The organism is Cellulomonas uda (genome assembly GCF_006538705.1).
GTDB classification, from domain to species: Bacteria; Actinomycetota; Actinomycetes; order Actinomycetales; family Cellulomonadaceae; genus Cellulomonas; species Cellulomonas uda.
Genome location: NZ_BJLP01000030.1, coordinates 1 through 50,618 on the forward strand (window position 1 = coordinate 1; position 50,618 = coordinate 50,618).

General features: G+C 75.2%; 49 protein-coding genes and 1 riboswitch. Of the genes, 29 read left to right on the forward strand and 20 right to left on the reverse strand.

The genetic code is table 11. The features are described from left to right. From CUD01_RS09725 to CUD01_RS09765, 9 genes are all read left to right on the forward strand, one after another. The coding region (locus tag CUD01_RS09725) for a heme-binding beta-barrel domain-containing protein (RefSeq protein ID WP_141320658.1) at nucleotides 1-311 on the forward strand (311 nt) is incomplete at its 5' end. A gap of 19 nt (nucleotides 312-330) precedes the next feature. Continuing rightward, entirely contained in the window at nucleotides 331-1,509 is a 1,179-nt protein-coding gene (ygfZ, locus tag CUD01_RS09730) for a CAF17-like 4Fe-4S cluster assembly/insertion protein YgfZ (protein WP_141320660.1), read from the forward strand. 2 nt (nucleotides 1,510-1,511) lie between these two features. Continuing rightward, nucleotides 1,512-2,651, forward strand: a complete 1,140-nt coding sequence (locus CUD01_RS09735; protein WP_141320662.1) for an FUSC family protein — start codon at nucleotides 1,512-1,514, stop codon at nucleotides 2,649-2,651. A gap of 281 nt (nucleotides 2,652-2,932) precedes the next feature. After that, nucleotides 2,933-3,256: a type II toxin-antitoxin system Phd/YefM family antitoxin gene (locus CUD01_RS09740; RefSeq protein ID WP_141320664.1), complete on the forward strand. Its 324-nt coding sequence runs from the start codon at nucleotides 2,933-2,935 to the stop codon at nucleotides 3,254-3,256. Continuing rightward, nucleotides 3,256-3,675, forward strand: a complete 420-nt coding sequence (locus CUD01_RS09745) for a type II toxin-antitoxin system VapC family toxin (protein WP_094181046.1) — start codon at nucleotides 3,256-3,258, stop codon at nucleotides 3,673-3,675. Before CUD01_RS09740 ends, CUD01_RS09745 begins: the two co-directional genes overlap by 1 nt. A gap of 142 nt (nucleotides 3,676-3,817) precedes the next feature. Then, entirely contained in the window at nucleotides 3,818-4,150 is a 333-nt protein-coding gene (locus tag CUD01_RS09750) for a DUF2516 family protein (RefSeq protein WP_232514459.1), read from the forward strand. Continuing rightward, the gene (locus tag CUD01_RS09755) at nucleotides 4,150-5,121 is read left to right on the forward strand and encodes an asparaginase (protein WP_141320666.1); all 972 of its coding nucleotides are present in this window, start codon (nucleotides 4,150-4,152) and stop codon (nucleotides 5,119-5,121) included. Before CUD01_RS09750 ends, CUD01_RS09755 begins: the two co-directional genes overlap by 1 nt. A 58-nt stretch (nucleotides 5,122-5,179) precedes the next feature. After that, entirely contained in the window at nucleotides 5,180-5,617 is a 438-nt protein-coding gene (dtd, locus tag CUD01_RS09760; protein ID WP_141320668.1) for a D-aminoacyl-tRNA deacylase, read from the forward strand. 702 nt (nucleotides 5,618-6,319) lie between these two features. Further along, the gene (locus CUD01_RS09765; RefSeq protein ID WP_141320670.1) at nucleotides 6,320-6,868 is read left to right on the forward strand and encodes an O-acetyl-ADP-ribose deacetylase; all 549 of its coding nucleotides are present in this window, start codon (nucleotides 6,320-6,322) and stop codon (nucleotides 6,866-6,868) included. Nucleotides 6,869-6,878: 10 nt separating this feature from the next. Here CUD01_RS09765 and CUD01_RS09770 read toward each other — a convergent pair whose 3' ends face one another. The 4 genes from CUD01_RS09770 to CUD01_RS09785 form a co-directional block, all read right to left on the reverse strand. Beyond that, complete coding sequence (locus CUD01_RS09770) at nucleotides 6,879-7,463, reverse strand: alpha/beta hydrolase family protein (RefSeq protein WP_141320672.1); 585 nt, start codon at nucleotides 7,461-7,463, stop codon at nucleotides 6,879-6,881. A 5-nt stretch (nucleotides 7,464-7,468) separates the two neighbouring features. Then, on the reverse strand, nucleotides 7,469-8,368 hold the full coding sequence (locus tag CUD01_RS09775; RefSeq protein ID WP_307722675.1) for a Cof-type HAD-IIB family hydrolase: 900 nt from the start codon (nucleotides 8,366-8,368) through the stop codon (nucleotides 7,469-7,471). An 11-nt stretch (nucleotides 8,369-8,379) separates the two neighbouring features. Beyond that, the gene (locus CUD01_RS09780) at nucleotides 8,380-9,099 is read right to left on the reverse strand and encodes a SanA/YdcF family protein (RefSeq protein ID WP_244937736.1); all 720 of its coding nucleotides are present in this window, start codon (nucleotides 9,097-9,099) and stop codon (nucleotides 8,380-8,382) included. A 173-nt stretch (nucleotides 9,100-9,272) separates the two neighbouring features. Then, the gene (locus CUD01_RS09785; protein ID WP_141320674.1) at nucleotides 9,273-9,839 is read right to left on the reverse strand and encodes a hypothetical protein; all 567 of its coding nucleotides are present in this window, start codon (nucleotides 9,837-9,839) and stop codon (nucleotides 9,273-9,275) included. Between the two features lie 38 nt (nucleotides 9,840-9,877). Between CUD01_RS09785 and CUD01_RS09790 the strand changes: the two genes are divergently transcribed. Then, nucleotides 9,878-11,131 carry a phosphotransferase family protein gene (locus tag CUD01_RS09790; protein WP_141320675.1) on the forward strand — a complete coding sequence of 418 codons (1,254 nt, stop codon included), beginning with the start codon at nucleotides 9,878-9,880 and terminating at the stop codon, nucleotides 11,129-11,131. 12 nt (nucleotides 11,132-11,143) lie between these two features. Here the strand turns inward: CUD01_RS09790 and CUD01_RS09795 are convergent, their stop codons facing one another. From CUD01_RS09795 to CUD01_RS09855, 13 genes are all read right to left on the reverse strand, one after another. After that, nucleotides 11,144-11,809 carry a response regulator transcription factor gene (locus CUD01_RS09795; protein WP_141320677.1) on the reverse strand — a complete coding sequence of 222 codons (666 nt, stop codon included), beginning with the start codon at nucleotides 11,807-11,809 and terminating at the stop codon, nucleotides 11,144-11,146. Then, complete coding sequence (locus tag CUD01_RS09800) at nucleotides 11,806-13,236, reverse strand: sensor histidine kinase (RefSeq protein WP_141320679.1); 1,431 nt, start codon at nucleotides 13,234-13,236, stop codon at nucleotides 11,806-11,808. Before CUD01_RS09800 ends, CUD01_RS09795 begins: the two co-directional genes overlap by 4 nt. Next, the gene (locus CUD01_RS09805) at nucleotides 13,229-13,549 is read right to left on the reverse strand and encodes a hypothetical protein (RefSeq protein ID WP_141320681.1); all 321 of its coding nucleotides are present in this window, start codon (nucleotides 13,547-13,549) and stop codon (nucleotides 13,229-13,231) included. The genes CUD01_RS09800 and CUD01_RS09805 overlap by 8 nt, the downstream gene beginning before the upstream one ends. 51 nt (nucleotides 13,550-13,600) lie before the next feature. Beyond that, the gene (locus CUD01_RS09810; protein WP_141320683.1) at nucleotides 13,601-13,942 is read right to left on the reverse strand and encodes a HepT-like ribonuclease domain-containing protein; all 342 of its coding nucleotides are present in this window, start codon (nucleotides 13,940-13,942) and stop codon (nucleotides 13,601-13,603) included. Continuing rightward, nucleotides 13,939-14,385, reverse strand: a complete 447-nt coding sequence (locus CUD01_RS09815; RefSeq protein WP_141320685.1) for a nucleotidyltransferase domain-containing protein — start codon at nucleotides 14,383-14,385, stop codon at nucleotides 13,939-13,941. The genes CUD01_RS09810 and CUD01_RS09815 overlap by 4 nt, the downstream gene beginning before the upstream one ends. Before the next feature lie 37 nt (nucleotides 14,386-14,422). Next, nucleotides 14,423-15,157 carry an SIR2 family NAD-dependent protein deacylase gene (locus tag CUD01_RS09820; protein ID WP_141320687.1) on the reverse strand — a complete coding sequence of 245 codons (735 nt, stop codon included), beginning with the start codon at nucleotides 15,155-15,157 and terminating at the stop codon, nucleotides 14,423-14,425. Nucleotide 15,158: 1 nt separating this feature from the next. Further along, nucleotides 15,159-15,641 carry a PPOX class F420-dependent oxidoreductase gene (locus tag CUD01_RS09825; protein ID WP_141320689.1) on the reverse strand — a complete coding sequence of 161 codons (483 nt, stop codon included), beginning with the start codon at nucleotides 15,639-15,641 and terminating at the stop codon, nucleotides 15,159-15,161. 122 nt (nucleotides 15,642-15,763) lie between these two features. Beyond that, nucleotides 15,764-17,866 (reverse strand): MMPL family transporter, encoded by a 2,103-nt coding sequence (locus CUD01_RS09830; protein ID WP_141320691.1) that lies wholly within the window; start codon nucleotides 17,864-17,866, stop codon nucleotides 15,764-15,766. Nucleotides 17,867-18,019: 153 nt separating this feature from the next. After that, on the reverse strand, nucleotides 18,020-19,882 hold the full coding sequence (locus tag CUD01_RS09835; RefSeq protein ID WP_141320693.1) for a M48 family metallopeptidase: 1,863 nt from the start codon (nucleotides 19,880-19,882) through the stop codon (nucleotides 18,020-18,022). A 96-nt stretch (nucleotides 19,883-19,978) separates the two neighbouring features. Continuing rightward, nucleotides 19,979-20,722 carry a hypothetical protein gene (locus tag CUD01_RS09840; RefSeq protein WP_170209613.1) on the reverse strand — a complete coding sequence of 248 codons (744 nt, stop codon included), beginning with the start codon at nucleotides 20,720-20,722 and terminating at the stop codon, nucleotides 19,979-19,981. Nucleotides 20,723-20,808: 86 nt separating this feature from the next. Continuing rightward, nucleotides 20,809-21,441: a DUF6318 family protein gene (locus CUD01_RS09845; protein WP_141320697.1), complete on the reverse strand. Its 633-nt coding sequence runs from the start codon at nucleotides 21,439-21,441 to the stop codon at nucleotides 20,809-20,811. A 180-nt stretch (nucleotides 21,442-21,621) separates the two neighbouring features. After that, nucleotides 21,622-22,482, reverse strand: coding sequence for a hypothetical protein (locus tag CUD01_RS09850; protein WP_141320700.1), 861 nt, complete (start codon nucleotides 22,480-22,482; stop codon nucleotides 21,622-21,624). Beyond that, a complete protein-coding gene (locus CUD01_RS09855) occupies nucleotides 22,464-23,114 on the reverse strand; it encodes a DUF6318 family protein (protein ID WP_094181029.1) in 651 nt (216 codons plus the stop codon). The genes CUD01_RS09850 and CUD01_RS09855 overlap by 19 nt, the downstream gene beginning before the upstream one ends. Before the next feature lie 244 nt (nucleotides 23,115-23,358). Between CUD01_RS09855 and CUD01_RS09865 the strand changes: the two genes are divergently transcribed. From CUD01_RS09865 to CUD01_RS09875, 3 genes are all read left to right on the forward strand, one after another. Beyond that, complete coding sequence (locus CUD01_RS09865; protein WP_141320704.1) at nucleotides 23,359-25,938, forward strand: ATP-dependent Clp protease ATP-binding subunit; 2,580 nt, start codon at nucleotides 23,359-23,361, stop codon at nucleotides 25,936-25,938. Nucleotides 25,939-26,187: 249 nt separating this feature from the next. Continuing rightward, nucleotides 26,188-27,732 (forward strand): serine hydrolase domain-containing protein, encoded by a 1,545-nt coding sequence (locus CUD01_RS09870; protein WP_141320706.1) that lies wholly within the window; start codon nucleotides 26,188-26,190, stop codon nucleotides 27,730-27,732. A 13-nt stretch (nucleotides 27,733-27,745) separates the two neighbouring features. Then, nucleotides 27,746-28,255, forward strand: coding sequence for a gluconokinase (locus CUD01_RS09875; protein WP_141320708.1), 510 nt, complete (start codon nucleotides 27,746-27,748; stop codon nucleotides 28,253-28,255). Between the two features lie 55 nt (nucleotides 28,256-28,310). Here CUD01_RS09875 and CUD01_RS09880 read toward each other — a convergent pair whose 3' ends face one another. Then, nucleotides 28,311-29,423 carry a LacI family DNA-binding transcriptional regulator gene (locus CUD01_RS09880; protein ID WP_244937737.1) on the reverse strand — a complete coding sequence of 371 codons (1,113 nt, stop codon included), beginning with the start codon at nucleotides 29,421-29,423 and terminating at the stop codon, nucleotides 28,311-28,313. A gap of 102 nt (nucleotides 29,424-29,525) precedes the next feature. Here CUD01_RS09880 and CUD01_RS09885 point away from each other — a divergent pair, with 102 nt between their 5' ends. From CUD01_RS09885 to CUD01_RS09930, 10 genes are all read left to right on the forward strand, one after another. After that, nucleotides 29,526-29,987: a tRNA (cytidine(34)-2'-O)-methyltransferase gene (locus CUD01_RS09885; protein ID WP_141320711.1), complete on the forward strand. Its 462-nt coding sequence runs from the start codon at nucleotides 29,526-29,528 to the stop codon at nucleotides 29,985-29,987. A gap of 26 nt (nucleotides 29,988-30,013) precedes the next feature. Next, nucleotides 30,014-30,727, forward strand: a complete 714-nt coding sequence (locus tag CUD01_RS09890; RefSeq protein ID WP_244937738.1) for an IclR family transcriptional regulator — start codon at nucleotides 30,014-30,016, stop codon at nucleotides 30,725-30,727. An 87-nt stretch (nucleotides 30,728-30,814) separates the two neighbouring features. Continuing rightward, on the forward strand, nucleotides 30,815-31,459 hold the full coding sequence (gene eda, locus CUD01_RS09895) for a bifunctional 4-hydroxy-2-oxoglutarate aldolase/2-dehydro-3-deoxy-phosphogluconate aldolase (RefSeq protein WP_141320716.1): 645 nt from the start codon (nucleotides 30,815-30,817) through the stop codon (nucleotides 31,457-31,459). A gap of 22 nt (nucleotides 31,460-31,481) precedes the next feature. Then, nucleotides 31,482-32,591: a sugar kinase gene (locus tag CUD01_RS09900; RefSeq protein WP_141320720.1), complete on the forward strand. Its 1,110-nt coding sequence runs from the start codon at nucleotides 31,482-31,484 to the stop codon at nucleotides 32,589-32,591. Nucleotides 32,592-32,688: 97 nt separating this feature from the next. Beyond that, nucleotides 32,689-32,783: riboswitch (TPP riboswitch) on the forward strand. 282 nt (nucleotides 32,784-33,065) lie between these two features. Beyond that, nucleotides 33,066-34,094 (forward strand): ABC transporter substrate-binding protein, encoded by a 1,029-nt coding sequence (locus CUD01_RS09905; protein ID WP_141320723.1) that lies wholly within the window; start codon nucleotides 33,066-33,068, stop codon nucleotides 34,092-34,094. Beyond that, nucleotides 34,091-34,861 carry an ABC transporter permease gene (locus CUD01_RS09910; protein ID WP_141320725.1) on the forward strand — a complete coding sequence of 257 codons (771 nt, stop codon included), beginning with the start codon at nucleotides 34,091-34,093 and terminating at the stop codon, nucleotides 34,859-34,861. The genes CUD01_RS09905 and CUD01_RS09910 overlap by 4 nt, the downstream gene beginning before the upstream one ends. Next, entirely contained in the window at nucleotides 34,854-35,669 is an 816-nt protein-coding gene (locus CUD01_RS09915; RefSeq protein ID WP_244937739.1) for an ABC transporter ATP-binding protein, read from the forward strand. Before CUD01_RS09910 ends, CUD01_RS09915 begins: the two co-directional genes overlap by 8 nt. Then, nucleotides 35,666-36,526, forward strand: a complete 861-nt coding sequence (locus tag CUD01_RS09920; RefSeq protein WP_141320727.1) for an ABC transporter permease — start codon at nucleotides 35,666-35,668, stop codon at nucleotides 36,524-36,526. The genes CUD01_RS09915 and CUD01_RS09920 overlap by 4 nt, the downstream gene beginning before the upstream one ends. After that, nucleotides 36,523-37,497 (forward strand): ABC transporter substrate-binding protein, encoded by a 975-nt coding sequence (locus tag CUD01_RS09925; RefSeq protein ID WP_141320729.1) that lies wholly within the window; start codon nucleotides 36,523-36,525, stop codon nucleotides 37,495-37,497. Before CUD01_RS09920 ends, CUD01_RS09925 begins: the two co-directional genes overlap by 4 nt. Further along, the gene (locus CUD01_RS09930; protein WP_141320731.1) at nucleotides 37,476-38,198 is read left to right on the forward strand and encodes an ABC transporter ATP-binding protein; all 723 of its coding nucleotides are present in this window, start codon (nucleotides 37,476-37,478) and stop codon (nucleotides 38,196-38,198) included. Before CUD01_RS09925 ends, CUD01_RS09930 begins: the two co-directional genes overlap by 22 nt. Here CUD01_RS09930 and CUD01_RS09935 read toward each other — a convergent pair. After that, a complete protein-coding gene (locus tag CUD01_RS09935) occupies nucleotides 38,192-39,670 on the reverse strand; it encodes a mannitol dehydrogenase family protein (protein ID WP_218023852.1) in 1,479 nt (492 codons plus the stop codon). The genes CUD01_RS09930 and CUD01_RS09935 overlap by 7 nt on opposite strands. A gap of 146 nt (nucleotides 39,671-39,816) precedes the next feature. Between CUD01_RS09935 and CUD01_RS09940 the strand changes: the two genes are divergently transcribed. From CUD01_RS09940 to CUD01_RS17400, 3 genes are all read left to right on the forward strand, one after another. Continuing rightward, nucleotides 39,817-40,857: a LacI family DNA-binding transcriptional regulator gene (locus CUD01_RS09940; protein ID WP_141320735.1), complete on the forward strand. Its 1,041-nt coding sequence runs from the start codon at nucleotides 39,817-39,819 to the stop codon at nucleotides 40,855-40,857. A 66-nt stretch (nucleotides 40,858-40,923) separates the two neighbouring features. Beyond that, the gene (locus CUD01_RS09945) at nucleotides 40,924-41,967 is read left to right on the forward strand and encodes an aldo/keto reductase (RefSeq protein WP_141320737.1); all 1,044 of its coding nucleotides are present in this window, start codon (nucleotides 40,924-40,926) and stop codon (nucleotides 41,965-41,967) included. Continuing rightward, on the forward strand, nucleotides 41,968-43,014 hold the full coding sequence (locus tag CUD01_RS17400; protein WP_141320739.1) for a GNAT family N-acetyltransferase: 1,047 nt from the start codon (nucleotides 41,968-41,970) through the stop codon (nucleotides 43,012-43,014). It begins immediately after the preceding gene. Nucleotides 43,015-43,042: 28 nt separating this feature from the next. Here CUD01_RS17400 and nirB read toward each other — a convergent pair whose 3' ends face one another. Then, nucleotides 43,043-45,925 (reverse strand): nitrite reductase large subunit NirB, encoded by a 2,883-nt coding sequence (gene nirB, locus CUD01_RS09955; protein WP_141320741.1) that lies wholly within the window; start codon nucleotides 45,923-45,925, stop codon nucleotides 43,043-43,045. Between the two features lie 78 nt (nucleotides 45,926-46,003). On the opposite strand from nirB, the gene CUD01_RS09960 reads away from it, so the two are divergent. From CUD01_RS09960 to CUD01_RS09970, 3 genes are read left to right on the forward strand one after another with little or no spacing between them, the layout of a single operon-like run. Next, entirely contained in the window at nucleotides 46,004-46,642 is a 639-nt protein-coding gene (locus CUD01_RS09960) for a type III secretion system chaperone family protein (protein ID WP_244937740.1), read from the forward strand. Further along, complete coding sequence (locus CUD01_RS09965; protein ID WP_141320743.1) at nucleotides 46,639-48,582, forward strand: HSP90 family protein; 1,944 nt, start codon at nucleotides 46,639-46,641, stop codon at nucleotides 48,580-48,582. The genes CUD01_RS09960 and CUD01_RS09965 overlap by 4 nt, the downstream gene beginning before the upstream one ends. Next, nucleotides 48,579-50,594, forward strand: coding sequence for a hypothetical protein (locus tag CUD01_RS09970; protein WP_141320745.1), 2,016 nt, complete (start codon nucleotides 48,579-48,581; stop codon nucleotides 50,592-50,594). Before CUD01_RS09965 ends, CUD01_RS09970 begins: the two co-directional genes overlap by 4 nt. Nucleotides 50,595-50,618 lie beyond the last annotated feature (24 nt).

Consider the following 50,618-nt stretch of genomic DNA (forward strand, 5'->3'; position numbering starts at 1 on the left):
CCGAGTCCGGGTACTGGCGGGTGCCGCCCGAGCGGCCCGCCGACCTGCCCGACGCGCAGTTCCCCGTCGAGGTCCTCCTCGCCGACCCGTCCGGGCACGTCGCGGTGTACGTCGGCGCCGTCGGCAACGGCCGCGTCGACCTCGCGTCCGACGTGATCGCGCGCACCGCGACGGGCGCCGACGTGACCGCCGCGAAGCGGCTCTACGGCCTGGTCAACGGCGAGCTCATGTGGGCGCACGACATGGCGGCGTTCGGCCGGCCCATGCAGTCCTACGCGTCGGCGCGCCTCGCGCGCGTCGAGGACGCGTGAACCGGTGACGGGCCCGGCGATGACCGAGGCCGCCGTCCCCGCCGAGGCCCCGTCCTACGAGGCGCCCCGCCACCGCAGCCCGCTGCTCGCGCGGCGCGGCGCGGTCGAGGGCGTCGGACCGGACGCCGGCGTCGCGTGGCACTACGGCGACCCGACCGCCGAGCAGCGCGCGCTCGCGCGCGGGGGAGCGGTCGTCGACCAGTCGCACCTGGGCGTCGTGCGCGTCGCGGGGCCGGACCGGCTGACGTGGCTGCACTCGATCACCACCGCGCAGCTCGCGGACCTGCCGCCCCGCACCTCCACCGAGCTGCTGGTGCTGAGCCCGCACGGGCACGTCGAGCATGCGGCCGGGGTCGTCGACGACGGCGAGGCGACGTGGCTGGTGACCCAGACACCCGCGGCGCTCGCGGCGTGGCTCGACCGCATGAAGTTCATGCTGCGCGTCGAGATCGCGGACGTGAGCGACGACTGGGCGGCGATCGGCGAGCCCGTCGCGGCCGAGGGCGGCCCCGACGAGCCCGTGACGTGGCGCGACCCGTGGCCGCACGTCACACCGGGCGGGACCCGCTACGGCCCCGCGCCCGACGAGCACCCCGGCGCCGACCGTGCCTGGCGGCTCGTGCTCGTCCCGCGCGCGGACCTCGTCCAGCAGGTCGCGGCCCGTGAGGCGACCGGGTGGCCGCTCGCCGGCACGTGGGCGAGCGAGGCGCTGCGGGTCGAGGCGTGGCGCCCGCGCGCCGCGTCCGAGGTCGACCACCGGACCATCCCGCACGAGCTCGACTGGCTGCGCACCGCCGTGCACCTGCACAAGGGCTGCTACCGCGGGCAGGAGACGATCGCGCGCGTGCACAACCTCGGGCGCCCGCCGCGGCGCCTGGTGTTTCTGCACCTCGACGGCTCCGGGCACCTGCTGCCCGAGCCGGGGGCCGCGGTGCACGAGACCACCGGCACGCCCGGCGAGCCCGGGCGCGAGGTCGGCCGTGTGACGTCGGTGGCCCGCCACCACGAGCTCGGGCCCGTCGCCCTCGCCGTGGTCAAGCGCTCGCTCGCCACCGACGCCGAGCTGCTCGTCGCGTGCGAGGGCGGGATGGTGTCCGCGGGACAGGAGGTCGTCGTGCCCGGTGAGGGCGTCTCGACCGACCGTCCCGCACCGCGCGGGCCCGTCGCCCGCGGGCTCGGCGTCCACCCCTCGCTCTGACCATGGGGGCCGCGCCGACGAGGCCCGCGACCGACGCCCCGCGCGGGGGCCTGCGCGAGCTGCGGCTCGTCGCCCGTGCCCGCTGGCGGCAGGGGATCGACCGTGTCCGGGCGGCGTGGTTCCCGATCCTGCAGGCGTCGGTGGCCGCGGGCATCGCGTTCGGCATCGGTCGGTACGTGCTCGACCACCCGTACCCGTTCTTCGCGCCCGTGTGCGCGTGGATCGCGCTCGGCTTCAGCGCCGACCGGTCGTTGCGCCGCGTCGCGGAGATCGCGGTGGGCGTGGCGATCGGGGTCGGGCTCGGGGACGCGCTGGTCCACGTCATCGGCACCGGGCTGTGGCAGGTCGCGCTCGTGCTGTTCGTCGCGGCGACGGCCGCGCGGCTCCTCGACCGTGGTGCGCTGCTCACCACGCAGGCCGGCGTGCAGGCCATGATCATCGTCGGCCTGCCGAGCATCGCCGCGACGGGCGGGCCGCTCGGCCGTTGGACCGACGCGCTCGTCGGCGGTGCCGTCGCGTTCGCCGTCGCCGTCCTCACCCCGTCCGACCCGCGGCGGCACCCCCGCGAGCTCGCCTCGCGCGCGACGCAGGAGGTCGCGGACGTGCTCGGCGAGCTCGCGCACGCGCTGGCGACGCAGTCGCCCGCCGATGCCGAGGACGCGCTCGTGCGTGCCCGCGCGTCGCAGCCGCGGCTCGACGAGTGGCGCGAGACCGCGACCAACGCGCGCGAGCTCGCGCGGCTGTCGCCCGCCGCGCGCCGGCACCGGGGCGAGCTCGTGCGGCTCGTCGGGGCGTCCGTGCAGCTCGACCGTGCGATGCGCAACACGCGCGTCATGACCCGGCGCGGGCTCGCGCTCCTCGAGGCGCCCACGGCACACGACCTCGTCGCGGCCGGGCAGCGGCTCGAGGCGACCGCGGCCGCCGCCGACGACCTGGCGTCGGCGTTCGCGAGCGGGCGCGACGCCGCGCGCGTGCGCGAGGCCCTGCTGCGCTCCGCCGCGGCCCTCGACCCGTTCACCATCGCGCCGGACGACTGGCAGGTGCAGAGCCTCGTGCTGCTGCACCGCTCGCTCGTCGTCGACCTGCTCGAGGCCGCGGGCGAGGACCCGGCCCGCGCCCGCGCCGCCCTCCCGGACCTCTGACCCTCCCCGCCGAGACCGCTGTTGCTCCGGGAATGGCCGCGGTGAGCCGGAACAACCGCGGGGTCGGCGATTCCTCTCCGGCCGAGACTCAGCTCCCTCCCTGGTCGAGCCCGTCGTTGCTCCGGGAATGGGGGACGTGAGCCGGAGGAAGCGCGGGGTCGGCGGACCGCTTCTCGTCGAGACCGTTGTTGCTCCGGGAATGGGGGACGTGAGCCGGAGGAAGCGCGGGGTCGCGGGTGCTGGGGGTGGGCCGGGGAGGGGGGAGCCGGTAGCGTGCCGCCGTGGAGGTCGCGGTCAGCGCGTTGCGCGCAGAGCTCAGGCAGTGGATCGAGACGGCGCGCGCGGGGCAGGACGTCGTGATCACCGAACGCGGCATCCCGGTGGCGCGGCTCACCGGCATCGAGTCCGCCGACCTGCTCGCGCGGCTCGAGCGCGACGGTCTGCTCGCGCCCGCCCGGGCGGCCCGCGAGCCTGCGCGGCCGGTCTCCGTGGACGGGACCCGCGACAGCGCACGGGACGGCGCGCGTGACGGGTCGCGGGAGGGGTCGCGGGACGGTGCACGCGACGGTGCGCTGTCCGGGCTCGTGCGGCGGCTGCGCCGCTGATGGCCGTCTGCTACTTCGACACCAGCGCGCTCGTGAAGCTGTGCGTCGCGGAACCCGGCTCGGAGCTCGCCGCGGCGCTGTGGGAGGGCGCGGACCTCGTCGCGACGTCCCGGCTCGCCGACGCGGAGGTGCGCGCACTGCTCGCCGGGGGGCGGCGGGCCGGCGTCATCGACACGCGTGTCGAGCGCGCCGCGCTCGCGCAGTGGGACCGGCTGTGGCCTGCGCTGCACGTCGTCGAGCTGCACGAGCCCGTCACCGCGGGCGCCGCGACGCTCGTCGGGTACCACGCGCTGCGTGCCGCGGACGCGTTGCACCTGGCGTCCGCGCTCGCGCTGCGGTCCGACGAGCTCGTCGTCGTCGCGTGGGACGAGCACGTGGCCGCGGCGGCCCGCGCCGAAGGGCTGCGCGTCGTGCCGTGACGCGGTGGACCGGCGGGGCGGAGGCCGCCGACGAGCGTGCGCGGGGCACCGCGCACCGCGCACGGCGTGCCGGCCACGGGACTGCGCGGGGTGACTGCGCGGGGTGACTGCGCGCGGCGCGTGTGGCCCGTAGGCTCGGCGCGTGGGAATCGTCGGAAGCCTCCAGTGGATCCTCTACCTGCTGTTCCTGCTCGCGATCTTCGTGCTGTGCGTGTGGGCGCTCGTCGACCTCCTGCGCCGCCCCGCGAGCGCGTTCCCCGCGGCGGGCAAGCGCACCAAGAACTTCTGGCTCGTGATCGTGGGCGTCGCGACGTTCCTCGCGTTCCTCGCGATGCCCCCGCTGCAGCTCATGCCGTTCCTCGGCCTGCTCTCGGCGGTCGCCGCGATCGTCTACCTGGTCGACGTCAAGCCCGCCGTGGCGCCCTACTCGCGCCGCAGGCCCGGTGGTCCGACGAGGTCGACGGGCGGCTGGTGATGTCCGACGTCGCGACGTCGGCCGTCCCGCTCGCGCGCGTGGTGCGCGGTGGTCTCGTCGAGTCGGTCCACGCGGGGCACGTCGTCGTGCTCGCACCCGACGGCGACGTCCGCCTCGCGCTGGGCGACCCTGACGTGACGATCTGGGCCCGCTCGTCGCTCAAGCCGCTGCAGGCCGTCGGGATGCTGCGGCACGGCCTCGACCTGCACGACGAGCAGCTCGCGATCGCGTGCGCGAGCCACAACGCCGAGGCGGGACACCTGGACACGGTGCGCACGCTGCTCGCGGCGCACGGCCTGACGGTGGCGGACCTGGACAACACACCCGACTGGCCGCTCGACCCCGAGGCGGCGTGGTCGTGGCGCGAGCAGGGGCACGGCCGTGAGCCGCTCGCGCAGAACTGCTCGGGCAAGCACGCGGCGATGCTCGCGACGTGCGTGGCAGCGGGCTGGGGCGTCGCGGGCTACCGCGAGCCCGGGCACCCGTTGCAGCGCGCGCTGCACGACGCGGTGGCCGAGCTCACGGGCGTGCCGGTCGAGGCGACCACGGTCGACGGGTGCGGCGCGGCGCTGTTCTCGACGAGCCTCGTGGGCCTGGCCCGCGCGTTCGGGCGGCTGGGCCGCGCGCCCCACGACCCGGCGCACGCGGGCACGCCGGAGGGCCGCGTCGCGGCGGCCGTCACCGCGCACCCGTGGCACGTCGCCGGGACCGGGCGGGACGCCACGCGGTTCATGCAGGCCGTCCCGGGGCTCGTCGCGAAGGACGGGGCCGACGGCGTCTACGCCGCGGGACTGGCGGACGGCGGCGCGGTCGCGCTGAAGATCGCCGACGGCTCCGCGCGGCCGCGGGCCGCGGTGCTCGCGGCGGCGTTGCGCGTCGCGGGGGTGGACCCCGCGCTCGTCGACGAGGTGGGCCGCACGCCCGTGCTCGGGCACGGCGAGCCGGTCGGGGCGGTCGAGGCCACGTTCTGACGCGCCCGACGAGGCGCCGGACGCGCCCGGGAGGCACCGGGCCGGGAGAGGCAGGGACATGCGAGCCGTCGTGCAGCGGGTCACGCGCGCGTCCGTGACGGTGGAGGGCGAGGTCGTCGGGGCGATCGACAGGCCCGGGCTGGTCGCGCTGGTCGGCGTCACGCCCGGGGACGGGCCGGCGCAGGTCGAGCTGGTGGCGCGCAAGATCGCGGAGCTGCGGATCCTGCGCGACGAGCGGTGCGCGGTGGACGTGGGCGCGCCCGTCCTCGTGGTCAGCCAGTTCACGCTGTACGGCGACACCCGCAAGGGGCGTCGGCCCACGTGGAACGCGGCCGCACCCGGTCCGGTCGCCGAGCCGCTGGTCGACGCGGTCGTCGAGACGTTGCGTGCCCGCGGGCTCGAGGTCGCGACGGGCGTGTTCGGCGCGGACATGGCCGTGGAGCTCGTCAACGACGGCCCGGTGACGATCCTGCTGGAGTCGACGCCGGAGGCGTGACGACTGAGGCGACGCCCGGGCACGGGAGAAGGCCCCTCGAAGTAAGCGTTCGAGGGGCCTTCCCGGGTGATCCCAGGCCGTCCGTCCGGTCGGGCGAACCCGGCCGTCCGTGTCGTCGCCGACGGGTCGGTGCGACCGGCGCCGCTTCGACGGTGCGGCTCCCACCCGGCACCCGGTGGTCCGGCGAACCGGTCCGCCGCGGGCGGGGGGACTGCGATCGACCTCCCGGCTCCGAGCGGCCCTCGCGTCGTCGTCCGCGAGCCTCCGGGTTGCCCCGTCGGTGTGGTCGCCCGTTCTCCGGTCGGCCCGGTCCCGCTGTCCCTGTCCCCGTCAGGGGCACCTCCCGAGGGGGGGCGGTTCCTGTCGGTTCTCGATCCGGCGGGGCCGATGAGTGATTTCTAGTCCTGCGTCCAGGACCCCGCAAGGGGCAGGTCAGGGGCAGTTTCGTCCACAGGTCCCTCCACACGGTCGTGCACAGGCCGGCCTGCGAGAACACCGGCCGAACACAGGGTTGTGGACAGAATTTGTGGACAAGTCGCGTGTCGTTCACCCGGTCGGCGGTCGCCCTCCTCGTACCCTGGAGGTCGGTGAGGGCCCCTCGGAGTAAGCGTCCGAGGGGCCCTCTCATGCGTGAGGCGTCTCACGGCGCCGGCGGGACCGTTGGCCGCGCGGACCCACCCGCACCCGGTCGAGGATGGGGGCATGAGGATCGACGCCTCGCTGGGGGACATCACCGAGCTGGCCGTGGACGTCGTCGTGAACGCGGCGAACTCCTCGCTCCTGGGCGGCGGGGGCGTGGACGGGGCGATCCACGCCGCGGCCGGGCCCGGGCTGCTGGAGGCCTGCCGCGAGCTGCGCGCCACGCGCTACCCGGACGGCCTGCCCGTCGGGCACGCCGTGGCGACCGACGCGTTCGACCTGCCCGCGCGGTGGGTCGTGCACACCGTCGGGCCCAACTGGCGCGCGGGTGAGCGTGACCCCGCGATGCTCGCGTCGTGCTTCCTCAGCTCGCTCGAGGTCGCCGTCGACCTCGGTGCGCGCACCATCGCGTTCCCCGCCGTCAGCGCGGGGGCGTACGGGTGGGACCTCGACGAGGTCGCGCGCATCGCCACGGCCGCCGTGCGGACCTGGAAGGTGGGTACCGCGCAGGACCGCCGGCCCGACGGCACGCCCAACGGGATCTCGCACGCGCAGTTCGTGCTGCACGACGAGCGCGCACTGCGCGCGTTCCAGGAGGCGCTGGCGGCCTGAGGCGAGCGCCTCAGCCGACGGGGCGTGCGAACCAACCGAGCACGGCCGCGACCACCGGCGGGTCCTGCGGGGAGTGGTCGCCCGGCACCGTGACCAGCTCCCACGGACCCGCGAGCGACGCCAGGTGGTGGCGCAGCTCGTCGGGGGAGCCGAACGGGTCACGCTCGCCGCTGACCGCGAGCACCGGCACCCGCACGTCCGGCAGGTGCCCGACGCGCAGCTGCTCGGGACGACCCGGGGGGTGCAGCGGGTACGACAGCAGGAGCAGACCCGCGGCGGGCTGGCCCTGCGCCACGGCCATCGACGCCATGCGCCCGCCGAACGAGCGCCCGCCCAGCACCAGCCGCGCCGGGTCCACGCCCAGCTCGTCGGCCCACGCGTCCGCGCGTTCCCGCAGGTGCGGGACGGCGGCCTCGGCGCGCTCGGGGCCACGGCTGCCGCGCTCGCGGTTGGCGAAGTCGAGCCGCAGCACCGGCAGCGGGGCGAGCGCGGCCTCGAGCGCGACGAGCGTGCGGTGGTCGCGGTCCGCGCCCGCACCCGGCGTGAGCACCACCCCGGCGACGGTCGTCGGGTCGAACGCGCGGTCGTCGGCCATGGCTGTCAGGGTAGCGACGCGTCCAGGCGGAACGCCGCGCGCAGGGTCGCCAGGACGCCGTCGTCGTCGTTCGACGGCGCGACGAACCGGGCCGCCGCGCGGACGTCCGGGTGGGCGTTGGCCATCGCGAACGACCACCCCGCGGCCTCCAGCATGCCGAGGTCGTTGAAGTAGTCACCGAACGCCATCGTCTGCTCGGGTGGGACACCGAGCCGGGCCTGCAGCGCGCGCAGCGCCCGGCCCTTGTCGGCGTCCGGGCCCATGACGTCGACCCAGTGCTCGCCCGAGACGAGCACGCGGTCGGGGCCGTCGAGCGGCGCGAGCAGCGGCCCTGCGCCGTGTTGCGCGTCGTCGACGTCGAAGACGGCGAGCTTGAGCACCTCGTCGTCCACCGCCTGCAGGTCCGCCACGTGCTCGAGGCGGCGGTAGTACGGGCGCACGTGGGCGAGGAACTCCTCGTCGGTCCGCTCGACGTACGCCGAGCGGACACCGCACAGCACCGCGCCGAGCCGCGCGCCCTGCGCGACCGCGCCGCGCACCAGGTCCACGCCGCGGTGCGCGGACCCGCGCGCGAGCGGCGCGACCGCCACCGGCTCGTCGTCCTGCACGACGAGCGCACCGTTCTCCGCGATGTACGTCAGGTCCCCGCGGTCCAGCTGCGCGCGCAGCGTCGCGTGCTGGCGTCCGCTCGCCGGGCACACCGTGACGCCCCGCGCGAGCAGCGCGTCGAGCACCGGGCGGAAGCCGTCCGGGAGGCGCTTGGCGGAGTCGAGCAGCGAGCCGTCCATGTCGAGCGCGACCAGGCGCACGGACGTCGCGTCGAGCGTCGAGCGCAGGTCGTCCAGGAGCGTGGCGGGCCGGGTGTCGGCGGTGCGGGCGTGGTTCGCGGGCTGGTCGTCGGGCACACCCGATCGTCTCAGGAGTCGCGCAGCGCGTCCTGCACGCCCTGCTCCGCGGGACCCAGGTGCACCGGCTCGCGTCCCGTCAGGCCGTCCCACCAGCCCTTGTAGGACGCCGCGACCTCCCGCAGCTCCCAGCGCCGCAGCTGCGCGGACCGCACCCCCGCCGACGAGACACCCACACCCTGCGTGTCGATGCCCGCCGCGGTGCAGGAGAACACCGCGCGGCGCACGTGGTAGTCCTGCGTGAGCACGACCGCGGCGTCCACGCCGAACACGCGGTGCGCACGCACGCACGAGTCGTGCGTGTCGAACCCGGCGTAGTCGAGCACCACCGCGGACGTCGGGACGCCGTTCGCGACGAGGTAGTCGTGCATGGCCGTCGGCTCGTCGTGACCCACCGAGCCGTTGTCGCCGCTCACGAGGATCACCTGCACCGTGCCGCGCTCGTACAGCGCACGCGCGGCGTCGAGGCGGCGGCGCAGGTAGGTGGACGGCGAGCCGTCGGGACGCAGACCCGCGCCGAGCACGATCGCGACCGGCGTGTCCCGCACGTCGTCGAGCGCCCGCAGCCGCGCCTGGCCGGTGCCCTGCACCCACGCGAGCGGGACGAGCAGCACGACGACGAGCGCGGCGGCGACGAGCAGGCGGCGGCGCCACCGCCTGCGCGCGGGCCGGGCGTGCCGCGCCGGCTCGTCGGGCGGCGCGGCGGGAAGCTGCTCCGCCTCGATGCTCACCCGCCCACCCTACGACCCCCCTCCCACCCCCGACCGCCGCCGCGCCACCCGCCACCGGTGGCCGGTCCGAAGCGGAGCTGGACCGTGAGTGGGTGGAGAAACGCTCGCCAGGCGAGCGTTTCTCCACCCGTTGCGGGAGCGGCGCACGCGGCGGGGCGTGGATGAGAGGTCTCTCATCGGGGACTCCTGGAGGACTCATGGTCGGTGGGCATCGTCGGGGGGGTCGCGCTCGGCGCGGCGGCGCACCCCACGACCCACCAGGAGGACCTCATGCGCACCCTTCCCCGTTCCGTCTGGATCGTCTCCGGCACGCTCGGCGCGGTCGCCGTCGCCGGCGGGTCCGCCTTCGCGGCGGCGTCGAGCACCCCGAGCACCCCCGCGCCGGTGGTCCCCGCGTCGTCGTCGGCGACACCGTCGCCCGCGGTCGAGCCCTCGGTCGTCCCGTCCCCCGCGACGCCGAGCGACGCCGTGCCGACGCCCGCGGGACCGTCCGCCGTGCCGTCCGGGTCGCCGAGCGCGTCCGTGGTGCCGTCGCCCGGCGCGGCCGACCCGTCGCGCACGCACAACTCGTCGGCCGTCACGACGGTCACGGCCCTCACGCCCGCGAGCCCCGTGACGTCCGCGAGCGCTGTGACGCCCGCGAGCGCGGTGACCCCCGCCAGCCCGGTGACCCCCGCCAGCCCGGTGACCCCCGCCAGCCCGCTGACGCCCGCGAGCCCGGTCTCGCCGGCCAGCGCCACGAGCGCGGAGGACTGAGGTCACTGGCACGCTGTCGACCATGACCGAGCCCGTCCGTCCCGAGGCGCCGCTGCCGCGCCCGGGCGGGCGGGCCGCGCGTGCGCCCGACGAGGCCGCGGCGTTCGGGGTCCTCACCGGTCCGCAGGCCGGTGACCTGCTCTCGTCGGTGCTCGGCACGACGAGCGCGCGCCTCGACTGGCGCGTCGAGGCGGTGCACCACCGGCCGGGCGACGGCGTCACCGTGGGCTACGTCGTCGCGACCCGTGGGCCGGGGCACGCGGGCGGGAGCGGCGCCGCCGCGCAGGCGACGGTCGAGTACGTGCTCGCGTCGTCGTCCCGGTCGGCGCCGCGGGACGCGCCGGGTGTGGTCGTCGCGCACGGCCCGGCGGGGGAGGTGCTGGTGTGGCGGCACCCCGACGACCCGGTGCTGCCCGCGCTGCGGCGGGCGTGCGACCCGGCGCTGCTCGCGTACGCGCTGCCCGGCGACTGGCCGATCACGTCGCTCGAGCTCGTCGGGTACCGGCCGCTGCGCCGTGCCGTGGTGCGCGCGGAGCGGGACGGCGTCACGTGGTTCGTGAAGGTGCTGCGGCCCCGGGACGGGCACGCCGACGACGTGGTCGCGCGGCACGTGCTGCTCGGCGCCGCGGGGGTGCCGGTGCCGCGCGTCGCGTACGCGTCCGACGACGGGCTCGTGGTGCTCGAGGCGCTCGCGGGCACGCCGCTGCTGGACGCCCTCGTCGCGGGCCGGGCACCCGCGCTCGCGGACGTGCTCGAGGTGGTCGCCCGGTTCCCGCAGGAGGCGCTCGCGCTCCCGCACCGGCGCCCGTGGTCGTCGCGGGCGCGCGCCTACGCCGGTGCGCTCGAGGTGCGTCCTGCGCTCGCGGGCCGGGCGCACGCGGTCGCGGCGGGGGTGCGCGCGGGGCTGCGGAGCACCGACGCGGGGCCGGTGGTGCCGACGCACGGCGACCTGCACGAGGGTCAGCTGCTCGTCGACGACGCGGGCCGGGTGACGGGCCTGCTCGACGTGGACACGGTGGGGCCGGGGCACCTCGTCGACGACGTCGCGTGCCTGCTCGCGCACGTGCACGCGGTGCACCCGTCGACGCCGGCCCTCGGTGAGGTGCTGCGGCGGTGGACGGACGAGGCGCGGGCGTTCGTGGACCTCGAGGCGCTGCGGGTGCGGGTCGCGGGGGTGCTGCTGTCGCTCGCGGCGGGTGCGGTGCCGGTGGGCGCCGAGGAGCCGCACACCGACTCCGAGCGGCTGCTCACGGCCGCGGAGGCGTGGCTCCCCTGACCGCCGCGCCGGTCACGCCTCGAAGCGGTAGCCCACGCCCCGGACGGTGGTGATGAGGTCCGGATCGAGCTTGGTGCGCAGGTAGCGCACGTACACGTCGACCACGTTCGACGACGGGTCGAAGTCGTAGCCCCACACGCGCGAGAGCAGCTGCTCGCGCGACAGCGCCGTGCCCGCGTTGCGCAGGAACGTCTCCGCGAGCGCGAACTCCCGCGCCGACAGGTCGACCACGCGTCCGTCGACGGTCGCGCGCCGTGCGCGCAGGTCGAGCGTGACGGACCCGCGTCGCAGCACCGTCGTGTCGTCGGCCGCGTCCTGCTCGGTGCGCAGCCGCAGCCGCACGCGCGCGAGCAGCTCCTCGAACCGGAACGGCTTCGCCATGTAGTCGTCGGCGCCGCCCTCGAGCCCGGCGACGGTGTCCTCGACCGACGAACGCGCGGTCAGGATGATCACGGGCAGGCGCGAGCCGGCGGCGCGCAGCCGGCGCAGCACGTCGAACCCGTCGCCGTCGGGCAGGGTGATGTCGAGCACCATGAGGTCCAGCTCGCCGGTCAGGGCGAGGTCCAGCGCCTCGCGGGCCGTCCCGACGACCGTCGGGGCGTACCCCGCGGCCTTGAGCCCCTTCGCGACGAACGACGCGATGCGCGCCTCGTCCTCGACCACCAGCACACCGCTCACGCGTCGCTCCCTCCGGTCGGGGGCACCACCGCGGCCGGGACGGTCACGACGAACGTCGACCCGACCCCCGGCTGCGACGACACGTCCACACGTCCGCCGTGCGCGCGTGCGATGGCCGCGACGATCGCCAGCCCCAGTCCCGCGCCCTCGGTCCCGGCGGCCTGCGCCGTCCGCTCGAACCGCTCGAAGACCCGCGCCTGCTGGTCGGCGGGGATGCCGACGCCCTCGTCGCGCACCCACAGCCGCAGCACCCCGCCGGCGACCGCGGACCCGAGCGTGACCGTCGAGCCCTCGTCGGAGAACTTCACCGCGTTGCTCGCGAGCTGCAGCCACGCCTGCGTGAGCCGCCGGGCGTCGACGAGGCACGTCGCGTCGGCGCGCTCGTCGACACGCCACGTGCGCGCACCGAGGCCCACCGCCTTGTCGAGCACCTCGTCGGTCAGGACGCCCAGGTCCGTGGGCGTCGGTTGCACGAACCCCTCACGGTCCGCGACGGCGAGCACCAGCAGGTCGTCGACGAGCAACCCCATGCGCCCCACCTCGTCGAGCGCGAGCTCGCGTGTGGCCCGCACGTCGTCGGCGTCGTCGACGTCCATGAGCTCCAGGTGCCCGCCGATGATCGTCAGCGGCGTGCGCAGCTCGTGGCCCACGTCGTCGAGCAGGCGGCGCTGCGCGGACATCGACGCCTGCAGGCGGTCCAGCATCGCGTTCACGGTGTGTCCGACCTCGCCGACGTCGTCGTCGGTGGTCACCGGGACCCGGACGTCGAGCGTGCCCTCGTCGATCCGCGCCGCGGTGTCCCGCAGCTCGCGCACCGGGCGCAGCACCCGGCCCAGCAGGAGCCACGCCACCACGCCGGTCACCGCGAGCGCCCCGGCGGCGACGCCCGCGTACGTGCGCCACGTCTCGTCGAGCGACGCAACCTCCAGGTCACGCACCGTCGCGGCCGCGAACAGGCCCGAGGGCGCCGCGGGGTCGTCGACGACGAGCGGGACCGTCACCACCCGGTAGTGGGCGCGCGCGGTCGTCACCGTGCGCAGCCGCACCGGGTCGTCCGCGGGGACCGTGCGCAGCAGCGCAACGAGCTCCGGGTCGTCCTCGAGGCGCACGGGCACCGTCGTCGGCGCGTACCAGGCGGGTGCGCCGTCGACGAGCGCGATGCTGCCGTCCGCCGGGTCCGGGAGCGTCTGCTGCATCGCGGTGCGCAGCACCTGGTCGACGGGCAGGTCGGCGTTCGCGAGCGCGATCGTGCGGAACTGGTCGGCCGCGCGGGCGAGCTCGGCGTCGATCGAGCCGTCGAGGTCCTGACGCTGGATCGCGTACGTGGTGAGGCCGGCGCCCGCGAGGCCGAGCGCGGTGACCGCGAGCGTGGTCGCCACCACCTTCGCGCGGACCGTGCGCCGCACACGCCGGCGGGGCTCAGTCATCGTCGCCGCCGCGGTGGCGACCGCGGTCGTCGTCGGGTTCGGGCGTCGCGTCGTCGTCCGGGTCGTCCGTCTCGTCGTCGTCCGGGTCACGGGGCTCCGCGGGCTCGACGGCGGCCGGCGACGGCGTCGCCCGGGGCGTGGACGACGTGGGCGCCGGGGTCGGCGTGCGCGCCGGGACGGGCGTCACGACGACCGGGTCGCCGATCGTGCGGTCCGGTGGCGGGCTGAGCGCCGCGGCCATCGCCCACGACGCCGACCCGACGACGAGCACCGCCAGCAGCACCGTCAGCACCGTCCGCAGTCCCCGACCCATGCGCCCATCGTGCCTGCCGCACATGAGGCGAGGATGAGACCGCCGCGCCGGTCAGCCGTCCGGCGCGAGCAGGTCGGCTCGCAGCACGGGCAGCTCGCGCACCAGGACGTTCCACAGCAGGTCCTTGTCGATGCTCACGTAGTGGTGCGCGAGCCGGTCCCGGATGCGCTTCAGCTCGCGCCACGGCACCCTCGGGCGCGCGGCCCTGAACTCCTCGTCGAAGGCCCCGCACGCCGTCTGCAGATCGATGAGCAGCGCCTTCGTCGCGAGGTAGGCGATCTCGTCGTCGCCCACGAACTCGTCGTACCCGCGCGCCACGATCCGGTCGGCCACGTCGAGCATCCGGGCGACGTCCGCCAGGGCGCGGGTCGCGCGCTCCGCCGGTGTGCTCACAGCGGGCGGGCGGTCGCCCGGGCCGACTCGACGACCGGGCCACGCCCGTCGTCGTGCACGATGTCGACCCGCACCTCGAGCAGGTCCTCGAGGTCGAGCTCCATGCGCATGACGTCGACGAGCGACGTCCCTGGCGCGGTGTCGACGAGGAGGTCGAGGTCGGAGTCCTGGGTGTCGGAGCCGGCAGCCGTCGACCCGAACACCCGGACGGTGCGTCCGCCGTGCGCCCGGACGATGTCCACGATCTCGTCGCGGTGCTCGCGCAACGCCTCGGAGGGGAGCGGCCGGAGCGCGGCGAGCACCCGGTCGAGCTGGACCGGCCCGAGCGGGCGGCGGCCGGTCTCGTGCGCGCTGATGTTGGGCTGCGGCACGCCGCTGCGGTGCGCGAGCTCGGCCTGCGTGAGGCCGCGCCGGCGCCGGCGCTCCGCGAGGTCGGTCGACACGTACCGACCATAGCGCGTCGCTATAGGGCTCGCGGGGTCAGCGGGTCAGGGTCGCGACGAGGGCGGGGACCGCCTCGTCGATCGGGGTGCGGATCACCTCGTCGGCCAGGTGGTCGTACGGCGTGGGCTCGGCGTTGACGATCACCAGCCGCGCCCCGGACTCGACCGCGAGCGGCGCGAGGCTCGCGACCGGGTGGACCGTGAGCGTCGTACCGATCGCGACGAACGTCTGCGCGTCCGTCGCCGCCGCGACCGCGCGGCTCAGCGCGTCCTCGGGGAGCTGCTCGCCGAAGTACACGACGTCCGGCTTGAGCACCCCGCCGCACTCGACGCAGCGCGGGTCCGGCTCGTCGGGCAGCCGTGCGAGCACCTCGCTCGTCGGCCACGTCGTCGTGCACCGCAGGCACGACGTGGTGGCGAGCGACCCGTGCAGCTCGACCACGTGCTCGTCGGACGAGCCCGCGGCCTGGTGCAGGCCGTCGAAGTTCTGCGTGAGGACCGCGCGCAGCCCGCCCGCCCGCTCGAGGTCCGCGAGCGCGCGGTGCGCGGCCGTCGGATGGGCGTGCCAGACCGCGTGCCCCGCCCACGCGCGCCAACCCTGCACCCGCACGTCGGCGTCGCGCACGTACGCGGAGATCTCCAGGAGCCGGGCGGCCGACGGGTCCTGCGTCCACACGCCCTGCGGTCCTCGGAAGTCGGGGATGCCCGACGACGTGGAGATCCCCGCGCCCGTGAGGACCGTGACCGTGGGCTCGTCGTGGTGGTGCGGCACGTCAGCCTTGCGCGTCGAGCCGGGCCGCGACGTCCGCGGGGAACCCGCCCGTCGCGATCGGACCCCAGCGCTCGGGCGTGATCCGGATCAGCGACTTGCCCTGCACCCGCATCGCCGCCCGGTACTCGCCCCAGTCCGGGTGCTCGCCCGCGATGCAGCGGAAGTAGTCGACCAGCGCGTCCTCCGCCTCCGGCATGTGCAGCACCTGCGCGGTGCCGTCGACCTGCACCCACGGGCCGTCCCACTCGTCCGAGAGCACGCACACGCTCACGCGTGCGTCACGCCCGGCGTTGCGCGTCTTGGCGCGGCCCGGGTAGGTGGAGATCACGATGCGGCCCTCGTCGTCCACGCCGCCCGAGACGGGCGAGACCTGCGGGCGGCCGTCCGCGCGCGTGGTGACGAGCAGCAGGTGGTGCCGCGGCCGGACGAAGTCCAGCAGCTCGTCGAGAGGGACCTGGGTCGTGCGGGCGATGGTTCGCGGCATACGACGACCGTACGACGAACTCAGCCGCGACCGTCGTCACGTGACGAGTACGAGCCCCTCACGGATCGCACCGCCCCCGCGCCACGGGTTGCGTGGGCGGGGGCGGCGCCGGGTGCGGGTGGTCAGCCGACAGGTTCGGGGACCCGCGCGACCGCCGGTGCGGGCTCCGGCTCGGGGCGGCGGGCCAGGCGGCTCGGCCACCACATGCGCGGGCCGATGTCGAGGTTGAGCGCGGTGACGAGCACGGAGCGGACGACGAGCGTGTCCAGCAGCACGCCGAACGCCACGGCGAACCCGATCTCGGCGAACCCGACCGCCGGCAGCGTGCCGAGCGTCGCGAACGTGCCCGCGAGGACCAGACCGGCGGACGTGATGACACCCCCGGTCGCCGCGAGGCCGACGAGCGTGCCCCGCCGGTGACCGACGCGCTGCACCTCCTCACGCACGCGCGTCATGAGGAAGATGTTGTAGTCGATGCCCAACGCGACCAGGAACACGAAGACGAACAGCGGGAACGACGAGTCGGCGCCCGCGAAGTCGAACACGTGGCGGAACACGAGCGCCGAGACGCCGATGGCCGCACCGAACGACAGGATCACCGTGCCCATGAGCACGAGCGGCGCGACGACCGAGCGCAGGAGCGCGACGAGGATCAGCAGGACCGCGAGCAGGATGATCGGGATCACGACGAGGTTGTCGCGGGCCGACGCGCGCTGCACGTCCAGGTTGATCGCGGTCTCCCCGCCGACCACGGCGTCCGCACCCGGCACCGCGTGCACGGCGTCCCGGACGCGGTCGATGGTGTCGAAGGCCGCCTCGGAGTCCGGCTCGCTGGTGAGCGTGCCCTCGAGGTAGGCGGTGCCGTCCGCGACGACGGGCTCGGTGACGCTCGTCGGGTCGATGCCCTCGACGCCCGCGAACGCCGCGCGTACGTCGTCGGCCGCCGACGCGTGCGCCAGCACGACGACGGGCGTCCCGACGCCACCCGTGAAGTGGTCGACGAGCACCTGCTCGCCGACGATCGACGGCTGCTCGGTGGTGAACGACTCCTCGGTCGACAGGCCCGTCGCGTTGAGCTGCAGGGCCCCGAACGACGCGATGACGAGCACCACGGACGTCCCGACCCACGTGCGACGCGGCCGCAGCGCGATGCGGTCACCCACGCGCGCCCAGAAGCCGTGCTCGGTCGGCTCGGCGTCGCCCAGGTGCGGCACGCGCGGCCAGAACACCCAGCGGCCGACCGTGACGAGCAGCGCCGGCAGGAGCGTGAGCATGACGAGCAGGCAGACGACGATGCCCGCGGCCGCCACCGGCCCCAGCCCGGCGGTCGAGCTCATCGTCGCGAACAGCAGGCACAGCATCCCGGCCGCGACCGTCGCGCCGGACGCGATGATCGCCGGGCTCGCCCGGTGCAGCGCGACCGCCATCGCGGCGTGCCGGTCACCGTTCCTGCGCAGCTCCTCGCGGTACCTCGCGGTGAGCAGCAACGCGTAGTCGGTGCCCGCGCCGAACACGAGGACGGTGAGGATGCCCGCGCTCTGCGCGTTCACGGTGAGGTCCGCGTTCTCCGCCAGCAGGTACACCACGGCCTGCGCGACGGTCAGCGCGACTCCCGCCGAGACCAGGGGCAGCAGCCACAGCACCGGGCTGCGGTAGGTGAGCAGCAGGATCACGATGACGACCGCGGCTGCGGCGTACAGCAGCGTCGAGTCGATGCCCTCGAACGCCGCCGCCGAGTCCGCCGACGCCCCGACCGGCCCGGTCACGTGCAGCGCCAGCCCCTCGGGGTTGTCCGCGCCCGCGGCGCGCAGCGCGTCGACCACGTCGATCGACTGGTCCCAGTCCTCCATGGACACCGGCACGATCACCTGCGCGGCCTCACCGTCCTGCGAGACCTGCGGCCCGACGACCTCGCCCGCGAGCAGCTCGACCGCGCCGAACGCGCGCACGTCGTCGGCGATCGCCTGCTCGTCCTGCGCCGTCAGACCTCCGGGCCGCTCGTAGACGACGACCGCCGGTGCGGTGTCCTCCGGGACGAACGCGGCGGCGCGCTCCAGCACCTGCGTGGACTCCGCGTCCTTCGGGAGCCAGCTGCCGGCGTCGTTGTCCTGCGCGTCGGTGAGCTTTCCCGCGAGCGGGCCGAGCAGCGCGAGCGCGCCCAGCCAGAACACGATGACGACGTACTTCACGTACCGGTGGGTGACCCACCCGGCGACCTTGACCATGACACGCCCCCTGGACTGCGTCGATGTGAGGGAGAGGAGACGGCGCGGACCGTGCGCCGAGGAAACGCTCCCGCACAAGGGGCGAACAGGGACATCCGGGATACCCCCGGTTCCGAGGTGGGGTTCCCCTGAGGTCTCGGGTCGGGGTCGGGCTCAGGCCCCGACCGGCTGGGCGGCGAACCGCTTGGCGACGTCGGCCAGCGCGAGGCTGCTGCCCGAGGCCAACTCCTGGCTGTCCAGCTTCGTCGTGAGCGCCAGCGTGGTGCCGTCGTGCAGGTCGAACGCGACCCGGACCGGGAAGCGCCGCGTGACACGGCCCGCGACGACGTCCTCGAACGGCACGAACCAGCTCCGCGCGGCGAGCTCGGCCGGTGACGCGCTCGCGGCCAGCGCGCGCAGGCGCTTGCGGCCCTCCTGGTAGCGCTTCGGGCACGGCACCAGGACGAGCCCGTGCGTCAGGACGAGCAGGTCGAAGTGGTCGCGGCCGACGACGACGTTGGCGACACCCGCGACCACGGCCGCACCCCGGGCGTCCGCCTCCGCGGACGCGGCGACCGCGTCGAGCTCGACCCCGAGCGCGACGAGCTGCGCCCGCAGCTCCGACGCGCCGCTCGGGCCCTGCCCGCCGAGCAGCGCGAGCGGCCGCAGGTCGAAGGGCGCGCCGTCGGGCCCGACGAACGGGTCGCGCGCGTCCCAGCGGTGCTCCCACCGCGCGGCCCCGCCCTCGACGAGCGCGCACCGCAGGACCGCCTCCCACACCGCCGTCGCGGGGGTCGCGCCCGTCTCGTCGGGGTCTGCGGCGGCGTCCATCCCGAGGTCGAGCAGGACCTCGTCGAGCCGCCCCTGCTCCGTCAGGTCGAGCAGGCCCGCCAAGGACCCGACCTCGACCCCGAGCCGCCGGCCCACGGCGCGGAACACGATGTCGGCCGTGTGCTGCGCGCTCGCCGCTCGGGCCCGCGGCGTGAGCTCGTCCCAAGGCAGGCGCTCACGGTCGGCGTACCGCACCACGGCCTCGGCGAGCATCCCGGTCAGGGCCGGCAGGTCGCGGACGAGCGTGCCGGCCGGGCGCGAGTCCCGCGGGACGACCGGGTCGTCGGCCAGCTCCATCGCGGCCACCCGGGCCGCCGTCGACGGGTGGCTGTCCCACCGGGCCTGCTCGTCCGACGGCGCGAGCGTGCGCAGCCGGTCCAGCTCGTCCCTGCGGGCCGCGAGCAGCGCGGCGAACCCGCTGAAGAACTCGTCGCTCGTCGGCGCCAGACCCGCCTCCCACGCGTCGGAGACGTACCGGTCGAAGTAGAACCGCCACGCGACCGACAGCACCTCCAGCTCGTGGAGCGTGCCGGCCGCGACCTCCCGCCCGGCGACCTGCACCGACACGGCATCCGCCTCGAGCTCCTGGCGGCGGCTGATCGCGGCGGACGCGAGCAGGTACAGCCGCCCGTACCCGCGCAGCACCCAACCGGCGACGCCCGTGACCTCCGCGGCCGCGGCGCCGACCGCCTGCCGGCCGCGGTAGGCGATGGGCGCGAGACGCGTGTGACCGTGCGAGTAGTGCCCGAGCTCGTGCGCGAGCACCGAGCGCAGCTGCGCGACGTCGAGCGCCTGCAGGAGCGGGAGGCCCACGTACAGGCGCCGCGTCCCCGCGACGAGCCCGAGCGCCCGCGCGTCCTCGGAGACGAACGCGTTCAGGTCGTGCACGAGGCGGACCTCGCGCGGGACGCTCGTGCGAGCAGCGGCCGCCAGCTCCTCGACCGTCGCCCACAGCTCGGGTGCGGTCTCGCGCGTCAGGACGACCCCCGTGGGCTCGTGCGTCTGCGCCTTGCTCACCTTGCGCATCGTCACGACGAACCCGAACGCCGCGGCCAGCGCGAAGATCGCGAGCTTGGCCCCGATGGTGTGCCCCGAGGAGATCAGCGCGACGCCCACCGCGAGGATCCCGAGGAACACGAGCGCGGCCGTGACGTAGAACCCTGCGATGAGCGCCAAGCACAGCAGCGCGCGGTAGGTGGTCTTCACGCGTCGAGTATGGCGAGCCGGACTCCCGGCACGGGGTCCTTTCGACCTAGTCGTCCCATCGTCCCCCCGTCCGGACGACGACGTCTTCGCGGACCGTCACCCGACGAGCGTGCTGCGGAGCTCGATGACGTCGAACGGCTCGAACGGCGTCGTCGTGTGGGCGGTCCCTTGGATGTCGCGCCATTCGCGGTCCGGGTCCTCGTCGACGCGGTACTTCCCTTCCCACGTCGTCGTGAGGATGACGGTTGCGGTGAGCTCTTGCGAGTAGGTGTGCGCGACGTCGAACGACGGGTAGGGCGCGCCGGGGTCGTCGGTCTCGAGCACCGCGCCGTCACCGAAGTCCCACGTGTACGCCACCGGGTAGACCTCGACGTCGATGCCGTAGCCCAGCAGTGAGGTGCGGAAGGTGCGGTTCTCGGGTTCGGCGTACACGATCAGCGCCTTGTTGACCAACGCCTCCGTGCCGGCAGGTTGGCGATGCGCTGTGAGCGGCTTGATCGTGAGACGACGCAGGTCGCGCTCGGTCAGCGCGGGCAGGAGGTCATCAGGGCAAGCCCATCCGGCCCGCATCTGCCAGAGTGTCCAGTCGTCACTCGTCGGCGTCGGCCGAGTCCGGACCCACAGGGGTTCGACGGGCGCCTCCCCCTCGCACCACGGGACCTGGACCGTGCCGTTCGGTGGGCCGCAGGGACCGTCGATGCCCGGCGTCAGGTACTCAGAGTTCACGTTGCACAGTGGTGCACGCGCGTACTGCTTCAGGGGATCGGGCTTGGCCTTCCAGGAACGTAGTTCCTGCTCCCCTTCGAACGCGTCGACGAGGACGACCTTGTCCTCGCCCATCTGCGACTTGGCCGAGGCCAGGGTGGGCGTCGCGGCGACGATCGTGGCGGCCGCGGTGAGCACGAGGGCGGTCCTACGAGTCGCGTTCACGAGTTCTTGCCCCAGTCATCGACCTGGACACCGTTGACGACCCACCGGCTGCCCGTCCAGGCGAGGCTGAAGTTCGCCTTGTACGAGAGCGTCTCGGGGAAGTCCTCGACGAGGGTGCCGTCTGCGGCGACCGTCTGCGACGGCGTCTCGATGTACTCGACCCCGACCACGAACTCTCCGCCACCCATGTCGAAGCCCGACGTGAAGCCGAGCTCGAAGGCGCCACCTTCGCCGTGGTTCCCGGCCCCATGAATCTCGGTGACGAAGTCGCGAACGCTCGAGCAATAGGTGCACGGTCGTCCGCTCAGGGCATCCCAGTCGGCGAGGTCCCCGGTGGCGACGACATACGGGAAGAGCGACAGGAAGTAGCGCGCGACGGCCTTCGCGTTCTCTTCGGTCGCCGGGCCGTCGAGCGCGGCAGGACGCTCGGGTGGGATGGTGACGTCCTGCTGGTCCGTCGTGGGACCAGGCGAGGGAGCCGGCGTCGTCGGGGACGGCTCCGGCCTCGCGGTGGCGGTGACCGCGGTCACGGGCGGTGTCGTCCCGAAAGGTTGCGGGCTCGCGTCGGTGCAGGCGGCGAGGGCGAGGGTCGCGAGGGAGATCAGCAGCGCGGTGGGCGTCCGGGACATGGGCGAAAACTACCCAACTCGGACACGCGACGGGTGGGGTGGTCCGCCGGGCTGTGGACAAGCGTCCTCGCGGGGCGTTGCGGCGCGTTCTCGAGCGCCATCCACACAGACGAGCGTGCGGATCTCGTCGATGAACAGCCATCTCTCAACCCTTACCGATGAGCCCCGAGGAACCGGATGTCACCCGACGAGCGTGCTGCGGAGCTCGATGACGTCGAACGGCGCGAACGGCGTCGTGGTCTGCGCCGTGCCGGTGATGTCCCGCCACTCGTGGTCCGGGTCCTCGTCCACCCGGTACTTGCCCTTCCACGTCGTCGTCAGGGTGAGGTGGGCGCTCAGCTCGTCGGCGTAGGTGTGCGCGACGTCGAACGAGGGGTAAGGGGAGCCGGGGTCGACCGTCGTGAGGCTCTGCCCGTCGCCGAAGTCCCACGTGTACTCGACCGGGTAGACGTCGACGTCGATCCCGAAGCCGAACAGGTCCGTGCGGAACGTGCGGTGCTCGGCGTCCGCGTAGACGATCAGCGGCTTGTTCACGAGCGCCTCCTCACCAGAAGGCTGGCGGTGCGCGGTCAGCGGCTCGATCGTCAGCCGGCGGAGGTCCTCCTGGCTGAACGGCGGCAGAAGATCGTCGGGGCACGCCCACCCCGAGAGCATCTCCCAGGCGCTCCAGTTCGTGCTCGTCGGCGTCGGGCGCGTGCGGCGCCACAGCGGCTCGACCGGCTCGTCATCGCCGCAGCCCGGGACGGCGACGGTGCCGTTCGGAGGGGCGCACGTGCCGTCGATCTCCGGCGTCAGGTACTGGGAGTTGACGTTGCACAATGGCGCACGGGCGTACGCGATCCGAGGGTCGGGATTCGCCTGCCATGCTCGCAGGGCGAGGTTCCCCTTGAACGCGTCGAGCAGCTCCACCACGTCCTCGCCGACGCGAGTACGAGGAAAGGGCGGTTCCGGGGTCGCGCCCGCGGTGACCAGCACGACGATCGCCGCAGCCGCCCAGAGGACGGCGTGGCGGCCGAGGCCCTTCACTGCTTGCCGGCCCACTCGTCCACCTCGACGCCGTCGACGACCCAGGACGAGGACGAGCGTCGGAGTTCGAAGTTCGCCTTCATGCTGTAGGTGTCCGGGAAGTCCTCGACGACCGACCCATCGGACGCGACGGTCCGGGACGGCGTCTCGAGGTACTCGATCCCGACGACGAAGCGGCCGTCTTCCAACGCGAACGCCGAGGTGAAGTTCAGCTCGAGCGCACCGCCGGTGCCGTGGTTGCCCTTGCCGTGGATCTCCTTGGCGGTCGCCGCGATGCTGTCGCAGAAACTGCACTCGGGGCCACTGAGCTGGTCCCACGTCGACAGGTCGCCCGTGGCGAAGACGTACGGCACCAGTGACAGGAAGTACCGCGCGACGGCCTTCGCGTTGTCCTCGGTGGCAGCGCCGACAAGGGCGGCAGGTGGCTGAGGCGGTGTCGTCATGTCCTGGTCCGGCCCTGCGCTGCTCGTCGGCGCGGCCGACGGGGACGGCGCGGTCGTCGTCGAGGCCGACGCTGTCGACGGTGGGGTCGTCGCGGCGGTTGCGGCCACGGTGACAGCTCTCTCGGGTTCGGGCCCGCCGTCGGTGCAGGCGGCGAGGGTGAGGGTCGCCAGGGCAAGCATCAGCGCGGCGGGCAGGCGGGACATGCGGGAAAAGTACCCAACTCGGACATCTGGCGGGTGGGGTGGTCCGTCGGGATGTGGACAACCGACCGGGCCGGGTCGCGTGAGCAGGTGGTCGGGGCGTGGGCTTTCACGCCTGCGGCGAACACGGGCCTATCGGCCAGGGTGCCGCCGTTAGCATCGAACAACGCCGCATCGTCGTCGGCCCCTGGCGCTCCCCACCGAAGCCGGGTCAGGGCGACGAGCACGCCGCTCGTGAGGAGTGCACATGTTCGAGAGATTCACGGACCGAGCCCGTCGCGTGGTCGTCCTCGCCCAGGAAGAGGCGCGGATGCTCAACCACAACTACATCGGCACCGAGCACATCCTCCTGGGCCTGATCCACGAGGGTGAGGGTGTCGCGGCCAAGGCGCTCGAGTCGCTCGGGATCTCGCTGGAGGCCGTGCGCGCGCAGGTGCAGGAGATCATCGGCGAGGGCCAGCAGGCGCCCTCGGGCCACATCCCCTTCACGCCGCGCGCCAAGAAGGTGCTGGAGCTGTCGCTGCGCGAGGCGCTGCAGCTCGGCCACAACTACATCGGCACCGAGCACATCCTGCTCGGGCTCATCCGCGAGGGTGAGGGAGTCGCCGCCCAGGTGCTCAACAAGCTGGGCGCGGACCTCAACCGCGTGCGCCAGCAGGTGATCCAGCTCGTCTCCGGCTACCAGGGCAAGGAGCCCGTGGCCGCGGGCGGGCCGCAGGAGGGCCAGCCCTCGGGCTCGGCGGTGCTCGACCAGTTCGGGCGCAACCTGACGCAGGCCGCGCGCGACACCAAGCTCGACCCGGTGATCGGGCGCGAGAAGGAGATCGAGCGGGTCATGCAGGTGCTGTCCCGCCGCACCAAGAACAACCCGGTCCTGATCGGCGAGCCGGGCGTCGGCAAGACGGCGGTCGTCGAGGGGCTCGCGCAGGACATCGTGCGCGGTGACGTGCCCGAGACGCTCAAGGACAAGCAGCTGTACACGCTGGACCTGGGCGCGCTGGTGGCTGGCTCGCGCTACCGCGGTGACTTCGAGGAGCGCCTGAAGAAGGTGCTCAAGGAGATCCGCACGCGCGGCGACATCATCCTGTTCATCGACGAGATCCACACGCTCGTCGGCGCGGGCGCCGCCGAGGGTGCGATCGACGCCGCGTCGATCCTCAAGCCGATGCTCGCGCGCGGTGAGCTGCAGACGATCGGCGCCACGACGCTCGACGAGTACCGCAAGTACGTCGAGAAGGACCCGGCCCTGGAGCGTCGCTTCCAGCCGATCCAGGTCAGCGAGCCGAACCTGCAGCACGCGATCGAGATCCTCAAGGGTCTGCGTGACCGGTACGAGGCGCACCACCGCGTCTCGATCACCGACGGCGCGCTGGTCGCGGCCGCGACGCTCGCGGACCGCTACGTCAACGACCGCTACCTGCCGGACAAGGCGATCGACCTGGTCGACGAGGCGGGCGCGCGCCTGCGCATCCGCCGCATGACGGCTCCGCCGGAGCTGCGCGAGCTGGACGAGGAGATCGCCGCGACGCGTCGCGACAAGGAGTCGGCGATCGACGAGCAGGACTTCGAGAAGGCCGCGCGCCTGCGCGACCAGGAGAAGCAGCTCGGCCTCAAGCGCCAGGAGAAGGAGAAGGCCTGGAAGTCGGGCGACCTGGACGCTGTCGCGGAGGTCGACGAGGAGCTGATCGCCGAGGTGCTGGCGAACGCCACGGGCATCCCGGTGTTCAAGCTCACCGAGGAGGAGTCCAGCCGGCTGCTCCACATGGAGGAGAACCTGCACAAGCGGGTCGTCGGCCAGGACGCCGCCATCAAGGCGCTCTCGCAGGCCATCCGCCGCACGCGTGCGGGCCTCAAGGACCCGAAGCGTCCCGGTGGGTCGTTCATCTTCGCCGGACCCACGGGCGTCGGGAAGACCGAGCTCGCCAAGGCGCTCGCGGAGTTCCTGTTCGGTGACGAGGACGCGCTGATCCAGCTCGACATGTCCGAGTTCTCGGAGAAGCACACGGTCTCGCGACTGTTCGGCTCGCCCCCCGGGTACGTCGGGTACGACGAGGGTGGTCAGCTCACCGAGAAGGTGCGCCGCCGGCCGTTCTCCGTCGTGCTGTTCGACGAGGTCGAGAAGGCGCACGCGGACATCTTCAACTCGCTGCTGCAGATCCTCGAGGACGGTCGCCTGACCGACTCGCAGGGCCGCGTGGTCGACTTCAAGAACACCGTCATCATCATGACGACGAACCTCGGCACGCGGGACATCGCGAAGGGCGTCATGACCGGCTTCCAGGCCGGCGGCGAGCTCGCGACGGACTACGAGCGCATGAAGGCGAAGGTCAACGACGAGCTCAAGACGCACTTCCGTCCGGAGTTCCTCAACCGCGTCGACGACGTGGTGGTCTTCCCGCAGCTCTCGCAGCCGGAGATCTTCGCGATCGTGGACCTGATGATCGCCAAGCTCGACAAGCGCCTCAAGGACAAGGACATGGGCATCGAGATCACGCCCGCGGCCAAGAAGCTGCTGTCCGAGAAGGGCTACGACCCGGTCCTGGGTGCCCGCCCGCTGCGTCGCGCGATCCAGCGCGACATCGAGGACGCGCTGTCGGAGAAGATCCTGTTCGGCGAGCTCCACTCGGGTCAGACCGTGATCGTCGACGCCGAGGGCGAGGGGCTCCTCGGGGAGTTCTCGTTCCGTGGGGTCGACCGGGGCACGGTCGACGCGGAGCCGGTGCCCGTCGGCGCCTCGACGGGGACGCCGGGGTCGGGCCGTGACCTGCCCGCCGCGCCGCCGATCGTGGCGTCGGGTGACGGCGGGTCGGGCCTGGCGCCTGCCTGACGCACACCTCAGCACGACACCGGCGAGGGCCGGGACCGCACCAGGTCCCGGCCCTCGCCGCGATCGGGCCTCTCGACCGCGCGCGCGGCGGGGCACCCCGACCGACCCGAACGGCGTGCCGGCGCGCATCCACCGGGAGGGCTGCGCCGCGCGCGGACGTCGGCGCGGCGTGCGGGTGGGCGCGCGCCGTGACACCCCGGCGGGACCCTGGTCCGGCTCGTCGTCGGCGCCGGGTGGCACCATCGCGGCATGACGCACGCCGATGACGCCGGTCGACACCTCGCGCAGGACGGGACGCAGGACGGGAAGCAGGCCGGCACCGCCGCCGGCGGTGCGCTGCCGCGCAGCACCCCGGAGGAGCAGGGCGTGGACCCGCGGGCGTTGGCCGCGCTGGTCGCGACGCTCGCGGGCGGTCCGCCCGAGCAGGAACTGCGCTCGCTCGTCGTCGTCCGGCACGGTCACGTGGTCGCGGAGGGTGGCCGCGCGCCGTACGCCACGGACCGCCCGCACGCGCTGTACTCGCTGAGCAAGACGTTCACGGCGACCGCGGTGGGCCTGGCGGTCGACGAGGGGCTGTTCGGGCTGGACGACCTCGTCGTCGACCTCGCACCGCAGGACGCCCCGACGAGCGGGCTGTCCGACGAGGAGCGCGCGCGGCTCGGCCGGCTCACGGTGCGTGACCTGCTGACGATGCGCTCGGGTCACGACACGGACCCCTCGGAGGCGGTGTTCCCGGCGCACCGGTGGGTCGCCCGGTTCCTCGAGCTGCCGCTGGCGCACGAGCCCGGGACGCACTTCGTCTACAACACGGCCGCCACGGCGGTGCTCGCGGCCCTGGTCGAGCGGGCGGCGGGTGTGGGGCTGCTGGAGTACCTGCGGCCCCGGCTCCTGGACCCGCTGGGCTTCGGGCCGGCGACGTGGGAGCTGTCGCCGGAGGGGCACGCGACGGGAGGCTTCGGGCTGTCGGCGGGGATGCGGGACGTCGCGAGCTTCGGCGAGCTGCTGCTGCGGGACGGCGTGCACCGCGGTCAGCGTCTGCTGCCCGAGGGGTGGGTCGCGCTCGCGTCGCAGGCCCACGTCCCGCCGGGGACGGCGCCGGGCGACGAGCGCAGCGACTGGGCGCAGGGGTACGGCTTCCAGATGTGGCGCTCGCGCCACGGGTACCGCGGGGACGGCGCGTTCGGCCAGTACTGCCTGGTGCTGCCCGAGCACGACGTGGTCGTGGCGATGTCGTCGGCGGTGCGCGACCTGCAGGTGCCGCTCGATGCGGTGTGGGAGCACCTGCTTCCCGCGTGCGGCGACGCTCCCCTCGCGCCGGACGACGACGGCCGGGCCGCGCTGGCCGACGCGTTCGCGGGACTGCGGGTCACGTGGCCGCAGGGTGAGCCGACGTCACCCCTCGCGGCACGTCTGGACGGCCGCCGCGTGCTGTTCGACCCGAACCCGCTCGGCGTCACGCACGCGAGCGTCACGGTCGGCGACGAGAGCGACCGGATCGACGTACGCCTCGAGTCCGAGCCGGTCGCGCTGAGCGTCGGGCACGGCGAGCCGGTCGTCGGCGAGCTGCCGCCGCGGTACCCCGGCATGCCCGGACCGGAGCCGGTCGCGGCGCACGCGGTGTGGACCGCGCGCGACGAGTACGTCGTCACCGTGCGCGCGCTCGAGGACACCCCGGTGCTCACGGTGACCGTGCGGGTCACGGGCGACGTGGTCGAGGCGACGCCGACGCTCAACGTGTCGTTCGGCCCGACCGAGCTGGCGACCCTGCGTGGTGTGCTGGCCGAACGCGCCTGACAGGATGGCGGCCATGCAGCACCTGGTCGTGATGGGAGTCGCCGGTTCCGGAAAGACGACGGTCGCCGTCCTGCTCGCCGAGCGGCTCGGCTGGACGTTCGCGGAGGCTGACGACTTCCACCCCGAGGCGAACGTCGCGCTCATGGCGGCGGGCACTCCGCTGACCGACGAGGACCGCGCGCCGTGGCTCACGTCGATCGCGGACTGGCTCGCGCAGCGGGACGCCGAGGGCGTGAGCACGGTGATCACGTGCTCGGCGCTGCGGCGTGCGTACCGCGACGTGCTGCGTACCGGGGGTGGTCGCGTGCGGTTCGTGCACCTCGCGGGGGACCCGCAGGTCATCGCGGTGCGCATGGCGGCGCGCACCGACCACTTCATGCCGCCGTCGCTCCTGCCGTCGCAGCTCGCGACGCTCGAGCCGCTGGAGGACGACGAGGACGGCGTGGTCGTGCCGATCGGCACGCCGCCCGAGCAGGTCGTGGACGAGGCGTTGCGCGCGCTGGGGCTCGCCGCGGCGCACTGACGCCGCCCCGCCCGAACGAGGCGAGGCGAGGCGGGCGAGGCGCCCGCGCCGGCCGTCAGTGTGCGGGCGGTGCCGTGCTCTCGCGCACGACCAGCTCGGTCGCGAGGTCGATCCGCAGGTTCGCCGGCGTGGACCCGCCCGCGATCTGCAGGAGCATCCGTGCGGCGGTCGCCGCCATCTCCTGCAGCGGCTGGCACACGGTGGTCAGCCCGGGCTGGACCCACTCGGTCACGGGCAGGTCGTCGTACCCGACGACCGACAGGTCGCGCGGCACGGACAGCCCGAGCTCGCGCGCGGCGCGCACGACGCCGAGCGCCTGGAAGTCGGCGCCCGCGAAGATGGCGGTCGGCCGGTCCTCGCGGCTGAGCAGCTCGCGGCCGTGCTTGTAACCGCCGTCGACGAAGAAGTTGCCGTAGCGGACCAGGTCCGGGTCGAACGGCAGACCGGCCTCGTCGAGCGCGGAGCGGTAGCCGTCGATGCGCGCGCGCGAGCACAGGACGTCGCGCGGGCCGGAGATCACGGCGATGCGGCGGTGGCCCAGGCCGAGCAGGTGGCGCGTCGCGGCGAGGCCGCCCGCCCAGTTGGCGGAGCCGACGACGGGCACGCCCGGGGGCTGCTCGCCCGCGGTGTCGACGACGACGAACGGGATCGAGCGCGACTTGAGCTGCGCGTGCTGCGCGGGGTCGAGCTCCGACTGCACGAAGATGACGCCCCGCGGCCGGCGCGCGAGCACGTCGTCGAGCCACTCCTGCGGCGGACGGTGCTCGCCGCCGAGCTCGGACAGCACGACGCCGATGCGCGCGGGCCCGGCGACGGTCTCGACTCCCTTGATGATCTGCAGCGCCCACGGCGAGTCGAGCTCGTGGAAGACGAGCTCGATGAGGCCCGAGCCGGTGCCCGACGAGGAACGCCGGCGCCGGTAGCCGTGGCGCTCGATGACCTCCTCGACGCGTGCGCGCGTCGCCGCGGCCACGTCGGCCCGCCCGTTGAGCACCTTCGACACGGTGGGCACGGAGACGCCGGCCTCGGCGGCGATCGCCGCGATCGTCGTCTGGCCGCGTCCGCTCTCGGCGCCGTCGCCGACAGCGGTGCCCGGCGCGGACGTGGTGGTCACCTCGTCCGGCTCGATCGTGGTCATCTCCGGGACGCCCTTCTGCTGGGCCGACACTTTCGAACGCGACGGTAGCACCGTGCGCGTCGGCGCCGGTGCGGGCTCGCGGGAGGACTCGGGCGCGTCGGCGCGCGCGTGCCGGCCTGCGAGGATGGGCGGGTGCTCCACCTGGTCTACTTCGAGCCGCGCATCCCGGGCAACACCGGCAGCGCCATCCGCCTGGCCGCGGGCACGGGCGCCACGCTGCACCTGGTCGAGCCGCTGGGCTTCGACCTCAGCGAGGCCAAGCTCAAGCGGGCCGGTCTGGACTACCACGACCTCGCGCACGTCGTCGTGCACCCGGACCTGGAGGCGATGCTGGACGCGCTGCCGGGGCGGGTGCTCGCGTTCACGACGCACGCCACGCGCTGGTACACGGACGTCGCCTACCGCGACGACGACGTGCTGCTGTTCGGCCCGGAGCCGACGGGCCTGCCCGACGACGTGCTCGCGCACCCGAGGATCACCGAGCAGGTGCGCATCCCGATGCTCGCGGGCCGCCGCTCGATGAACCTGACGAACGCGGCGGCGGTCGCGGCCTACGAGGCGTGGCGTCAGCTCGGCTTCCCGGGCGGCGCGTGATGGCCGGGGCGTCGCCGATCGAGAGCGTGGACCGTGCGCTGCAGGTGCTCACGACGCTCGCGGAGGCAGGGCCTCGCGGTCTGGTCCTCGCGGACCTCGCCGCGCGGCTCGGCGTGCACAAGACGACCGTGCACCGCACGCTCGCGGCGCTGCGGCTGCGCGACTTCGTGACGCAGGAGCCGGGTGGGGCGTACGCGCTGGGCGGCGCGGCGGTCGCGCTGGGGGAGACGTACCTGGCGGGTGACAACCTCGCGGTGCTGCTGCACCCCGCGCTCGTCGCGCTGTCGCGGGACGTCGCGGAGCTCGTCCACCTGGGGGTGCTGGTCGGCACCGAGGTCGTGTACCTCGACAAGGTGGAGCCGGACCGTCCGGTGCGCGTGTGGTCGCAGGTGGGGCGCACGGTCCCCGCGGCGCGCACGGCGCTCGGGCGCGCGCTGCTGGCGTTCCGCGGGACGGACCGCGCCGCGCTCGCGGGGTACGTCGCGCCGGGCGACGCGGAGCGCGTGTGGGCCGCGCTCGAGGGCGCACGGGCGACGGGTCGGGCGGTCGAGGACCAGGAGAACGAGCCGGGGATCGGGTGCGTGGCGGTGCCGGTGCTGCGCGGCGGTGCGCCGGTCGCCGCGGTGAGCGTGACCGCGCCGGTCGAGCGGCTCGGCGAGGAGCGGGTGGTCGAGGTGCACGCCCGGATGCGCGCCGTGCTGCCGCCGCTGCTGCCCGCCGGGCTGCACCTGCCCGCCTGAGCGGGCGGCCTCGCCGGGCTCGCCGCTCTCGTGGCAGGATGTTGCGCGTAGCGACACCGTCGTTTCGCCTACCGCAACGGAGCATCCGTGGACGTCCTCGTCGACCTCGCCCGGCACGTCCTGGTCCCCGTGGTCGTGGTCGACGACGCCGCCGACGCGCCCGCGCTCGGCGACGCGCTCGTCGCGGGCGGGCTGCCCGTCGCCGAGGTCACCTTCCGCACCGCAGCCGCACCGGACGCCATCCGCGCGCTCGCCGCGCGCGGCGACGTGCTCGTCGGCGCGGGGACGGTCCTGACGCCCCGCCAGGTCGACACGGCCGTCGCGGCCGGCGCGCGGTACGTCGTCGCGCCGGGCACGAGCCGCGCGGTCGTCGAGCGCTGCGCCGAGCACGGCGTCGCGGTGCTGCCCGGGGCCGTGACGGCCACCGAGGTGCAGGCGGCGCTCGAGCTCGGCGTCACGACCGTGAAGTTCTTCCCCGCGGGGACCAGCGGCGGCGCGGCCGCCATCGCCGCGCTCGCGGCCCCGTTCCGCGACGTGCGCTTCGTGCCCACGGGCGGCGTCGGACCCGGGAACCTGCACGAGTACCTCGCCCTGCCGTGCGTCACCGCGGTCGGCGGCTCCTGGATGGTGCCGCGTGACCTCGTCGCCGCACGCGCCCACCACGCGCTGCGCACGCTCGTCGCCGACGCCGTCGCGCTCGCCGACTCCCGACGACCGCGCGCGACCCGCTGACCGACCGCCCCAGGAGGACCCCGTGCCGCACACCCGGCTCGCGCTGCGCCCCGCCACCGCGACGCGCTACGACGTCGTCGCGCTCGGCGAGGTCATGCTGCGCCTCGACCCCGGCGAGGGGCGCATCCGTACCGCCCGGCAGCTGCGCGTGTGGGAGGGCGGCGGGGAGTACAACGTCGCGCGCGGCCTGCGCCGGGCGTTCGACCACCGTGCCGCGGTCGTCACGGCGCTCGCCGACAACGAGGTCGGGCGGCTGGTCGAGGACCTCATGCTGACCGGCGGGGTCGACACGAGCCTCGTGCGGTGGGTCCCGTACGACGGCGTGGGGCGCGACGTGCGCAACGGTCTCAACTTCACCGAGCGCGGGTTCGGCGTGCGCGGCGCGGTCGGCGTGAGCGACCGCGGCCACACCGCGGCGTCGCAGCTGCGGGCCGACGACGTGGACTGGGACCACCTGTTCGGCGAGCTCGGCGTGCGCTGGCTGCACACCGGCGGGATCTACGCCGCGCTCTCGCCGACCTCGGCCGAGACCGTGCTCGCCGCCGTGCAGGCGGCCCGGCGCCACGGCACGGTCGTCTCGTACGACCTCAACTACCGGCCGTCGCTGTGGCGGTCGATCGGGGGGCAGGCCCGCGCGCAGGAGGTCAACCGGGCGGTCGCGCCGTTCGTCGACGTCATGCTCGGCAACGAGGAGGACTTCACCGCGGCGCTCGGGTTCGAGGTCGAGGGCGTCGACGCGTCGCTCGCGCACCTCGAGGTCGACGCGTTCGCCGCCATGATCGAGCGGGTCGCCGCGGCCTACCCGGGCCTGGCGGTGATCGCGACGACGCTGCGCACGGTCCGCTCCGCGACCGTGAACGACTGGGGCGCGATCGCGTGGTCGCGCGCCGAGGGGCTCGTGCAGGCCACGTACCGCGAGCGCCTCGAGATCCTCGACCGCGTGGGCGGTGGCGACTCGTTCGCGTCCGGCCTGGTCCACGGGCTGCTGGAGGGTCTGCCGCTGGCGACGGCGGTGGAGTACGGCGCCGCGCACGGCGCGCTCGCGATGACGACCCCCGGCGACACGTCGATGGTCACCGAGGCCGAGGTCCTCAGGCTCGCGGGCGGGGGCTCGGCGCGCGTCGACCGCTGACGCCGCTGCCTCGGCGGTGCCCGGCCCGGCGCACGGGGCATCCGAAGGGTGGACACGGCTGCCGGTGGCGGGGGCCTGCGGGACTACGGTAGCGTCGTTCCGTGACACGGGGTGCCGCACTGCGCGGCTGAGATCACACCCGTCGAACCTGATCTAGGTAGCACTAGCGAAGGGATGTCGCGCATGACCCGCATGCGTCCGCACCGCACGCCCCCGCCCGCGAGCCCACCCGGCGAGCGCACGCCGCTGCGCACGTAGCCCCGCGCCCCGACGACGCTCTCGCGTCCGTGCGGGGCATCCCATCACCGCCCGTCGGTGCAGCGACCGCTGCAGCCCGCGCCGCCCGCGAGCGGCGGGCCTGCCGCCACGTCGGCACCGAGGGGTGGGTCCTGCGCGCGTCCGTCGTCCGGGGGCGCGTCGTCGTGCGTGCGGCGGTCGTCGCACGCGTTCGGTCGGTCGTATTTGGAGGTGTCGATGGTGCGGTTGCGGGGACGTGCGTGGGGGGTCGGGGTCGTCGTCGGGGTGGCGCTCGCCGTCGGGGGGTGCGCCGGCGGCTCGTCGGCCGACGACGGGCGCACGCGGGTACGGTTCGCGCTCGACTGGACGCCCAACACCAACCACACCGGGTTGTACGTGGCGCTCGCGCGGGGCTGGTTCGCGGACGCCGGGCTCGACGTGCAGGTGCTGCCGTACAGCGACACCGCACCCGACCAGCTCGTCGACGCGGGCGCGGCGGAGGCCGGGATCAGCACGCACGACTCGTCGCTGATCGCGCAGGCCGGGGGCGCCGACGTGGTCGCGGTGATGGCCGTGCTCCAGCACTGGGCGACCGCGATCGGGGTGCGCGCCGACGACGCGCGCATCACCCGCCCGCGGGACCTGGACGGCCGCGTGTACGCGGGCTTCGGCTCGCCCGGCGAGGTCCCGCTGCTGCAGGAGGTGATCCGCGCCGACGGCGGCACGGGCGACTTCACGACGGTGGTGCTCGGCTCGTCGGCGTACGAGGCGCTGTACGCCGGGAAGGCGGACTTCACCATCCCGTACGTCGCGTGGGAGGGCGTCGAGGCCGAGCGCGCTGGGACACCGATGCGCTACCTCGAGTACACCGACTTCGGGTTCCCGGACGCCTACGCGGTCGTGGTCGACGCCTCGCGGCGGTGGGTCGCCGACGAGCCTGAGGCGGCGCGCGCGTTCGTCGGGGCGCTGCGCCGCGGGTACGCGTGGGCCGCGGAGCATCCCGACGAGGCCGCCGCGCTGCTCGTGGAGCAGAACCCCGACGCGTTCGGCGACCCCGAGCTCGTGACGCGCAGCCAGCGCATGCTGTCCGCCGACTGGTTGCGCGCCGCGGACGGCTCGGTCGGCACCATGACGCTCGAGCAGGTCGCGGGGTACGGGGACTTCCTGTTCGACGCGGGGATCCTCGCGGGGCCGGATGGCGAGCCCCTCGCGCAGCGTCCGGACTGGTCGACGACGTTCACGACCAGCCTGCTGGGGTCCCCGTGACGCGCCGCGCCGCCGAACGCGCGCTACCCGTGACCGTGGTGCTCGTCGTGCTCGGGGCGGGGTGGCACCTCGCGGCGCTCACGGTCGCCAACCCGCGCCTCCTGCCGACCCCCTCCCGCGTGGTCGAGCAGGCGTGGGCGCAGCGCGACGTGCTCGCGGAGCACACCGCCGCGACGCTCGGCGTGACCGCCGCGGGCTTCGCGGTCTCGGTCGTGGTCGCGTGGGCGCTCGCGCTGCTGGTCGACCTGGTCCCGGGCCTCGGACGCGGGGTCGTGCCGGTGCTCGTCGCCTCGCAGACGATCCCCGTCGTGGCGCTCGCGCCCCTCGTCGTGCTGTGGTTCGGGTTCGGGCTGCTCCCCAAGGTGCTCGTCGTGACGCTCGTGACGTTCTTCCCGCTCGTCGTCGGGCTCGTCGAGGGGCTGCGTGCGGCGGGTCCGGGCGCGACCGCGCTGCTGACGAGTATGGGTGCCTCGCGCTGGCAGCAGCTGCGCTGGGTGCGGCTGCCCGGCGCGCTGCCGCGGTTCTTCACGGCGCTGCGCATCGCGGTGACGTACGCCGTCGTCGGGGCCGTCTTCGCCGAGTACGTGGGCGCGGTGCGCGGCCTGGGGACGTACATGAACATGCAGCGCGCGGCGTTCCGGACCGACCTGGTGCTCGCGGCCGTCGCGCTGTGCGCGCTGGTCAGCGTGGTGCTGTACGGCCTGACCTGGGCGCTCGAACGGGCCGTCGTGCCGTGGGCGCACCCCCGGGCGGTGGCCCGTGCGTGACTTCTTCGAGGTGCGGGACGTGCACGTCATGCGCAGCGGCGCGCACGGGCCGCTGCCGGTGCTCGGCGGTGTGGACCTGCGTGTCGGCCGCGGCGAGCTGGTGTGCGTCGTCGGGCCCAGCGGGTGCGGCAAGAGCACGCTGCTCGGGGTCGTCGCGGGGCTGCTGCGCCCCGCGCGCGGACGCGTGCTGCTCGCCGGGCGCGACGTCACCGGCACCCCCGCGCACACCGCGTACATGCCGCAGCAGGATCTGCTGTTCGCGTGGCACACCGTGCTCGACGGCGTCGCGCTCGGCCTGCGCGTCCAGCGCGTCGGGCGGCGGGAGGCGCGCGCCCGTGCACGTGACGTGCTCGCGGAGTTCGGGCTCGAGGCGTTCGCCGACGCACGGCCCGACGAGCTGTCCGGCGGCATGCGCCAGCGCGCCGCGCTCGCGCGCACCGTGCTCCAGGGCCGCGACGTCGTGCTGCTCGACGAGCCGTTCGGCGCGCTCGACGCGCTCACCCGGCTCGACGCGCAGCGCTGGCTCGCCGCGACCTGGCGCGCGCACCGCTGGACGGGCCTGCTCGTCACGCACGACGTGGGCGAGGCCGTCACGCTGGGCGACCGGGTGCTGCGGCTGTCCGGCCGGCCCGCGGTGGTCGCGCAGGAGGTCGCGGTCGACGAGCCGCGGCCGCGCACGCCCGGCGTGCCCGACGAGCGCGTCGTACGGACGGTCCTGGCCGGCCTCGGCGTCGTGCCCGACGAGCGTGCGCCCGACGAGCGTGAGCCCGACGAGCGTGCCCCCGGCCTGCCGGTGCGGCTCCCGTGAGGCCGCCGCCCGCCGCGGTGCGCCCCTGGCTGAGCACGCTCGCGCTGATCGCCGGGTGGGCCGCGGTGTGCGCGAGCGGCCGGGTGGACCCGCACGTGCTGCCCGCCCCCGGCGCGGTGCTGCGCGCAGCGCGGGACCTCACGCTCGACGGCTCGCTGCCCGCCGCGCTCGCGGTGAGCGGCACGCGCGTCGCGGTCGGGGCGGGCGCGGGGGTCGCGGTGGGGCTGCTGCTCGGGGTGCTCGCGGGGCTGTCGGCAGTGGCGCATGACGTGGTCGACCGGCCGCTGCAGGCGGTCCGCGCGGTCCCGTTCACGGCCGTGACCCCGCTGCTCGTCGTGTGGGTCGGGCTCGGCGAGCCGCCGAGGCTGCTGCTCGTCGCGGTCGCGGCGCTCGTGCCGACGTACCTGGCGACCGTCGGCGGCGTGCGCGGCGTCGACCCCCGGCTGCGCGAGCTGGCGGCCGCCCACGGTCTGGGCCGACGTCGCACCGCGACGCGCGTGCTGCTGCCCGCGGCCCTGCCCGCCGTGCTGGTCGGGCTGCGCCTCGCGCTCGGCACGGCGTGGGTCGCGCTCGTCGTCGCGGAGAGCGTCAACGCGTCCGCGGGCGTGGGCGCGTTGCTGACCGACGCGCGGACGTACGCGCGCACGGACGTCGTCCTGCTGTGCGTGCTCGTGTACGCCGCGCTCGGTCTGCTCACGGACGCCCTCGTGCGCGCGCTCGAGCGTGCGCTGCTCGTCCCGGTCCCCGCCGGGCCGACCGCGCGGCCCGCGCCACCCGCTCTCTCCGTCCCAGACCCCGCCGTCCCCGTCCCCGTCGTCGGCCACCCGTCCACCACCCCCGGAGGTCCGCACCCATGAGCCGTCACCGTCCCCTCGTCGCCGTGCTGCTCGCGGCCGCCCTCGCCGGGTGCGCCGCGACCGCGGACGGCACGCCGACGAGCACCCCGACGAGCGCGCACGACCGACCGGTCCGCGTCGGCGTCCTCACGACGCAGAACCTCCTGACCCTCGCGGCCGGCGACGGCACGCTGCACCGCGCGCTCGACCGCGCCGGAGCGCACGCCGAGGTCAGCGAGCCGTTCGCGGCGTTCGCGCCTGCGGCCGAGGCGATGGCGGCCGGCCGGGTCGACGTCACGTCCGGCTCGACCACGGCTGTCGTCGCGGCGCTGGCCGGCGACCCGGACCTCGTCGTCGTCGCGGTCGAGCGCACCGACGGCGACACCCAGGGGATCGTCGCGACGCGCGCGAGCGGCATCGAGACCCTCGACGACCTCGCGGGCCGGTCCGTCGCCGTCAACCGGGGCGGCACGGGCGAGTACCTGCTGCGCCTCGCGCTGCGCCGCGCGGGACTGCGTCCGCAGGACGTCGAGACCGTGTACCTGGCGCCGCCCGACGCGGCGGCGGCGTTCGCCGCGGGGCGGGTGGACGCGTGGGCGACGTGGGACCAGTACCTCGTCTCGGCGCAGGTCGACGGCGCGCGCACGGTGGCCCTCGCGCGTGACCTGGGCTCCGACAACGCGACCGTGCACGTCGCGCGGCGCGCGTTCGTCGACGCGCACCCGCAGGCGGTGCGGGCGCTCGTCGACGCGCTCGCGGACGAGGCGGACGCGCTCGCGGTGGACCCGACGCCGCTCGCGGACGCGTACCGCGCCGCGGGGGCGTCGGACGCGGTGGTCGAGGGGCTGAGCGCGCTGCGCACGCCGCGCCTCGTCCCCGCCGACGACGCGTTCGCGGCCGAGCTCGCGCGCGTGGCCGACCTGTACGTCGAGGAGGGCCTGCTCGCGGAGCCGGTCGACGTGTCGCGCGCGTGGCACGACGTGCGCGGGTGACGGTGCGCGTGCGCGGGCTGCGCCGCGCGTACGCCGACGGCCGGCACGTGCTCACCGGGCTGGACCTCGACGTGGGGGCGGGCGAGCTCGTCGCGGTCGTCGGGCGCAGCGGGTGCGGCAAGACGACGCTGCTGCGCGCGCTCGCGGGCCTGGACCGCGACGCGCACGCCGACGAGCTGGTGCGGCCGGACCGCGTGGCGGTGGTGTTCCAGGAGCCGCGTCTCCTGCCGTGGGAGCGCACGTGGCGCACGGTCCTGCTCGCGGACGAGCCGGTGCGCCGCGCCGACCGGCCGCGCGCCGTGGCGGCGTTGGCGCGCGTCGGGCTCGCGGACCGGGCCGACCAGCGTGCGGGCACCCTGAGCGGGGGGCAGGCGCAGCGGGTCGCGCTGGCCCGCGCGCTCGCGCGCGACCCGGACCTGCTGCTGCTCGACGAGCCGTTCGCGGCGCTCGACGCGCTCACCCGACGCGAGGCGCACGCGCTGCTGCGCGAGGTGCGCGCGCAGCGGCCCGTGGCGACGGTCCTGGTGACGCACGACGTGGACGAGGCGTCGGCGCTGGCCGACCGGGTCCTGGTGCTGCGCGACGGGCGCCTGGACCGTGGCGTCCGTCCCGGACCGGGCGCGGCCGAGGCGCTGCTGACCGCGCTCGGCGTGGTGCGACCGGCCGCGCACGCAGCGGCGGGGGCGCTCGCGGCTCAGTGACCGGGGAACGCCCGCAGCGCGGAGGCGACCGCGGAGCGGAACCCGACGTGCTCCGCGAGGTCCGCGCCGAACACCGGCTCGACGCGCAGCAACCGGTCCGCGAGCCCGTCACGAGGGCCCGCTGCCGCGTCCGCGAGCGTCGCGGCCAGCGGGTCGTCGAGCGGCACCTGCTGCCCGGCGACGACGAGCGTGCCGGACGTCGCGGCGCGCACGTACGCCATCCAGGCGGCGACGACGAGCGCCGCGTGCTCGGGCACCGCGCCCGCCGCCAGGCGGTCGCGCACCGTACCCAGCAGGCGCTGCGGCAGCTTGACCGACCCGTCCATGGCGACCTGCATGGTGGTGTGCCCGGTCGCGGGGTTCGCGAACCGGTCCAGCAGGGAGTCCCGGTACGCGACCAGGTCCGCGCCGTCCGGGGCGTCGAGCGTCGGCAGCACGTCGGTGTCGGTGAAGGCGCGCGCCCACGCGCGCAGCTCGTCGTCCTCGACGGCCTGCGCGATCGTCGCGTGGCCGCGCAGCGCACCCGCGTACGCGAGCAGCGAGTGCGTCGCGTTGAGCAGCCGCAGCTTGGCGCGCTCGTACGGCTCGACGTCCGCGGTGAGCGTCGCACCCGCCTCCTCCCACGCGGGCCGCGGACCGGCGAACGCGTCCTCGAGCACCCACTGCGTCCACGGCTCGCCGACCACGAGCGCCTCGTCGGTCAGCCCGAGCAGCCGCTGTGCGCGCTCGCGGTGCGCCGCGGTCGTGGCGGGGACGATCCGGTCGACCATGGTCGACGGGAAGCGCACGGACCGCTCGACCCAGGCGCGCAGGTCCTCGTCGCCGACCGCGCCCAGCAGGTCCTCGACCACGCCGGCCAGCACGCGACCGTTCCCGGTGAGGTTGTCGCAGCACACGACCGTGAGCGGCCCGGCGTCCGCGCGGCGCCTGCGGTCGAGCGCACGCACCAGCAGTCCCGTGGCCGAGCGGGCGGCGGTGTCGCCGCGGTCCCGCAGCGCGGCGAGGTCGGCGAGCACACCCTCGTCGGACAGGTCCGCGCGCCCGTCCGCGCCCAGCCGGTAGCCCTTCTCGGTGACCGTCAGCGTCACCACGTGGGTGTCCGGCGACGCGACCGTGGTGAGCACGTGCGCGGTGCCGGGCCCCGTCGGGCCCGGGAACACGGCCTCGCGCAACGCGGCCACGACGCGCAGGTCCTCACGCCCGCGGTCGAGCGTCAGCACGCCGTAGAGCCCGTCCTGCGGCGCCACCTGGTCCACCACGCGCGCGGAACGCTGCGTGACCCCGAGGACGCCCCAGCGGTCGTCACCCGTGGCGGCGGCGGCGTCCTCGGTGAGCACCGCCTGGTGCGCGCGGTGGAAGGCACCGAGACCCAGGTGGACGATCCCGGTCCGCGCCGGGACCAGGGGCGGGCCGCTGACACCGGGCCGGGGGAGGGCCGCGGCGAGCGTGGCGCGGGACAGACGGTCGGTCACGTGGGTGGCCTCTCGCGGGGGTGCGGGTCCAGGCGGGGCACTCGCGTGCCCGAGCCGTGTCGCGCCCGATTCCATCACGGCGCCCTCCCGGAGGAAACCGCCTACCGCCTGCCGCGCCGCGAGGCCCGTCCCCTACTCTCGTCCGCATGGCCGGACCCGTGACGCTGAGCGACGTCGCCCGTGAGGCAGGCGTCTCGCTCGCGACCGCCTCCCGCGCGATCAACGGCAGCCCCACGCGCACCGTCGGGCCCGAGCTGCGCACGCGCGTCCTGGCCGCCGCCGAGCGTCTGCGCTACTCGCCGGACGCGAACGCGCAGGCCATGGCGCGCGGCCGCACCACGTCGGTCGGGCTCGTCGTGCACGACATCGCCGACCCGTACTTCTCGACGATCGCGCGCGGCGTCGCGCACGCCGCCGGACGGGCGGGGCTCCAGGTGATCCTCGCGAGCACCGAGCAGGACCCGCTGCGCGAGGTCGAGCTCGTCGGGCTGCTGCGGCGCCAGCGGGCGCGCGCGATCGTCATCGCCGGGTGGCGGTACGACGACGAGGCGAGCACGAGCGCGCTGCGCGCCGCGCTCGACGAGTACGTCGCCTCGGGCGGTGCCGCCGCGGTCGTCGGGCAGCCCGTGCCCGGCACCCACACGGTGCGCGTCGCCGACGCGGACGGCGCCCGGGCGCTCGCCCGGGCCGTGGTCGAGCGCGGCTACCGGGACGTCGCGGTGCTGGGCGGCCCCGCGGAGCACCTGACCGGGCGCGAGCGGCGTGAGGCGTTCTGCGCCGAGCTCGAGGCGCTCGGCGCCCGGGTGCCCGCCGAGCGTGTGCTCACCGGTGGGCCGGACCACGCGGGCGGCGCGGAGGCCATGGCACGCCTGCTCGCGTCCGGCGCGCGCCCGCAGCTCGTCTTCGCCGTGACCGACGTCATGGCCCTCGGGGCGCTCGCGGCGTGCCGCGCCGCGGGCCTCGTCGTGCCCGACGACCTCGCGCTCGCCGGGTTCGGTGACATCACCACGCTGCGGGACGTGGTCCCCGGCCTGACGACGGTGCGCATCCCGCTCGAGGAGGTCGGTGCGGCGGCCGTGCGGCTGGTGCTCGAGGCGGGACCGGACGCGGCCGTGGCCGGCGCGCCGCGCGTCGTCGAGGTCGCGACCGAGGTCGTCCTGCGCGAGTCCACGCCGCCCCGGACGTGACGGCCGGGGCCACGCGCGTCGTCGGATAGCGTGCAGACGCACCGTCCGACGAGAGGAACCGCCCGCATGGCCACCGAGCCCGCCTACCGTGCCGACGAGACGCGCTACGACACGATGACGTACCGACGCGTCGGGCGCTCCGGGCTGCAGCTGCCCGCGCTCTCGCTCGGGCTGTGGCACAACTTCGGGCACGGCACGCCGTTCGAGACGCAGCGCGCCGTGCTGCGACGCGCGTTCGACCTGGGGATCACGCACCTCGACCTCGCGAACAACTACGGCCCGCCGTACGGCTCCGCCGAGGAGAACGTCGGCCGGGTGCTCGCGACCGACCTGCGGCCGTACCGCGACGAGCTCGTCGTCTCGACCAAGGCGGGCTACGACATGTGGCCCGGCCCGTACGGCGACGGCGGGTCGCGCAAGTACCTGCTCGCGTCGCTCGACCAGTCCCTCGTCCGGATGGGTCTGGACTACGTCGACATCTTCTACTCGCACCGCATGGACCCGCACACGCCGCTCGAGGAGACGATGGGCGCGCTGCACACCGCGGTCACGTCGGGGCGCGCGCTGTACGCCGGGATCTCCAACTACACGCCGTCGGCGACGCGCGAGGCCGCCCGGATCCTCGCGGACCTCGGCACGCCGCTGCTCATCCACCAGCCGAGCTACTCGATGTTCAACCGGCACGTCGAGCAGGTCGCGGACGGCCAGAGCGAGACGCTGCTCGACGCGGTCGGGGACCTGGGCGTCGGCATGATCGTGTTCTCGCCGCTGCAGCAGGGCCTGCTCACCGGGCGCTACCTGTCCGGGTCGGTGCCCGCCGGCTCGCGCGCGTCCGTCGGCCACTTCCTGACGGCGGACGCGATCTCGCCGACCTACCTCGAGCGGGCCCGCGCGCTCGCCGCGATCGCCGAGGGCCGCGGGCAGTCGCTCGCGCAGCTCGCGCTGTCCTGGGTCCTGCGGGACGACCGCGTCACCTCGGCGCTCGTCGGGGCGTCGTCGGTCGCGCAGCTCGAGGACGACGTCGCGGCGCTCGCGGCCCCGCCCCTGACCGACGACGAGGTCGCGGCGATCGAGCCGTTCGCGGTCGACGGCACGCACGCAGGCGCCTGAGTGGCGACGCCCGAGTTCATCCTCGCGCTGCGGGAGAAGATCGGCACCGACCCGCTGTGGCTCACGGGCGTCACCGCGGTCGTCGTGCGCGACGTGCCGGGCTCGTCGTCCCGCGAGGTGCTGCTGGTGCGCCGCGCCGACAACGGCGCGTGGACTCCCGTGACGGGCATCGTCGACCCGGGTGAGGAGCCCGCGGTCGCGGCGGCGCGCGAGGTGCTCGAGGAGGCCGCGGTGCACGCGCGCGCGGTGCGCCTCGCGCTGGTCGAGGTCATCGCGCCCATGACGTACGCGAACGGCGACCAGGCGCAGTACCTCGACCTCGTGTTCCTGCTGGAGTGGACGGGCGGCGAGCCGCACCCGGCCGACGGCGAGAACCTCGAGGCCGCGTGGTTCGCGCTCGACGCGCTGCCGCCGCTGTCGGCGTCGATGCGCGACCGCCTCGACGCGGCGCTGGCGGACGAGGTGGCGACCCGGTTCCGCACGGCTCCCGCGGCCGTGCTGCCGCAGGCCGCGGGCGGTGACCGCCGCGAGGCGCGCCCCGCGTCCGACGAGCGCGTGCTCACGCGCGTGGCGGTGCGCCGCGCGGACCCGCGGGACGCCGCCGCCCTCACGCGGCTGCGCCGCGTCATGCTCGCCGCGATGGACGTGCCGGGCTCCGACGAGACGGCGTGGCAGGACGCGTGCACGCGGTGGTTCGCGCAGCGCCTCGCGGCGGGGACCGTCGTGGCGTTCGTCGTCGACGGGGAGGCGGCCGACGGGACCAGCGGACCGGTCGCGTGCGCCGTCGGTGACTTCCAGGACCACGCGCCCGAGCCGTGGAACCCGTCGGGCCGGCGCGGGCACGTGTTCAACGTGTCGACCGAGCCCGCGCACCGGCGCCGCGGCTACGCACGCGCGTGCGTCATGACGCTCATGCGGTGGTTCCACGACGAGACCGAGGTGACGCGGGTCGGGCTGTCCGCGACACCCGACGGACGCGCGATGTACGAGCACCTGGGGTTCGCCGAGCCGTTCGGGCGCGAGCTGGTCTGGCGCATCGCGCGCTGACCGGCCCGACGAGGCACCCCGACCCGCGTCACGAGCCGAGCAGCACGTCGCCCCCGTCGACGGTCACGCGGTAGACCCGCAGGTCCCGCGGGTCCTTGCCGACCGGGTCCAGGCACTGCCCGGTCTCGAGGTCCCACACCTGCTTGTGCATGGGCGAGGTGAGCGTGGGCCGCCCGCCGCGGTCCCCGACGATGCCGCGGGACAGGACGTTCGCGCCGCTGAACGGGTCACGCTGCTGCACCGCGAGCACGCGGTCGTCGGCCAGACGGAACACCGCGACGGGCACCGACCCGCCCAGGAGCACGCCTGCGCCCCGCTCCGGCGTGAGGGCGTCGAGCGTGCACACCCGCTCGGCCACGGCGGTCGTCGCCCGGCCCTCCGGCGGCGCGGCCACGACCTCGAGCGGCAGCGGCACCCGCTGCCCGCGGCGCGGGACGTACGCGAGGTCGGGGTCCGTGCGCTCGGGCGCGTTGAGGTAGGGCGTGAACTGCGCGACCTTCGCGGGGTCGTCGAGGGTCGCGCGCCACTCGTCGACGTACCCGGCGACGTGCCGCTCGATCTCGGCCTCGAGCTCGGCCGCGACGCCGTCGCGGTCCTCGACGACGACGGCGCGCAGCGCCGCCATGCCGCCCGGGTACGCCGCGACCCACGGCGCGGTGCGCTGGAGGCGGTCGGCGGAGCGGATGTACAGGGCGAGGAACCGGTCGATCACGCGCACGAGCGTGTCGTCGTCGAGGTCCTCCGCGAGGAGCTCGGCGTGCCGGGGCGTGAACCCGCCGTTGCCGCCCACGTACACGTTCCAGCCCTGCGCGGTCGCGATGACGCCCACGTCCTTGCCGCGCGCCTCGGCGCACTCGCGCGCGCAGCCCGAGACGCCGACCTTGAACTTGTGCGGGCTGCGCAGCCCGCGGTAGCGCAGCTCGAGCCGCACGGCCATGGACGACGAGTCCTGCACGCCGAACCGGCACCACGTCGAGCCCACGCACGTCTTGACCGCTCGCAGCGACTTGCCGTACGCCTGCCCGGACTCGAAGCCCGCCTCCACCAGCCGCCGCCAGATCTCCGGGAGCTGGTCCTGGCGCGCGCCGAACATGCCGAGCCGCTGCGCGCCGGTGACGCGCGTGAACAGCCCGAAGTCCGCGGCGACCTGCGCGAACGCGAGCAGCTTGTCGGGCGTGACCTCACCGCCCGGCATGCGCGGCACCACGGAGTACGTGCCGTCCTTCTGGAGGTTCGCGAGCAGGTGGTCGTTGGTGTCCTGCAGCGCCGCCTGGTCGGGCTGCAGCACGTGCCCCACGCCGAGCGAGGACAGGATCGAGGCGACCACGGGCCGGCAGATCGCGCAGCCGCGGCCCGTGCCGTGCGCCGCGACGATCTCGCTGAAGGTCCGCTCCGCGCCCGCGCGCACCAGCGCGAACAGCTCGGCGCGCGGCATCGCGAAGTGCTCGCACATCGCGTTCGACACCGCGACGCCCGCCTGCTCGAGCGAGCGGTTGACGATCGTCGTCACCATCGGCACGCACGAGCCGCAGACCGTGCCGGCGCGCGTGCACGTCTTGACCTCGCCGACCGAGCGGCAGCCGTGCTCGGTGACCGCGCCGCGGATCGTGCCCGCGGTGACGTTGGCGCACGAGCAGACCACGACGTCGTCGGGCACCTCGAGCGTCGCGGGCGCACCGCCCTCGGGTGCGAGGAACGCGGACGGGTCGGCGCCGAGCGCGCGGCCCAGCAGCGGGCGCAGAGACGAGTACAGCGCGATGTCGCCGACGAACACGCCGCCGAGCAGCGTGCGCGCGTCGTCGGACACCACGAGCTTGCGGTACGTGCGCGCGACGGGGTCCGCGAACGTCACCTCGAGCGCGCCGGGGGTCAGGGCGAGCACGTCGCCGAAGCTCGCGGCCTCGACGCCCACACCCTTGAGCTTGGTGCCGTCCGCGGGCCGCACGTACGTCGTCGTGCCGCCGAACAGCTGGTCGACGACCACGTCCGCCATCGTGTTGCCCGGCGCGACGAGGCCCGCGCACTCGCCGTCGTGCGACGCGCACTCGCCGATCGCCCACACGCGCGGGTCGGACGAGCGGCACGTCGGGCCGACGAGCACGCCACCGCGCTCGCCGATGCCCAGCCCCGACTCGCGCGCGAGGCGGTCGCGCGGGCGGATGCCGGTGGAGAACACCACGACGTCCGCGTCCAGCACCTCGCCGGTCGACAGCTCGAGCGAGGCGACCGTGCCGTCCGGCCCGGCGAGCACACGGGACGCCGCGGTCGTCGTGCGCACGTCGATGCCCGTGTCCCGGACCAGGACACGCAACGCCTCGCCGCCGCCCGCGTCGAGCTGCACCGCCATGAGCCGGTCCGCGAACTCGACGACCGTCGCGCTCGCGCCCAGGTTCTGCAGCGCGGCGGCGGCCTCGAGCCCGAGCACCCCACCGCCCACGACGACGCCCCGGACCGGGCGGCCGAGCTCCGCGCGGCGGCGCGCGACCCAACCGGTGATGGCGTTGATGTCGTCGAGCGTGCGGTACGCCAGGACGCCGGGCAGGTCGGCGCCGTCGGTGCGCGGCACCCACGGCCACGAGCCGGTCGCGAGCACCAGGTCGTCGTACGCGACGACCCGGCCCGAGCGCGTCGTGACGGTCTGCGCGTCGCGGTCGAGGGTCGCGACCGCGTCGCCCGTGACGAGCTCGACGCGCTCGTCGTCCCACACCGACGGGTCGAGCGTGAGGTCCTCGACGCTCGCGCCCGTGATCGCGTCGGACAGGTGGACGCGGTCGTACGGCGCGTACGGCTCGTCGCCGACGACCGTCAGCTGCCACCCCCCGCCGCGCGCGACCATCTGCTCCGCGAACCGGTGCGCCACCATGCCGGCCCCGACGACGACCACGCGCCCGGGCTCCTGCTGCTCCCTCATGCGGCCATTTTCGACGACGGGGGTCGTGCTTATCGGGCCGTACGGCCCACGTGGACGCACAGTGTCCACGGGCCCGCTGTGAGGTCGCCGGACGCGGTGCGCGGCCGGGTCCTGGACCACCGCGTCCGGACGCCGCCCGGGTTGTCTAGGCTCGTCCCGGGCTCGACGACCAGCGCACCCGGCGCGGCGGCCCGGCAGAGCGGGGAGATCATGGGTTTCTTCACCAAGGACGTCACGGGACCGCAGGAGGGCCTCGCGCCGCTCAGCCGCGACCGGATCACCGCGAGCCTCGACGCGCGCGAGCTGAACTACGGCATCGACGACGACGGTGACGTCGGCGGCGTCTGGGACGGCCACCTGTTCTACTTCTTCGTCCTGGGCCAGAAGGGCGAGTACCTGCAGACCCGCGGCCGCTGGAACCGGGTGATCGGCGTCGAGCACCTCGACGAGGTCACGCGCGTCGTCAACGCGTGGAACGCGGACCGGCTGTGGCCCAAGGGGTACGTGCGCGTCGAGGACGACGTGCTCGGCGTCTACGCGGAGCACACCGTCGACTACGAGCACGGCGTGAGCGACGCGCAGGTCGACCTGCACCTCGCGTGCGCGATCTCGACGAGCCTGCAGCTGTTCGAGCACCTCGACGAGAAGTACCCCGAGCAGGCCGCGGCCGCGCGGGCCCAGCAGGAGGCGGCCGAGCAGGAGCAGGGCGGCGCGTGAGCGAGGACCTCACCGCCGCGGGTCGTGCCTTCCAGGTCGACCTGCGCGGCGTGGTCGACCTGCTCGCCCGGCACCTGTACTCCGGCCCGCGCGTCTACGTGCGCGAGCTGCTGCAGAACGGCGTCGACGCGATCACGGCCCGGCGCCTGCACGACGCGGACGCCCCGGCCCGGGTGCGGCTGCGCCCCGGGCCGGGCGGCACGCTCGAGGTCACGGACACCGGGATCGGGCTCACGCCCGCGCAGGCGACCGAGCTGCTGGCGACCGTCGGCCGCTCGTCGAAGCGTGACCTCGACCTCGGGCTGGGCCGCGAGGAGTTCCTCGGGCAGTTCGGCATCGGCCTGCTGTCCGCGTTCATGGTGGCCGACGAGATCGAGCTCGTCTCCCGCTCCGCGGTCGAGACCGACGAGCCGCCCGTGCGCTGGGTGGGGTACGCCGACGGCCGCTACGACCTGACGGTGCTGCCGCGCGACGCGGACGTGCCCGCCGGGTCGACCGTGCGGCTGCGCGCGCGCCGCGACGCCGAGCACTGGCTGTCGGCCGACACGGTGGTCGCCCTCGCCCAGGAGTTCGGCAGCCTGCTGCCCGTGGACGTCGCGGTCGAGGTGCCGTTGCCCGACGTCACGGGCGGCGCGCCCGCCACCGCGTGGCGGCGGGTCTCCGAGCCGTCCCTGCCGTGGCTCGCGACCTACCCCGACGAGGCCGCGCGCACCGCCGCGCTCGCGGCGTACTGCGAGCGGACGCTGGGCTTCACGCCGCTCGCGCACATCGACCTGTCGGTGCCCCTGGCCGGGCTGACCGGGGTCGCGTTCGTGCTGCCCACCGCGGTCCCGCCCGGGGCCGGCAGCCGCCACCGCGTCTACCTCAAGCGCATGCTGCTCGGCACGCACGTCGACGACCTGCTGCCCGAGTGGGCGTTCTTCGTCCGGTGCGTGGTCGACACGAGCGTGCTGCGCCCCACCGCGTCACGCGAGCAGCTCTACGGCGACGAGCTGCTGCTCGCGACCCAGGAGGCGCTCGCCGCCCAGGTGCGCGCGTGGACCGTCGCGGCGCTGACGGCGTCGTCGACCGGCCTCGCGGGCTCGTCGGACCCCGACCTCACCGCCGCCGCGGGCATGCCGCCCGCGACGACCCGACGCATCGTCTCCACCCACCACCTCGCGCTGCGCTCGCTCGCGACCACGGACGACGAGGTGCTCGACCTCGTCGCGCAGGTCCTGCCGTTCGAGACCACCGACGGCGCGACGACCCTCGCGCAGGTCCGCGCGGACGTCGGCGAGGTGCTGCACACCACGCGCGTCGAGGACTTCCGCCGCGTCGCCCCCGTCGCGCGCGCACAGGGCATGACGGTCGTCAACGCGGGTTACGTGTACGACGACGAGCTGCTCGCCCGGCTCGCGCTGCGCCCCGGCTGGCAGGTCCGTGAGCTGCGCGCGCAGGACGTCGCGCAGGTGCTCGGCGCCGTCGAGCCGCACCGAGAGCTCGAGGTGCTCGACCAGGTGCAGGCCGCCGCCGCGGTGGTCCGGCCGCTCGACTGCGCGCTCGTCCTGCGCAGCTTCGAGCCCGCCGAGGTCCCCGCGGTGCTCCTGCAGGACCGCGACGGCGAGCACCAGCAGGACGTGCGTCGCACCGTCGCCGCGCAGGACGACCTGTGGGGCGGCGTCCTCGCGGGGTTCGTCAGCGGCGAGGACGAGCCCGCCCGCCGGCTCGTCGTGAACGACGCGAACCCCACCGTGCGGCGGCTGCTCGCCGCCGACCCGGCCGACCCGGTGCTCGTCGCGGGCGTCCGGTCGATGTACGTCACCGCCGTGCTGCTCGCGGGCGAGCCGCTGCGCGCGCGTGAGGCCGAGCTGATGAACGACGCCATGAGCGTGCTGCTCGAGGCGGGGCTGACGCGGCCCGGTGCCGCCCTGCCCGACGAGACCCAGGAGGACGTGTGACGCGCTCGACCGACGAGGCGAACCGGGAGATCTCCCGCGTGCGCAAGATGCCGTACGGCATCGCCCGCACGCAGGCCGCCGAGCAGCAGGTGCGGCTGGTCGAGGCCGAGGGGCCCGACGAGGTCCGCGCGTACGCGCTCAACGTGCTCGTCCAGTCGTTCGTCTGGGGCGGCGAGGTCGAGCGCGCGTACCTGCCGTTCACCAAGGCGGTGCGCTGGTACGACGAGCACCCGGAGCACTTCGACGCCGAGGACACCCACGGGTTGTTCTGGTCGTTCAAGTGGATGGTCGGGCACCTGTCGGACTTCCCCGACATCCCCGCGGAGCAGATCGAGGCGACGCTCGCCGACATGGAGCGCCGCTACGCGCTCGCGGGCCTCGGGCGGGACGCCGTCGCGTTCGAGGCCTTCGGGTGGGCGCGCCTGCGCGGCTCCGACGACGTCGACGCGCTCTACGAGGAGTGGGTCCGCACACCGCGCGACGACTACTCGCAGTGCCGCGCGTGCGACCCGGGCGACCGCGCGTCGTACCTCGTCGCGCGCGGCGACCACGACGAGGCCGTGCGGCTCATCCAGCAGACCCTGGACTCGGGTGTCACGTGCGCGACCGAGCCGGCCGACATGCTCTCGACGCTCGCGCTCGTGCACCTCGACGCGGGCCGGGCCGACGAGGCCGTCGCCGCGCACCGGCGCGCCGTTGCGGCGCTCGCGGGCTCGCCCTCCGACATGACCGGCGCCCGCGGCGCACGGTTCGTCCTGCTGGCGCGCGGCGGCCAGACCCGCCGCGCGCTGCGTGCCCTGACCGAGGACGCGCACCTGCTGCTCGCGGCGGACACCCCGAACGCCCGGTTCGACTTCCTCACCGACGTCGTGGCCGGCACCGCGGCCCTGCTGCCCGGGGCCGGTGCGGAGCCGGTCGCGTTCGAGGGCGTGGCCGCGTCCGACGTCGCCGGGCTGCACGCGTGGTGCTTCACGGAGGCGGCCGCGCTCGCGGCGGCCTTCGACGCGCGCAACGGCACCGACCGGTTCGCCCGGCGGCTCGCCGAGGCCCGCGAGACCCGACCCGCCGACGTGACGCTCGACCTCGCGGTCATCCCGACGGGCGCGGCGGCGCGGCCCGTCCGGCCCGCCCCCGAGGTCGTCCTGACCGACGCGGGCGCCGGCCCGCTCGGCGCCGACCCCACGTCGCTGCCCGGCGGTCTGCTCGACGGCTCCGGGCTCGTCACCGCCGTCGAGTCCGGCCCGGACCGTGCCGAGCGGCTCGTCCGCGAGGGCGACCTCGTCGCCGCCGCCGCCGTGTGGCTCGAGGAGTCCGCGTCCGCCGAGGCCGCCGGCCTTCTGGCCGACTCCGGGCTCGCGCTGGCCGAGGCCGCGCGCTGCGCGCAGGAGGCGGGCGACGACGAGGGCGCCGCGGCCACCTACCCCGCCGCGGTGGCCCGGATGCGCGCCGGGGGAGTGGGCGTCGAGGTGGTCACGACCGTCGTCGTCGCGTGGGCGCCCGTCGCGGCCGCGACCGGCGGCGCGCAGGCCGTCCTCGCGGCCGTCGACGCGCTGCTCGCGGAGCTCGACGCGTCGGACGGGGCCGGCGCCGACGCGGGTGCGCCCGCGGACACCGGTGCCGAGGTCGCCGGGGCGGGCCTGGCCGAGCGCCGCGAGGCGGTCCGGCGCCGGGCGCGCGCCGACCTCGACGACACCGCGGCCCGGGTCCTGGCGTCCACGGGCTCCGAGCGCGCCGCCGAGGCCGCCGCACGCGCCACCCGCGCCGCGGAGGCGTACGCCGGTGCCGGGCACGTCGCCGACGCCGCGCACGCGTTCTGGCTCGCGGGCCGCCTGCACGACGGCCTGGGCCAGGTCGACGACGCGGTGTGGAACCTGGAGTCCGCGGTCGAGGGCTTCTCGATCGCGCACCAGGCCGCTCCTCGCGGCGAGGCGGCCTCCGCCCTGGTCTCGGTGCTCCGAGCCGCGGGCCGCGACGACCGCGCCGAAGAGGTCCTCCGCACCCTCACCCGCTGACCCCGCCGCTTCCGCCCCGCCGGG

Excerpts from the sequence above, each read along its gene's own strand:
- CUD01_RS09840 (WP_170209613.1), bottom strand. The coding sequence starts at position 20,722 with ATGGGCGAGGACAAGGTCGTCCTCGTCGACGCGTTCGAAGGGGAGCAG.
- CUD01_RS09825 (WP_141320689.1), bottom strand. The coding sequence starts at position 15,641 with ATGCCGCGAACCATCGCCCGCACGACCCAGGTCCCTCTCGACGAGCTG.
- CUD01_RS09845 (WP_141320697.1), bottom strand. The coding sequence starts at position 21,441 with ATGTCCCGGACGCCCACCGCGCTGCTGATCTCCCTCGCGACCCTCGCC.
- nirB (WP_141320741.1), bottom strand. The coding sequence starts at position 45,925 with ATGAGGGAGCAGCAGGAGCCCGGGCGCGTGGTCGTCGTCGGGGCCGGC.
- CUD01_RS09855 (WP_094181029.1), bottom strand. The coding sequence starts at position 23,114 with ATGTCCCGCCTGCCCGCCGCGCTGATGCTTGCCCTGGCGACCCTCACC.
- CUD01_RS09830 (WP_141320691.1), bottom strand. The coding sequence starts at position 17,866 with ATGGTCAAGGTCGCCGGGTGGGTCACCCACCGGTACGTGAAGTACGTC.
- CUD01_RS09865 (WP_141320704.1), top strand. The coding sequence starts at position 23,359 with ATGTTCGAGAGATTCACGGACCGAGCCCGTCGCGTGGTCGTCCTCGCC.
- CUD01_RS09745 (WP_094181046.1), top strand. The coding sequence starts at position 3,256 with ATGGCCGTCTGCTACTTCGACACCAGCGCGCTCGTGAAGCTGTGCGTC.
- CUD01_RS09735 (WP_141320662.1), top strand. The coding sequence starts at position 1,512 with ATGGGGGCCGCGCCGACGAGGCCCGCGACCGACGCCCCGCGCGGGGGC.
- CUD01_RS09805 (WP_141320681.1), bottom strand. The coding sequence starts at position 13,549 with ATGGGTCGGGGACTGCGGACGGTGCTGACGGTGCTGCTGGCGGTGCTC.
- CUD01_RS09790 (WP_141320675.1), top strand. The coding sequence starts at position 9,878 with ATGACCGAGCCCGTCCGTCCCGAGGCGCCGCTGCCGCGCCCGGGCGGG.
- ygfZ (WP_141320660.1), top strand. The coding sequence starts at position 331 with ATGACCGAGGCCGCCGTCCCCGCCGAGGCCCCGTCCTACGAGGCGCCC.
- CUD01_RS09925 (WP_141320729.1), top strand. The coding sequence starts at position 36,523 with ATGAGCCGTCACCGTCCCCTCGTCGCCGTGCTGCTCGCGGCCGCCCTC.
- CUD01_RS09770 (WP_141320672.1), bottom strand. The coding sequence starts at position 7,463 with ATGGCCGACGACCGCGCGTTCGACCCGACGACCGTCGCCGGGGTGGTG.
- CUD01_RS09945 (WP_141320737.1), top strand. The coding sequence starts at position 40,924 with ATGGCCACCGAGCCCGCCTACCGTGCCGACGAGACGCGCTACGACACG.
- CUD01_RS09875 (WP_141320708.1), top strand. The coding sequence starts at position 27,746 with ATGCAGCACCTGGTCGTGATGGGAGTCGCCGGTTCCGGAAAGACGACG.
- CUD01_RS09800 (WP_141320679.1), bottom strand. The coding sequence starts at position 13,236 with ATGACTGAGCCCCGCCGGCGTGTGCGGCGCACGGTCCGCGCGAAGGTG.
- CUD01_RS09905 (WP_141320723.1), top strand. The coding sequence starts at position 33,066 with ATGGTGCGGTTGCGGGGACGTGCGTGGGGGGTCGGGGTCGTCGTCGGG.
- CUD01_RS09870 (WP_141320706.1), top strand. The coding sequence starts at position 26,188 with ATGACGCACGCCGATGACGCCGGTCGACACCTCGCGCAGGACGGGACG.
- CUD01_RS09765 (WP_141320670.1), top strand. The coding sequence starts at position 6,320 with ATGAGGATCGACGCCTCGCTGGGGGACATCACCGAGCTGGCCGTGGAC.
- CUD01_RS09755 (WP_141320666.1), top strand. The coding sequence starts at position 4,150 with ATGTCCGACGTCGCGACGTCGGCCGTCCCGCTCGCGCGCGTGGTGCGC.
- dtd (WP_141320668.1), top strand. The coding sequence starts at position 5,180 with ATGCGAGCCGTCGTGCAGCGGGTCACGCGCGCGTCCGTGACGGTGGAG.
- CUD01_RS09940 (WP_141320735.1), top strand. The coding sequence starts at position 39,817 with ATGGCCGGACCCGTGACGCTGAGCGACGTCGCCCGTGAGGCAGGCGTC.